The 56,679-nt window shown below is 65.0% G+C and carries 49 protein-coding genes and 1 riboswitch (1 of these 50 only partly in view); of the genes, 31 read left to right on the top strand and 18 right to left on the bottom strand.

Annotation, left to right across the window (positions count from 1 at the left end; translation table 11 throughout):
• Nucleotides 1-55, top strand: the end of a protein-coding gene (locus ACU0B3_RS03980; RefSeq protein ID WP_446259509.1) for a GNAT family N-acetyltransferase. 641 nt of this gene lie to the left of the window's left edge; only the last 55 of its 696 coding nucleotides appear in the window; the start codon falls outside the window, past its left edge; the stop codon is at nt 53-55.
• 174 nt (nt 56-229) lie between these two features.
• On the opposite strand, the gene ACU0B3_RS03975 is transcribed toward ACU0B3_RS03980, so the two are convergent.
• The 5 genes from ACU0B3_RS03975 to ACU0B3_RS03955 form a co-directional block, all read right to left on the bottom strand.
• On the bottom strand, nt 230-739 hold the full coding sequence (locus ACU0B3_RS03975) for a bactofilin family protein (protein ID WP_446259508.1): 510 nt from the start codon (nt 737-739) through the stop codon (nt 230-232).
• Nucleotides 729-2,042: a DUF5930 domain-containing protein gene (locus ACU0B3_RS03970; protein ID WP_446259507.1), complete on the bottom strand. Its 1,314-nt coding sequence runs from the start codon at nt 2,040-2,042 to the stop codon at nt 729-731. Before ACU0B3_RS03970 ends, ACU0B3_RS03975 begins: the two co-directional genes overlap by 11 nt.
• A gap of 231 nt (nt 2,043-2,273) precedes the next feature.
• A complete protein-coding gene (locus ACU0B3_RS03965) occupies nt 2,274-3,083 on the bottom strand; it encodes a ferritin-like domain-containing protein (RefSeq protein WP_446259506.1) in 810 nt (269 codons plus the stop codon).
• Between the two features lie 102 nt (nt 3,084-3,185).
• Nucleotides 3,186-3,569, bottom strand: coding sequence for a RidA family protein (locus tag ACU0B3_RS03960; protein WP_446259505.1), 384 nt, complete (start codon nt 3,567-3,569; stop codon nt 3,186-3,188).
• Nucleotides 3,570-3,671: 102 nt separating this feature from the next.
• Nucleotides 3,672-4,130, bottom strand: coding sequence for a peroxiredoxin (locus tag ACU0B3_RS03955; protein WP_446259504.1), 459 nt, complete (start codon nt 4,128-4,130; stop codon nt 3,672-3,674).
• Between the two features lie 108 nt (nt 4,131-4,238).
• On the opposite strand from ACU0B3_RS03955, the gene ACU0B3_RS03950 reads away from it, so the two are divergent.
• From ACU0B3_RS03950 to ACU0B3_RS03895, 12 genes are all read left to right on the top strand, one after another.
• Nucleotides 4,239-7,556: a hypothetical protein gene (locus ACU0B3_RS03950; RefSeq protein ID WP_446259503.1), complete on the top strand. Its 3,318-nt coding sequence runs from the start codon at nt 4,239-4,241 to the stop codon at nt 7,554-7,556.
• Nucleotides 7,557-7,583: 27 nt separating this feature from the next.
• Nucleotides 7,584-8,642, top strand: coding sequence for a tRNA preQ1(34) S-adenosylmethionine ribosyltransferase-isomerase QueA (gene queA / locus ACU0B3_RS03945; protein WP_446259502.1), 1,059 nt, complete (start codon nt 7,584-7,586; stop codon nt 8,640-8,642).
• A gap of 118 nt (nt 8,643-8,760) precedes the next feature.
• Nucleotides 8,761-10,068: an MFS transporter gene (locus ACU0B3_RS03940; RefSeq protein WP_446259501.1), complete on the top strand. Its 1,308-nt coding sequence runs from the start codon at nt 8,761-8,763 to the stop codon at nt 10,066-10,068.
• Nucleotides 10,069-10,184: 116 nt separating this feature from the next.
• Nucleotides 10,185-10,763 carry a DUF924 family protein gene (locus tag ACU0B3_RS03935; protein ID WP_446259500.1) on the top strand — a complete coding sequence of 193 codons (579 nt, stop codon included), beginning with the start codon at nt 10,185-10,187 and terminating at the stop codon, nt 10,761-10,763.
• Between the two features lie 157 nt (nt 10,764-10,920).
• Nucleotides 10,921-12,315: a dihydrolipoyl dehydrogenase gene (lpdA, locus tag ACU0B3_RS03930; RefSeq protein ID WP_446259499.1), complete on the top strand. Its 1,395-nt coding sequence runs from the start codon at nt 10,921-10,923 to the stop codon at nt 12,313-12,315.
• A gap of 259 nt (nt 12,316-12,574) precedes the next feature.
• Complete coding sequence (locus ACU0B3_RS03925; RefSeq protein ID WP_446259498.1) at nt 12,575-12,988, top strand: hypothetical protein; 414 nt, start codon at nt 12,575-12,577, stop codon at nt 12,986-12,988.
• Between the two features lie 225 nt (nt 12,989-13,213).
• Nucleotides 13,214-14,002 carry a ribose-5-phosphate isomerase RpiA gene (gene rpiA, locus ACU0B3_RS03920; protein WP_446259497.1) on the top strand — a complete coding sequence of 263 codons (789 nt, stop codon included), beginning with the start codon at nt 13,214-13,216 and terminating at the stop codon, nt 14,000-14,002.
• A 92-nt stretch (nt 14,003-14,094) separates the two neighbouring features.
• Nucleotides 14,095-15,564: an FAD-dependent oxidoreductase gene (locus tag ACU0B3_RS03915; RefSeq protein WP_446259496.1), complete on the top strand. Its 1,470-nt coding sequence runs from the start codon at nt 14,095-14,097 to the stop codon at nt 15,562-15,564.
• 64 nt (nt 15,565-15,628) lie between these two features.
• Nucleotides 15,629-16,804 (top strand): FtsH protease activity modulator HflK, encoded by a 1,176-nt coding sequence (hflK, locus tag ACU0B3_RS03910; RefSeq protein ID WP_446259495.1) that lies wholly within the window; start codon nt 15,629-15,631, stop codon nt 16,802-16,804.
• Nucleotides 16,804-17,682, top strand: coding sequence for a protease modulator HflC (hflC, locus tag ACU0B3_RS03905; protein WP_446259494.1), 879 nt, complete (start codon nt 16,804-16,806; stop codon nt 17,680-17,682). The genes hflK and hflC overlap by 1 nt, the downstream gene beginning before the upstream one ends.
• Nucleotides 17,679-17,876 (top strand): DUF2065 domain-containing protein, encoded by a 198-nt coding sequence (locus tag ACU0B3_RS03900; protein ID WP_446259493.1) that lies wholly within the window; start codon nt 17,679-17,681, stop codon nt 17,874-17,876. Before hflC ends, ACU0B3_RS03900 begins: the two co-directional genes overlap by 4 nt.
• Nucleotides 17,877-18,140: 264 nt before the next feature.
• Nucleotides 18,141-19,604 (top strand): Do family serine endopeptidase, encoded by a 1,464-nt coding sequence (locus ACU0B3_RS03895; RefSeq protein WP_446259579.1) that lies wholly within the window; start codon nt 18,141-18,143, stop codon nt 19,602-19,604.
• 181 nt (nt 19,605-19,785) lie between these two features.
• On the opposite strand, the gene ACU0B3_RS03890 is transcribed toward ACU0B3_RS03895, so the two are convergent.
• Nucleotides 19,786-20,313, bottom strand: a complete 528-nt coding sequence (locus ACU0B3_RS03890) for a peptidoglycan-binding domain-containing protein (RefSeq protein WP_446259492.1) — start codon at nt 20,311-20,313, stop codon at nt 19,786-19,788.
• Nucleotides 20,314-20,458: 145 nt separating this feature from the next.
• The gene (locus ACU0B3_RS03885; RefSeq protein ID WP_446259491.1) at nt 20,459-20,827 is read right to left on the bottom strand and encodes an OB-fold nucleic acid binding domain-containing protein; all 369 of its coding nucleotides are present in this window, start codon (nt 20,825-20,827) and stop codon (nt 20,459-20,461) included.
• Between the two features lie 103 nt (nt 20,828-20,930).
• Here ACU0B3_RS03885 and ACU0B3_RS03880 point away from each other — a divergent pair, with 103 nt between their 5' ends.
• Together ACU0B3_RS03880 and ACU0B3_RS03875 are read left to right on the top strand one after the other, a co-directional pair.
• Nucleotides 20,931-21,254, top strand: coding sequence for a 2Fe-2S iron-sulfur cluster-binding protein (locus ACU0B3_RS03880; RefSeq protein WP_446259490.1), 324 nt, complete (start codon nt 20,931-20,933; stop codon nt 21,252-21,254).
• Nucleotides 21,254-21,979, top strand: a complete 726-nt coding sequence (locus ACU0B3_RS03875) for an FG-GAP repeat domain-containing protein (RefSeq protein WP_446259489.1) — start codon at nt 21,254-21,256, stop codon at nt 21,977-21,979. Before ACU0B3_RS03880 ends, ACU0B3_RS03875 begins: the two co-directional genes overlap by 1 nt.
• A 96-nt stretch (nt 21,980-22,075) precedes the next feature.
• On the opposite strand, the gene purD is transcribed toward ACU0B3_RS03875, so the two are convergent.
• Complete coding sequence (gene purD, locus ACU0B3_RS03870) at nt 22,076-23,338, bottom strand: phosphoribosylamine--glycine ligase (RefSeq protein WP_446259488.1); 1,263 nt, start codon at nt 23,336-23,338, stop codon at nt 22,076-22,078.
• Between the two features lie 66 nt (nt 23,339-23,404).
• Between purD and xseA the strand changes: the two genes are divergently transcribed.
• Nucleotides 23,405-24,961 carry an exodeoxyribonuclease VII large subunit gene (gene xseA, locus ACU0B3_RS03865; RefSeq protein WP_446259487.1) on the top strand — a complete coding sequence of 519 codons (1,557 nt, stop codon included), beginning with the start codon at nt 23,405-23,407 and terminating at the stop codon, nt 24,959-24,961.
• A 19-nt stretch (nt 24,962-24,980) separates the two neighbouring features.
• On the opposite strand, the gene ACU0B3_RS03860 is transcribed toward xseA, so the two are convergent.
• Entirely contained in the window at nt 24,981-25,385 is a 405-nt protein-coding gene (locus tag ACU0B3_RS03860) for a hypothetical protein (RefSeq protein WP_446259486.1), read from the bottom strand.
• A 17-nt stretch (nt 25,386-25,402) separates the two neighbouring features.
• Entirely contained in the window at nt 25,403-26,362 is a 960-nt protein-coding gene (locus ACU0B3_RS03855) for an alkane 1-monooxygenase (protein ID WP_446259485.1), read from the bottom strand.
• A gap of 279 nt (nt 26,363-26,641) precedes the next feature.
• Between ACU0B3_RS03855 and ACU0B3_RS03850 the strand changes: the two genes are divergently transcribed.
• Nucleotides 26,642-28,327, top strand: a complete 1,686-nt coding sequence (locus ACU0B3_RS03850) for an NAD(P)H-dependent oxidoreductase subunit E (protein ID WP_446259484.1) — start codon at nt 26,642-26,644, stop codon at nt 28,325-28,327.
• A gap of 44 nt (nt 28,328-28,371) precedes the next feature.
• On the opposite strand, the gene ACU0B3_RS03845 is transcribed toward ACU0B3_RS03850, so the two are convergent.
• A complete protein-coding gene (locus ACU0B3_RS03845; RefSeq protein ID WP_446259483.1) occupies nt 28,372-29,262 on the bottom strand; it encodes a lytic transglycosylase domain-containing protein in 891 nt (296 codons plus the stop codon).
• A 69-nt stretch (nt 29,263-29,331) separates the two neighbouring features.
• Here ACU0B3_RS03845 and ftsY point away from each other — a divergent pair, with 69 nt between their 5' ends.
• The 3 genes from ftsY to ACU0B3_RS03830 all read left to right on the top strand — a co-directional run bounded on the left by ftsY (nt 29,332) and on the right by ACU0B3_RS03830 (nt 32,267).
• Complete coding sequence (ftsY, locus tag ACU0B3_RS03840) at nt 29,332-30,606, top strand: signal recognition particle-docking protein FtsY (RefSeq protein ID WP_446259482.1); 1,275 nt, start codon at nt 29,332-29,334, stop codon at nt 30,604-30,606.
• Between the two features lie 70 nt (nt 30,607-30,676).
• A complete protein-coding gene (locus ACU0B3_RS03835; protein WP_446259578.1) occupies nt 30,677-31,573 on the top strand; it encodes an EamA family transporter in 897 nt (298 codons plus the stop codon).
• Between the two features lie 79 nt (nt 31,574-31,652).
• Nucleotides 31,653-32,267: an inner membrane-spanning protein YciB gene (locus tag ACU0B3_RS03830; RefSeq protein WP_446259481.1), complete on the top strand. Its 615-nt coding sequence runs from the start codon at nt 31,653-31,655 to the stop codon at nt 32,265-32,267.
• Nucleotides 32,268-32,270: 3 nt separating this feature from the next.
• Here the strand turns inward: ACU0B3_RS03830 and ACU0B3_RS03825 are convergent, their stop codons facing one another.
• On the bottom strand, nt 32,271-32,933 hold the full coding sequence (locus ACU0B3_RS03825) for a glutathione S-transferase N-terminal domain-containing protein (RefSeq protein WP_446259480.1): 663 nt from the start codon (nt 32,931-32,933) through the stop codon (nt 32,271-32,273).
• Between the two features lie 81 nt (nt 32,934-33,014).
• A riboswitch (SAM riboswitch) is annotated at nt 33,015-33,092 on the top strand.
• Between the two features lie 59 nt (nt 33,093-33,151).
• Between ACU0B3_RS03825 and metZ the strand changes: the two genes are divergently transcribed.
• The 3 genes from metZ to ACU0B3_RS03810 all read left to right on the top strand — a co-directional run bounded on the left by metZ (nt 33,152) and on the right by ACU0B3_RS03810 (nt 38,624).
• Complete coding sequence (gene metZ / locus ACU0B3_RS03820) at nt 33,152-34,339, top strand: O-succinylhomoserine sulfhydrylase (protein ID WP_446259479.1); 1,188 nt, start codon at nt 33,152-33,154, stop codon at nt 34,337-34,339.
• Between the two features lie 92 nt (nt 34,340-34,431).
• On the top strand, nt 34,432-35,517 hold the full coding sequence (gene folE2, locus ACU0B3_RS03815; RefSeq protein WP_446259478.1) for a GTP cyclohydrolase FolE2: 1,086 nt from the start codon (nt 34,432-34,434) through the stop codon (nt 35,515-35,517).
• 377 nt (nt 35,518-35,894) lie between these two features.
• Nucleotides 35,895-38,624: a ribonuclease E/G gene (locus tag ACU0B3_RS03810; protein WP_446259477.1), complete on the top strand. Its 2,730-nt coding sequence runs from the start codon at nt 35,895-35,897 to the stop codon at nt 38,622-38,624.
• A gap of 7 nt (nt 38,625-38,631) precedes the next feature.
• Here the strand turns inward: ACU0B3_RS03810 and ACU0B3_RS03805 are convergent, their stop codons facing one another.
• From ACU0B3_RS03805 to ACU0B3_RS03795, 3 genes are read right to left on the bottom strand one after another with little or no spacing between them, the layout of a single operon-like run.
• The gene (locus ACU0B3_RS03805; RefSeq protein ID WP_446259476.1) at nt 38,632-39,591 is read right to left on the bottom strand and encodes a glucokinase; all 960 of its coding nucleotides are present in this window, start codon (nt 39,589-39,591) and stop codon (nt 38,632-38,634) included.
• Nucleotides 39,592-39,623: 32 nt separating this feature from the next.
• Complete coding sequence (locus ACU0B3_RS03800) at nt 39,624-40,928, bottom strand: GH1 family beta-glucosidase (protein ID WP_446259475.1); 1,305 nt, start codon at nt 40,926-40,928, stop codon at nt 39,624-39,626.
• A gap of 39 nt (nt 40,929-40,967) precedes the next feature.
• Nucleotides 40,968-42,029, bottom strand: a complete 1,062-nt coding sequence (locus tag ACU0B3_RS03795; protein ID WP_446259474.1) for a substrate-binding domain-containing protein — start codon at nt 42,027-42,029, stop codon at nt 40,968-40,970.
• 319 nt (nt 42,030-42,348) lie between these two features.
• Here ACU0B3_RS03795 and ACU0B3_RS03790 point away from each other — a divergent pair, with 319 nt between their 5' ends.
• The 7 genes from ACU0B3_RS03790 to uvrA all read left to right on the top strand — a co-directional run bounded on the left by ACU0B3_RS03790 (nt 42,349) and on the right by uvrA (nt 52,292).
• Nucleotides 42,349-43,602: an ABC transporter substrate-binding protein gene (locus ACU0B3_RS03790; protein WP_446259577.1), complete on the top strand. Its 1,254-nt coding sequence runs from the start codon at nt 42,349-42,351 to the stop codon at nt 43,600-43,602.
• A 119-nt stretch (nt 43,603-43,721) separates the two neighbouring features.
• A complete protein-coding gene (locus ACU0B3_RS03785; protein ID WP_446259473.1) occupies nt 43,722-44,723 on the top strand; it encodes a carbohydrate ABC transporter permease in 1,002 nt (333 codons plus the stop codon).
• 27 nt (nt 44,724-44,750) lie between these two features.
• Entirely contained in the window at nt 44,751-45,905 is a 1,155-nt protein-coding gene (locus ACU0B3_RS03780) for a carbohydrate ABC transporter permease (RefSeq protein ID WP_446259472.1), read from the top strand.
• Nucleotides 45,906-45,915: 10 nt separating this feature from the next.
• Complete coding sequence (gene bglA, locus ACU0B3_RS03775) at nt 45,916-47,598, top strand: beta-galactosidase BglA (protein WP_446259471.1); 1,683 nt, start codon at nt 45,916-45,918, stop codon at nt 47,596-47,598.
• Nucleotides 47,598-48,686: an ABC transporter ATP-binding protein gene (locus tag ACU0B3_RS03770; protein ID WP_446259470.1), complete on the top strand. Its 1,089-nt coding sequence runs from the start codon at nt 47,598-47,600 to the stop codon at nt 48,684-48,686. Before bglA ends, ACU0B3_RS03770 begins: the two co-directional genes overlap by 1 nt.
• 74 nt (nt 48,687-48,760) lie before the next feature.
• Entirely contained in the window at nt 48,761-49,111 is a 351-nt protein-coding gene (locus ACU0B3_RS03765) for a hypothetical protein (RefSeq protein ID WP_446259469.1), read from the top strand.
• Between the two features lie 322 nt (nt 49,112-49,433).
• A complete protein-coding gene (uvrA, locus tag ACU0B3_RS03760; RefSeq protein WP_446259468.1) occupies nt 49,434-52,292 on the top strand; it encodes an excinuclease ABC subunit UvrA in 2,859 nt (952 codons plus the stop codon).
• 67 nt (nt 52,293-52,359) lie between these two features.
• Here uvrA and mmsB read toward each other — a convergent pair whose 3' ends face one another.
• The 3 genes from mmsB to ACU0B3_RS03745 are packed head-to-tail and all read right to left on the bottom strand — an operon-like array spanning nt 52,360 to nt 55,387.
• Nucleotides 52,360-53,217 carry a 3-hydroxyisobutyrate dehydrogenase gene (gene mmsB / locus ACU0B3_RS03755; protein WP_446259467.1) on the bottom strand — a complete coding sequence of 286 codons (858 nt, stop codon included), beginning with the start codon at nt 53,215-53,217 and terminating at the stop codon, nt 52,360-52,362.
• The gene (locus tag ACU0B3_RS03750) at nt 53,214-54,251 is read right to left on the bottom strand and encodes an enoyl-CoA hydratase/isomerase family protein (protein ID WP_446259466.1); all 1,038 of its coding nucleotides are present in this window, start codon (nt 54,249-54,251) and stop codon (nt 53,214-53,216) included. The genes mmsB and ACU0B3_RS03750 overlap by 4 nt, the downstream gene beginning before the upstream one ends.
• Nucleotides 54,248-55,387, bottom strand: coding sequence for an acyl-CoA dehydrogenase family protein (locus ACU0B3_RS03745; RefSeq protein WP_446259465.1), 1,140 nt, complete (start codon nt 55,385-55,387; stop codon nt 54,248-54,250). The genes ACU0B3_RS03750 and ACU0B3_RS03745 overlap by 4 nt, the downstream gene beginning before the upstream one ends.
• A 78-nt stretch (nt 55,388-55,465) precedes the next feature.
• On the opposite strand from ACU0B3_RS03745, the gene ACU0B3_RS03740 reads away from it, so the two are divergent.
• Nucleotides 55,466-56,614 (top strand): glycosyltransferase, encoded by a 1,149-nt coding sequence (locus tag ACU0B3_RS03740; RefSeq protein WP_446259464.1) that lies wholly within the window; start codon nt 55,466-55,468, stop codon nt 56,612-56,614.
• Nucleotides 56,615-56,679: the final 65 nt, after the last annotated feature.

The following is a 56,679-nucleotide window of genomic DNA, read 5'->3' as shown; positions in this document are numbered from 1 at the left end:
CCTCGAGAAGGCAGGCTTTGTGTCTGCGCATCAGCTGATGTCATTTGCTGTTTAAGACGCACGGCGTCTGAGGCCGGCGGTGCAGCTCAGTGATTTAAGCTGCACCCATGACTTTGGGTTTGACCCTCTGTTTGGGTGTGTAACGGGTGTATAGTTCCGACTCCATCACGGTGCGCAAAGAAAAAGCCCCGCCGGGATGGCAGGGCTTTGCTTGCGGTGTATGGCCGGATTACTCGGCGGCCGGTGCCGCGGCGGGCGCGGGTTTCGGCATTTGTGATTTCGCGCCGAGCGGGTCGTCCTGGCGCTGCACGGAGCCTTCGAAGTGCGCGCCGCTTTCGATCGCGATGGTCTTGTGGATGATGTCACCCTCGACGCGAGCAGTCGCAGTCAGGCGCACCTTGAGGCCGCGGACCTTGCCCACGACGCGGCCGTTCACGACGACGTCGTCGGCCATAACCTCGCCCTTGATCGTGGCGCTTTCGCCGATGGTCAGAAGGTGCGCGCGGATATCGCCTTCGACGGTGCCCTCGACCTGGATGTCACCGGTTGTCTTGATATTCCCGGTGATATGCAGGTCCGAAGACAGCACCGACGCGGCCGGTTTGGCCTTGGGCGCGGAGGCCTTGAACTCGGTCTTGGGCGCCGGAGCGGAGTCCTTGGAACCGGAAGAGGCCGGCATGGGCGCGGGCTTCATCTCGGGTTTCGGCGCGGGATCGTTGATTTTGCTTTTAGAAAACATTGTTAGCAGCCTTGATGTAGATCATGGGGTTCACCGCGCGACCGCCTACACGCACTTCGTAATGCAGATGGGTCCCGGTGGAGCGTCCGGTGTTCCCCATAGCACTAATCTGCTGCCCACGCGAGACCCTTTGACCAACTTTCACGATCAGCTTCGAGTTGTGGGCATACCGGGTTTCTATGCCGAACTCGTGCTGGATTTTCACCAGCTTGCCGTAGCCCGAGCTCCACCCGGCATGGGTGACCACGCCATCGGCGGTGGCGTAGATCGGTGTGCCGTGCGGCGCGGCAAAGTCGGTGCCGCTGTGCATCCGCCCCCAGCGCGGGCCAAAGCCCGAGGTGTAGCGGAAGGGCGATTTGAGCGGCAGCGCGAAGGGCGCCTTTTGCGCGGCGATGCGGTAGACGTTGAGCCGGTCCATCTGATCGAGCAGCCGGTTGGCGCGCAGCGTGTGCTCGGACGGGGTCTCTCCGCGCGTCGAAAAGCTGAGCGGCGCCATGGGCCCGCCCTGGCCGGAATAGCCCCGGCGCACGGTTTTCAGCAGGCTGTCGGTGTTGAGGCCGGCCTGGCTGAACATCTTGTCGAGCGGCTTGACGGAGATCGTCATCGCCTCTTCGAGCTGGCGGAAGATGCGGTCGTTCTTTTCCTCGAGAAGGCGGATTTCCGAGCGCATCTCGTCTGCGCGCAACAGCGCGTCCTGGGCGTCGGCAACCACCTTGTCCCGCTCGGCGGCCGTTGCGGCGAGCGCGTCGGCGAGGAGATCCATCGTGCCGTCGCCTGCGCCGCCCGCAGAGGGCAGGGCGGTGCCACCGTCTTCGAGCGCCGCTTGCAGCTCAACGGCTTCGTCGCGGGCGATCTCGCGCTCCTGCATGGTCTTGCGCAGGGTGGCCTGGATCACCTCGATCCCGGTTTCGAGCTCGCGGCGGCGAGTCTCGGATTCCAGCAGTTGCTCCTGCATGACCGAGACTTGCCGAAGCGCGGCGTTAAAGCGTTCCTGCGCGGCGAGCGCCTCTTCGGTGCGCAGGTCCCGCTCTTCGGAGAGGGCGTTGAGCCGGTTGAGGTACGTCTGCTGGTCGCGCTTGGCCTGTTCGCGGAAGTTGCCGGACCCGATCGAGTCCATCAGCAGGATGGCTGAAGCAATGATCGCCCATGCCACGACGACGGTTGCGCCGGAAAAGGCCAGAAGCTGTGTGGAGGGGCGCAGGCGGATGAACCGGGTGTCGCTGTCGGACCGCAGGAAAAGGCGTCGTTCGGGGAACGTCCGCTCCAGAAGATGGTCGATCTTGATACCCAAACGTGACCGCATGCAACCGGCTCCCCAACCCTGTTCCCCCAAAACGGTTTGGATGTGAGTGATCCGCGCCGCCTCGTCAGGCCCACGTCCCCACGCGCGCCTCGCATCGGTTAATCAAACCTCGCCTGATGGCGCAACATTTTTGCGCGGCGCGCGCTGCCGTCTGCCGGGAATCGCGCGCCTCCGGCAGGTTTTTGCCGATCGTTCGTGGTTAACGCGGGGGCCGCTGTGGAGAGGCTCGCCTCAGCTGGCCGCGAGGGGCCAGTAGAAGTCCGGCGGCAGCCCGGCGTCGGCGCGCTTTTCCTCGTTGAAGGGCGGTTTCAAGGCGCCTTTGAAATAGCGCTGGACGAGGGCGTGGAAGGTCTCCTTGGGGTCCATTTCGTGGCGGCCGCAGAGGAAGTGGAACCACTTCGATCCGTAGGCGACATGCGCGACCTCTTCGGCGTAGATCGTCTCGAGCGCGGCGACGGCGTCCGCGGCATCTGCCTTGCGAAAGATCTCGATCATGCCGGGCGTGACGTCGAGGCCGCGCGCCTCGAGCACCATCGGCACAACGGCGAGCCGGCCCATGAAATCATCCACGGTGTCTTCGGCGGCGCGCCACATGCCGGCATGGGCGGGAAGGGCGCCGTATTGGCTGCCCGCCGCTTCAAGGCAGTCGCACATCAGGTTGAAATGCTTGGACTCTTCATCCGCGGCTTTGACCCAGTCGTCGTAGAAGCCCAGCGGCATCGCGGTCCCGGCAAAGCGCGGGATGATGTCCCAGTGGAGGTCGACGGCGTTGAGCTCGATATGCGCCACGGCGTGCAAAAGCGCGATGCGCCCCTGCGGCGAGCCCGGCTTGCGCTTTGGCACATCGCGCGGGTGCAGCAGTTCGGGCTCTTCGGGGCGTGACGGGCGGAGCGGTGGTGTGGCGTCGCCAATCGGCAGCGGTGTGCCCGCTTTGCGTGCGGCAAACCATTCGGCAGCGTACTGCCGCGACAAGGCCGTCTTGGCCCGCCCGTCGGCGGTGGTCAGGACCTCGACGGCCATTTCGGTCAGGCTGGCAGGCATGGGCGGGTCCTCAAACGCAGGATGGGTGGTACCACCCATCCTACAGATGGACGCGAGAGGCCAGATGGGAAGAAAAGGTGGACCGCGTCCTGCTTGATCCGCCTATGCGACAGCAACAACCTCGATTTCCAGAAGCCATGCTTCATCGTAAATACCGGTGATGATCACGGTTAACGCCGCCTCGATGTTCCCAAGAACCTCTTGCCTCACTTCGGAGTTGATCTGTCGATAACGTCGATCACTGAGAAACGTCGTGTGCTTGACGATGTTCTCAAGCCCCATGTCAGCTGCCCGGAGTTGTGCTTCGACGTTGCACCAAGTCAGCTCGGCCTGTTCACGAAAGGATTCAGGCACCTTTCCATCTGTCGTGACCGGGATTTGTCCGCTGACGTAAACCACGCGCTCGGCGCCCGTCGTTTCGACAGCTTGCGCGTACTTTGCCGAAGTCCCGGGAGCTTCGGGTGAGTTGATGCCACATTTTTTCATGACAAATTCCGTTGTTCTTTTGCTCTTGAGCCGTGTCTTGCTAGACCTTTGGCTTGCTGTGCCACAGGCAAAAGTTGATGAGGCGGCGAAACCTCGACAAAGCTAAAGCGCCTTCGCCGCCTCCAGCACCGCCTCCGCGTGGCCCGGGACTTTGACCTTGCGCCATTCCTGCGCAACCCTGCCGTCGGCGCCGATCAGGAAGGTGGAGCGGTCGATGCCCATGTAGGTCTTGCCGTACATCTTCTTTTCGACCCAGACGCCGAAATGCTCGGTCAGGGCGCCGTCTTCGTCGGACAAGAGCGGCATGCCGAGGGCGTGCTTGGCGACGAACTTGTCGTGCTTGGCCACGCTGTCGCGTGAGGCGCCGAGCACGGTGACGCCCAGCTTTTCGAACTCGGGCAGCGCTTCGGTGAAGGCGATGCTTTCCTTGGTGCAGCCGGGGGTGTCGTCCTTGGGGTAGAAGAAGAGCACGATCGGGCCGTCGATCGCCTTGAGGGCGAGGGTGCCGCCGCCGTCGCGGGGCAGGGTCAGGTCGGGCAGGGTCAGCGTTTCATCGCTCATGGGGTCTCTCCGTCAGGTCTTTGGTCGGGCCATCCGCCGTATCGCGCTTTGCATCTAGCGCGGGGCTTGTGACAATAAAGGCCGATCCGCCTTGCCCGAGGAGAGCCCGTGCCGGAGGCCACGCCACACGATATGCCTGAGGTGACGCCCGCCGCGCGTGCAAGGCGCCGTGCCCTGCCACGTGCGCTGCTGTGGCTTTTGTGCGTGGCGTTTGTGGGCGGCGTGGCGGCGGCCGGGTTCGCGCTGACGCTGCCCGGGCGCAGCTTTGTCGCGCCGGCCTGGATCGAGGCGCGGGTGGAGGCGCGCCTGCAGGAGCTGCTGCCGCAGACCGACGTGCGCGTGGCGCGGATGCGCGTCGCGTTCGAGCGTAACCTCAGCCCGCGCATCGGGCTGGAGGACGTGGAGCTGGCCGACACGTCGGGTTTTACCCGGCTAAGCCTGACGGACCTCGATGTGGGCGTGTCGCTGGCTGCTGCCACCGAGGGCGCGGTGCGGGCGCGGGACCTGCGCGTGAGCGGAGTTGTCATTGCGGCGGCGCGGGCGCGGGACGGCTCGCTCAACTTTGCCTTTGGCCAGTCGGGCGCGGCGCGCCAATTCGACAGTCTCGGCGATGCGCTGGCGGCGGTGAGCGCGGTGTTCGACGATCCACGGCTGGGCGCCTTACGGGAGGTGCAGCTCGACGGGGTCACGCTGCGCTATGACGATGCGCGGGCGGGGCGCAACTGGACGGTCGACGGCGGGCGCGTCGCGCTGCAGCGGCAAGGGACTCGGGTTGCGCTTAGCGGCGATTTCGCCGTGCTCGGCGGGCGCTCGGTTGCGGCCTCGCTCGGTACGTCGCTGACGACCGATCTCGAAACGGGCGAGACGGCGTTCACGCTCAACGTGCGGGACGTGGCGGCGCGCGATCTGGCGAGCCAGGCGCCGGCGCTGGCGTGGCTCGAGGTGCTGCGCGCCTCGATCTCGGGCTCGCTCTCGGGCGGGTTCGATGCGGACGGAGCGCTGCAGCCGCTGCGGGCGGCCCTGCAGCTGTCGAACGGGGCGCTGCAGCCGACCGATGCGACGGACCCCGTACCGTTTCGCCTCGCGCGCACGACGCTGACCTATGACCCCGGTACCGACGTCATCGCCATCTCGCAGCTCGACATCGACAGCGCCTGGGCAGCGCTTGGCGCGACGGGGCAAGTGCTGCTGGGCGCGCGGCGCAACGGGCTGCCGGAGGACTTTACCGCGCAGCTGCGCTTTGGCCGGATCGTGGCGAACCCGGCGGGGCTCTACGAGGAGGCGCAGGTGATCGCGGGCGCGGACCTCGATTTCAAGATCGCGCTCGATCCGTTCGAGCTGACCATCGGGCAGGCGCGGCTGCGGAGCGGCGAGATGCCGATCACCGCGCGGGGGCGCGTGGCGGCGGGGCAGGCGGGCTGGCTCTGGGGTGTCGAGGCCGCCGCGCCATCGCTGAGCTGGGAGACGGTCGCGCGGCACTGGCCGGAGGCGCTTTATCCCAACACGCGGCGCTGGCTGAGCGCTAACCTCGAGGCGGCGGCGCTGCGCGGGGTGCAGTTCGCGCTGCGCCGGACGGGGCCGGCGCGGGAGGACCGGGACTTCCTTCTGAGCTTTGGGTTCGACGGCGCGGAGGTGGGCGTGGTGCGCGGTCTGCCGCCGGTCACCGGTGCGGCGGGGCAGTTCACGCTGGAGCGCGGGCGGCTTGCCATCACCACGGTCAGCGGCGGCGTCGATGCGCCTCAGGGCGGGCGTGTGGAGCTGGGTGGCAGCACCTTTGTCATTCCGGACGTGCGCCAGAAGCCGTCACGGGGCGAGGTTGCCTTGCGCGGGGAAGGGCCGGTGACGGCGATCCTGTCGCTGCTCGATCAGGAGCCGTTCGGCTATATCACGAAGGCCGGCCAGCAGGTGACGCTGGCCAAGTCAGGCACAGCCCGGTTTGACGGGCAGATTGCCCTGCCGGTTGGCACCCGGCCGGGGCCGGGGGAGGTCGCATTTGCGTTTGACGCGGTGGCGCGGGATGTCGCCTCGGACGTGCTGGTGAAGGGGCGGAGCCTGACGGCGCGCCGCCTCGACATTCGCGTGGACAACGGCGGGCTGCGTGTTGCGGGCGCGGTTGATCTCTCAGGCGTGCCGTTCGACGGGGCCTTTGAGCAGCCGTTCGCGCAGGGTGGCGCGCCGGGCAAGGTCACGGGAGAGGTCACGGTGAGCGATGCGGCGCTGCGCAGCTTTGGCGTGCGTCTGCCGCAGGGCTATGTGAGCGGTTCAGGTCCGGCGGACGTGGAGATCACACTGGCGCGCGGTCAGGCGCCGACCTTCGACGTGCGCTCGCGGCTTTCTGGGATCGGGCTGCGGCTCGATCCGATTGGCTGGCGGCTGGGGCGGGAGACGCGTGGGACGCTGTCCGTGAGCGGCGCACTGACGCAGCCGACGCGGATCGACCGGATTGCGCTCGATGCGCCGGGGCTGGAGGCCGAGGGACGGATCACGCTGACGCGGGCGGGCGCGTTCGAGAGCCTCAGGCTCGACCGGATCGTCGCGGGTGGATGGCTTGACGCGCGCGGTCGCCTGCGCAGCCGCGGCGCCGGGCGCACGCCGGCTGTGGAGATCACGGGCGGACGGCTCGACATGCGCAAGGCGCCGTTCCGGGGTAGAACCGGTGCCGGGCAGGCCGGAGGAGCTGGGGCGACAACGCCGGTGACGGCGAGCCTCGACCGGCTGACGGTGACCGACGGCATCTTTCTTGCGCCGCTGCGCGCCGAGCTGACGGTCGGGCCTCAGATCGAAGGGCGGTTCAGCGGCAACGTCGGCGGCGCGGCGCCTTTGTCCGGTTTGCTCGAACCCTCACGGGGGAGCACGGGTGTGACGGTCGAAAGCCCCGACGCGGGCCGTGTGCTGGCGGCGGCCGGCCTGATGAAGCGCGGGGGCGGCGGGCAGATGAACCTGCGCCTGCGCCCGGTGCGCGACCGGACGGGGCATTACGACGGGGACCTCAATATCAAGAACATCCGCCTGCGCGACGCGCCCGCGGTGGCGGCGCTTTTGAGTGCGATCAGCGTCGTCGGCATTCTCGAGCAGATGGGCGGGGAGGGCATCCTCTTTTCCGATGTGGAGGCGGAGTTCCGGCTGGCGCCCGACCGGGTAACGCTGCTGAATTCGAGCGCGGTGGGTCCGTCGATGGGGATTTCGATGGACGGGTTCTACAAGTTCGCCGATCAGAAGATCGATGTGCGCGGCGTGATCTCGCCGATCTACATCCTGAACGCGCTCGGCTCGATCTTTTCGCGCAACCGGGAGGGCCTTTTCGGCTTTGCCTACGGGATCAAAGGGACTACCTCGGCGCCGAATGTGCGGGTCAACCCGATGTCGCTGCTGACGCCGGGCATGTTCCGCGACCTCTTTCGCAAGCCGCCCCCGACGGTGGATTGACCAAGCCCGAACCGCCAGGGTGCGCCCATGAAGCTCAGCGACTTCGATTTCGACCTGCCCGACGATCTGATCGCCGTGCGTCCGGCGCGTCCGCGCTCCTCGGCGCGGCTGCTGCTCGCCCGAGGGGCGGAGACGCAGGACCGCATCTTTCACGAACTGCCGGAGATACTCGCGCCCGGCGACCGGCTGGTGCTGAACGACACGCGTGTGCTGCCTGCGCGGCTGAGCGGTCTGCGCCGGCGCGGCACGGCGGAGGCGCGGATCGAGGCGACCCTGCTCGAACCCAAGGCAGACGGGACGTGGACTGCGCTCTTGAAGCCGCTCCGCAAGGTGCGTGACGGGGAGACGCTGGTGTTTTCCGAAGAGCTCAGCGCGGAGGTTGTGGGCCGTGCTGAAGGGCAGGCGCGTCTGGCGTTCAACCTTTCAGGCGAGGATTTCGATGCGGCGTTGCAGGAGGCCGGCGCGATGCCGCTGCCGCCTTATATCGAGGCCAAGCGCAAGGCGGATGAGGCGGACCGCGACGATTACCAGACGGTCTGGGCGCGCCATCAGGGCGCGGTTGCGGCGCCCACGGCGTCGCTGCATTTCGACGGACCGGTGCTGGAGGCTTTGCGCGCGCGCGGGGTGGCGTTCACCTACGTGACGCTGCACGTCGGCGCGGGCACGTTCCTGCCGGTCAAGGTGGACGACATCGCCGAACACAAGATGCACGCCGAGTGGGGCGAGGTCACCGAGAAGGCGGCCGCCGAGATCGCTGCCACGCGCGCCGCCGGAGGGCGCATCATCCCGGTCGGCACCACCGCGCTGCGCCTGATCGAGACGGCTGCGCGCGAGACAGGTATGCAAGAGACTGGCGCGATCGCGCCGTGGTCGGGCTGGACGGACATCTTCATCACGCCTGGCTTCGAGTTTCAGGTCGCGGATGGGCTGATGACCAACTTTCACCTGCCGAAATCGACGCTGATGATGCTGGTCTCGGCCTTTATGGGGCAGGCGCGAATCTCCGAGATCTACGCGCACGCGATTGCACAAAAATATCGCTTTTTCTCCTATGGGGATGTCTCGCTGCTTTTGCCCGATCCCTAGGCGTCGGTTTCAGACGGCCCGTGTCGCGGGCCAGCGATCAGGCGCGCCGCAGACGGCATAAGGCGCGGGCAAGCGCACCCCATGCCGCGCCCACCTTCTCCTCCCGAAAGGTCTTGCAATGCTGCAGATTGTCTCCTCGTCCTGGGCGCTCTTGCTCGGCATCGGCCTCTTGATGGTCGGCAACGGTGTGCAGGGCACGCTGCTCGGCGTGCGCGGCGGGCTCGAGGGGTTCTCGACCTTCGAGCTGTCGGTGGTGATGGCGGGCTACTTTGCCGGCTTTCTGGGCGGCTCGCGCATGGCGCCCGAGATGATCCGCCGCGTTGGCCATGTGCGCGTCTTTGCGGCGCTCGGCTCGTTTGTGTCGGCCTCGCTCATCCTCTTTCCGGTGCTGACGGACCCGATCTCGTGGACGCTGCTGCGCGTGATCGTGGGGTTTTGCTTTTCGGGGCTCTATGTGACCGCCGAAAGCTGGCTCAACAATTCGACAACGAGCAAGAACCGTGGCCAGGCGCTGTCGGCCTACATGATCGTGCAGATGGCCGGGATCATCGGCGCGCAGGCGCTGGTCTCGGCGGGTGATACGTCGGGCTGGGTGCTCTTCATCATCCCGTCGGTGCTCGTTTCGATTTCGTTTGCGCCGATCCTGCTCTCGATCAGCCCGACCCCGCCGTTCGAAAGCACCAAGCCGATGACCCTCAAGGAGCTCTACGCCGTCTCGCCGCTGGGATGCGTGGGCATGTTCCTTTTGGGCGGCGTCTTTTCGGCGCAGTTCGGCATGTCGGCGGTGTTCGGCACGGCGGCGGGGCTGAGCGTGGGGGAGATCTCGCTCTTCGTCTCGATGTTCTTCGTGGGTGCGCTGACGCTGCAATACCCGCTTGGCTGGCTCTCGGACCGGATGGATCGGCGGGTGCTGATCCTGATCGTGGCTGCCATTGCGGCGGTGGCGGCGCTCCTTGGTGCGGTGATGACCTCCGCCCTACCGGCGCTGCTGGTCGCGGCGTTCTTTGTGGGGGGCATGTCGAACCCGCTCTACTCGCTGCTCTTGGCCTACACCAACGACTTCATCGAATACGAAGACATGGCCGCGGCCTCGGGCGGGTTGATCTTTATCAACGGGCTGGGTGCGATTGCCGGCCCGGTCGCCACCGGTTGGGTGATGGAGACGTTTGGCCCCAGCGGCTTTTTCGTCTTCATCCTCGTGCTGCTGGTCGCCATCGCAGCCTATGCCGCTTACCGGATGACCCAGCGTCCCGCGCCGTCGGTCGACGATACGAGCACCTACGCTCCGGTCTACCAGGGCTCGTCGCCCGTCATCGTCGATGCGGCCTGGGAATTTGCCGCCGAGACGGCTGAGGCGGAAGCTGCGGCGTCGGGGGAAGCAGAGGCGGCAGGCGAGGAAACCTCTGACGCCAAAACGCGCATATAAAACGCCACCCGCGCAAATTCTTGCCGCTGCGTCAGCGCGCGCCTTGTTTTCCGCATTCTTTGAACAAATAAGTCGGGTAACACTTTTGTAACCATTCCTGCGCCCTGGAGACCCCCATGACCCGCCCCGATGATGTGCTGACCTTCTGGCTCGACGAAATCGGACCCAAGGGCTGGTATGACAGCTCGCCCGAGCTCGACCGGGAGATCCGCGAGCGCTTCAGCGGAGCGCTGACCGACACGCTCGAGGGGCGCAACGGATTCTGGCCGACCTACCCGTCGGGAGCCTTGGCCTACATCATCCTGACCGACCAGTTCCCGCGCAACATGTTCCGGGGTCAGGGCCGCGCCTTTGCCTCCGACAAATGGGCGCGGGCGGCGGCCAAGAACGCGATCCACCACAAGTGGGATCTCAGGATCGACAGCCCGGCGCGGCAGTTCTTTTACCTGCCGCTGATGCACTCGGAGAACCTGCAGGACCAGGACCATTGCGTGCGCCTGTGCTGCGAGCGGATGCCGCCGGAGACGACGACGCTGCTGCACGCCCGCGCGCATCGGGAGATCATCCGCCAGTTCGGGCGGTTCCCGTTCCGCAACGCGGCGCTTGGCCGGCGCTCCACGCTGTCCGAGCAGCGCTTCATGGACGGCGGTGCCTATGGCGCGATCGTGCGCGACCTCGACAAACAGGCGGCCTGACGGCGCACACGCCCTCCTATCAGCTTCGGAACTTTCCACGCGGGCCAAGCGTTGCCATGCGTGCATGGCAGCTTGTCCCAAGGGGCGGGTGGCCGCGCTTTAAAAACTAGTTTAACGTTAAACCAGTTTATCTCGCCGCTGCTGACAGGAGGCCCGCATGGCTGCGCAATCTTTCGACATGATCGTGATCGGGGCAGGGCCCGGCGGCTATGTGGCCGCCATCCGCGGCGCTCAGAACGGGCTCAAGGTCGCGATCGTCGAACGCGAGCACATGGGCGGCATCTGCCTCAACTGGGGCTGCATCCCGACCAAGGCGATGCTGCGCTCGTCGGAGGTCTTCCACCTGATGCACCGCGCCAAGGAGTTCGGCCTCAAGGCGGACGGGATCGACTATGACCTGGACGCCGTCGTCAAACGCTCCCGCGGCGTGGCAAAGCAGCTGAACTCCGGCGTCGGCCACCTGATGAAGAAGAACAAGGTCACCGTCCTCATGGGCGAGGCGTCCCTGCCGGCCAAGGGCAAGGTCTCCGTCAAGACGGACAAAGGCACCGAAGAACTGACGGCTAAGAACATCATCCTCGCCACCGGAGCGCGCGCGCGCGAGCTCCCGGACCTCGAAGCGGACGGCGATCTGGTCTGGACCTACAAGCACGCGCTCGAACCGAAACGCATGCCGAAAAAGCTGCTCGTCATCGGCTCGGGCGCGATCGGCATCGAATTTGCCAGCTTTTACAACACCCTGGGATCCGACACGACCGTTGTCGAAGTCATGGACCGCATCCTGCCGGTCGAGGATGCCGAGATCAGCGCCTTCGCCAAGAAGTCGTTCACCAAGCAGGGCATGAAGATCATGGAAAAAGCCATGGTCAAGAAACTTGACCGGGCCAAAGATAAAGTCACCGCCCATATCGAGGCTGGCGGGAAGGTCGAGAAACTCGAGTTCGACACCGTCATCTCAGCCGTTGGCATCGTCGGCAACACCGAAGGGCTCGGCCTCGAAGACCTCGGCGTCAAAGTCGACCGCACCCACGTCGTGACAGATGAATTCTGCCGCACCGGCGTCGACGGCCTCTACGCCATCGGCGACATCGCAGGTGCGCCCTGGCTTGCGCACAAGGCCAGCCACGAAGGTGTCATGGTCGCCGACCTCGTCGCGGGCAAACACGCCCACCCGGTCAAACCCGAAAGCATCGCCGGCTGCACCTACTGCCATCCGCAAGTCGCCTCCGTCGGCCATACCGAAGCGCAGGCCAAGGAAGCCGGCTACGACATCAAAGTCGGCCGTTTCCCCTTCATCGGCAACGGCAAGGCCATCGCTTTGGGCGAGCCCGAAGGTATGATCAAGACCGTCTTCGACGCGAAAACCGGCGAGCTCCTCGGCGCACACATGATCGGCGCCGAAGTCACCGAGCTGATCCAGGGCTACGTCGTTGGCCGCCAGCTCGAGACGACGGAAGAGGACCTGATGAACACGGTCTTCCCCCACCCGACGCTCAGCGAGATGATGCACGAGTCGGTGCTCGACGCCTACGACCGCGTGATCCACATCTAGCTTTGGGCGGCCTTTCGAGGGGCCAGCCCCTCACGTTGAAAATCTCCAATTTTCAACGCTCACAAATTCATTTTCGAGGGGCCAGCCCCTCGAGCTCCCCGGGATATTTCCAGCCAGAAGAAAACAGACCTTACTGCTTCTTCTGGCCAAAAAATCCAAAATCCGACACGTACCGAATGCGCCTCGCTTCCGGGCTGAAGGTACTCCGTTTACATACGCGCCAATTCGACTAGCCTGCCTGCAAACAGCGGAGGCTCCCATGCGCATTGCCACCACATCCATTATCCTCGCAGCCGTGATCGGCAGCGCTGCAACCGCGGAAATCGCAGCCCCGCACCTCAAAAACACCGCGCCCCTTCAGCACGAGGCGCAATCCGCCTTTGGGTGCAAGCTCTACCACGGCACAGGCGATTGCGCGCTGCCCGAGGACCTTGGCAAGGTGCGCAGCGGCGCGCTCGAAACGCTCGCCAACCTAAACCTGCGCTTCATCCCCGACAGCGCCAGCGACAAACAGGGCGTCGTCCCGCGCGGCCTCTGCATCGAGACATCGATGTGCACCGAGAGCTTTCTCGACAAGGAAGTCTGGTGCCGCGTCGCGCTCGACGCCCGCACCACCGGCTGGGTGCTCAAGGAGGATGCCAACAACGTCTACGCCCGCGACGGATGCGGATAACCGCGCGCCGTCCCGGTCCCTTCTTCGGTTCTCAAATACCTGAAATCGGCGTCTGCCACGCCACAAAACGGCCGCAGCAGTGCCGCGGTCTTTCCACAAAGCCTGTCCCAAAGGTCACGCCCGCGCCGAATCCGGCGCATGTGCGCCCCGCGCCCTTGGCCGCGCCGCCCGACTTGCGCTAGGCGAGGGGAAACGCTGCACGCCAGACATCATAAGGAGCCGCCCATGGCCGGAGAGCTGTCCCCCATCGACAAGGCAAAATTCGTGGCCGCCAAACGCGCCGCCGACCTCGTGGAAACCGGCATGCGGGTCGGGCTCGGCACCGGGTCGACCGCGGCCTGGCTCGTGCGCTGCCTTGGCGAGCGCGTGGCGGACGAGGGGCTGCGCTTTCGCGGCGTGCCGACCTCCAGCCGCACCGCAAACCTGGCGCGCGACTGCGGCATAGACGTCGTCTCCCTCGACGAGGCGCGCTGGCTCGACATCACCATCGACGGCGCGGACGAGTTCGACGACGAGCTGCAGCTGATCAAAGGCGGCGGAGGCGCGCTCCTGCAGGAAAAGATCGTCGCAACCGCCTCCGACCAGATGGTCGTGATCGCCGACATCGGTAAAGAAGTGGAAAGCCTCGGCGCCTTTCCACTCCCCTGCGAGGTCATCCCCTTCGGCTGGCAGACCACCAAGGCGCTCGTCGAGGAAACGCTGATCCAGATGGACGTGCTGGGGCGCAACACCACGCTGCGCATGAACGGCGACGCGCCTTACGTGACGGACGAGGGGAACTACATCCTCGACTGCCACCTCAAGCGCATCGGCGATCCGCGACAGCTCGGCATGGTGCTCAACCAGATGCCGGGCGTGGTGGAGAACGGACTTTTTGTCGACATCTGCGACAAGGTCATCATCGGCTTTGGCGACGGGCGTGTGGAAACGCGCGACATCAACGAGGGCACGGTGGAGGAAGACCGCCTCGACTTCGTCGAAAGCGACAACCTCTTTTCCGACATCGCCGATTGACCGCGAGCGCGAGGTCCGCGCGCGGCGCGCATTGATGTTTGGACGCGGTGCCGCGATATAAGGCACACGCGACAAGACACAGGACCTCCGCCATGGCATTTGACTACGACCTCTTCGTCATCGGGGGCGGCTCCGGCGGCGTGCGTGCAGCCCGCGTTGCGGCCAGCGAAACCGGCGCCAAGGTCGCGCTGGCCGAGGAAAGCCGCTACGGTGGGACCTGCGTGATCCGCGGCTGCGTGCCAAAAAAGATGATGGTGTTCGCCTCCAGCTACCCCGCCGCGATGGAAGAGGCGCAGGCTTACGGCTGGGACGTCACCACAGGGCCGCTCGACTGGCCGAAGTTCCAGCAAAAGATGGCCGGCGAGCTCGACCGGCTCGAAGGCGTCTACCGCTCGATCCTGTCCAAGGCGGGGGTGGAGACATTCGACCAGCGCGCGACCATCGCTGATCCTCACACCGTCAAGTTGGCCGATGGCACCACCAAGACGGCCAAGCACATCCTCATCGCCACGGGCGGGCGGCCCACGCGGCCCGACCTGCCGAACGCGCATCTGGGGATCGTTTCGGACGACATCTTCCACCTTGAGACGCTGCCGAAAAAGATCCTCATCGTCGGCGGCGGCTACATTGCCTGCGAATTCGCCTGCATCCTCAACGGACTGGGCGTCGATGTGACGATCTTCCACCGCGGCGCGCAGATCCTGCGCGGCTTTGACGACGAGGCGCGCGGGCTGGTGGCCGACGTCATGCGGTCCAAGGGGATCACGATCCACACCGGCGCCAGCATCCTCGAGATGGCGCCCGCCGAAGGGCACGAGGCCAACATCCTGACAGGCTCGGACGCCTCCATGGGCGCAGATGCCGAAATGCAGGCCGACCTTGCGGACGAGACGTCGCCGAAAGGCGCGGCGATTGGCCCGATCTGGGCCAAGGCGATGAACGGGCAGGAGGGTGTCTTCGACATGGTCTTCTTCGCGACCGGGCGCCGGCCGAACACCGACGACATGGGTCTCGAAGAGGCCGGCGTGGCGCTCAAGCGAAACGGCGCCATCAGCGTCGATGACTACAGCCAGACCGGCGTGCCTTCGATCTATGCCATCGGCGACGTGACCGGCCGGGTCGAGCTGACGCCGGTGGCGATCCGCGAGGGGATGAAGTTCGTCGAGACCGTCTTCAAGGGCAACCCGACGCCCGTCGATCACGAGCTGATCCCGTCGGCGGTCTTCACCCAGCCCGAGCTCGGCACCATCGGCATGACCGAACAGGAGGCGATCGAGCGGGACGCAGGTCCGGTCGAAATCTACGCCACCTCCTTCCGCCCGATGAAGCAGGCGTTTGCGGACGGCACCGACCGCGTCCTGATGAAGCTTGTCGTCGACAAGGAAAGCCGCACCGTCCTCGGCTGTCACATCGTGGCACCCGACGCGGGCGAGATGATCCAGCTGGCCGGCATCGCGGTCAAGATGGGCGCCACCAAGGAACAGTTCGACGCAACATGTGCCGTCCACCCGACGATGGCCGAAGAGCTTGTGACAATGCGACACCCCGTCCGCACGGCTTGATTTTCATTCCGCGCTGCACAGGTTATGCGGTGACGCGAACACTGACCGTGACAAGAGGACAACCATGGCAGGAAACAACGGCCCCTGGGGCGGAGGATCGGGCGGATCCGGCAACTCTGGTGGCGGCGGTGGCCGCGGCCCGAACGGTGGCGGGGGCGGCGGCGGTGGCCGGGGTCCCGGCGATCAGGGCCCGCAAATCCCGGAAATCGACGAGCTTGTGAAAAAAGGGCAGGAGCAGCTGCGCGTGCTCATGGGCGGACGCGGCGGCCAGGGTCGCGGCGGTGCCGGCGGCTCCGGCGGCGGCGGTGGCCCGGCCATCACCAAGGGCACCATCGGCCTCGCGGCGCTTGCCGGCCTCGTGCTTTGGCTCATGGCGTCTTTCTACACGGTCCGGCCTGAAGAGCAGTCGGTTGAGCTTTTCCTCGGGGAATTCTCCGAGATCGGCAATCCCGGCCTCAACTTCGCGCCTTGGCCCGTGGTCACCGCCGAAGTCATCCCGGTCACGCGCGAGCAGACCGAGGAGATGGGCGTCGGCGCACGTGGCTCGGATGCCGGCCTGATGCTGACCGGAGACGAGAACATCGTCGACATCGATTTCCAGGTGGTCTGGAACATCGACGACCCGGCACGCTTCCTCTTCAACTTGCGCGACGCGCGGCCCACCATCCGGGCGGTGTCTGAATCGGCCATGCGCGAGATCATCGCGCAATCCGAGCTGGCGCCGATCCTCAACCGGGACCGGGGCGCGATCGCCGACCGGCTCGAAGGGCTGATCCAGGACACGCTCAACAGCTACGACTCGGGCGTGAACATCGTCCGCGTCAACCTCGACAAGGCCGACCCGCCGCAGCCCGTGATCGACGCCTTCCGCGACGTGCAGGCCGCCGAGCAGGAGCGTGACCGTCTGCAGAACGTTGCGGACGCCTACGCCAACCGGGTCCTCGCCGAGGCGCGCGGTGAAGCGGCGCAGACGCTCGAACAGGCCGAAGCCTACCGCAGCCAGGTCGTGAACGAGGCCGAAGGTGAGGCCGCGCGCTTTACCTCCGTTCTCGAGGAATACACTCGGGCGCCCGAGGTGACGCGCAAGCGTCTCTACCTCGAGACGATGGAGCAAGTGCTTGGCCGCGTTGATAAAATTATCCTCGACGAAAACGGCGGTGCCGGCGGCGGGCAGGGCGTGGTCCCCTATCTTCCGCTCAACGAGCTGCGCCGCACCACCAGCAACACCGGAGGCAACTGATGCGTTATCTTCTGATCCTCGTCGCCCTCGCCGTGGTGGGCCTGCTCTCGTCGGTCTTCATCGTGGACGAGCGGCAAAAGGCGCTGGTGCTCCAGTTCGGCCGTGTGGTCGACGTCAAAGAAGAGCCGGGCCTGGCCTTCAAGATCCCGCTGATCCAGGAAGTCGTGCGCTATGACGACCGGATCCTGTCGATCGACGTCGACCCGCTCGAGGTCACGCCGCTCGACGACCGCCGCCTCGTGGTGGACGCCTTCGCGCGGTACCGCATCGCCGATGTACGCCAGTTCCGGCAGGCCGTCGGTACCGGGGGCGAGATGACTGCGGAAAACCGCCTCGACGGTATTTTGCGCGACGCGCTCCGCGGCGTGCTCGGCTCGGTGGCGTCGAATGACATCCTGTCGTCCGACCGTGCTGCGCTCATGCTGCGCATCCGCAACAACGCCATCGACGAGGCGCTGAGCCTCGGCATCGAAGTGGTGGACGTGCGCCTCAAACGCACTGACCTGCCGTCCGAGAACCTCGACGCGACGTTCGAACGGATGCGCGCCGAGCGGGAGCGTGAAGCGACCGACGAGCGCGCCCGCGGCAACGAGGCGGCGCAGCGTGTGCGCGCCACCGCCGACCGGACCGTGGTGGAGCTTGTGTCAGATGCGCGCCGCCAGGCCGAGATCATTCGCGGTGAGGCAGATGCGCAGCGTAACGGCATCTTTGCCACGGCATACGGCGCGGACCCGGAATTCTTTGAATTCTACCGCTCGCTGACCGCCTACCAGCGCAGCCTGCGCGAAGGGAACTCGACCATGGTGCTTTCGCCCGACAGCGACTTCTTCAACTATCTCAAGTCGGACGAGCCGGGCGGCGCCAGCGCCTCGCAATGATCGAAACCGCACTTCTGGCCCTCGGGCTGGTGCTGATCGTGGAGGGGCTGGTGTACGCACTGGCCCCTTCGTTTATCGAGCAGCTCTTGGCCATGCTGCGCGACATCCCCGAATCGCAACGCCGCAGCGTCGGCCTGATGGCCCTTGCGCTCGGCGTGGTGCTGGTCTGGATGGCCAAGGCACTTGGCGCCTGAGCCTTTGGCCGGCGCTTTGTCTGACCCTGCGTCACCCGACCCGCGCTCGCATCTCTGTGAGAATGCGCACACTTTGGCGTGGTTTTTTGCACAAATTGGGGTCCACCGCCGGTGTCTTTTCACATCACCGTTAGCCGCGCGTTCTGCCTTTGTGTCGGCGCGGTCACATCATATATCGACGTAATCCACCGGGGCGCTATCATCTTGCAAAAGGGCGCGCCCCAAAAGTGACCAGAGGAGTTCGAGAGAGTGCACACGTTCAACATGGCCTACACGCTCCGCCCCGCGCGCCGTATCACGGCAGTGTTCGGTGCGGCGGCGGTGTCTGTCTTGATGGTGTTCGGCACCGTCACCCAAACCGAGGCGCAGGCGCGCCCCGAAAGCTTTGCCGAGCTGGCTGAAACGATCAGCCCCTCGGTCGTCAACATCACCACCTCCACGACCGTCGCCGGACGCACCGGCCCGCGCGGCATGGTGCCCGAAGGCTCGCCCTTCGAAGACTTTTTCCGCGAGTTCCAGGACCGCAACGGCCCGAACGGCCGCCCACGCCGCTCGTCGGCGCTCGGCTCGGGCTTCGTCATCTCCGAAGACGGGTTCGTTGTGACCAACAACCACGTCATCGAGAACGCCGACGAGATCCTGATCGAGTTCTTCAACGGCTCCGAGCTCCCGGCCGAACTGGTCGGTACCGACCCCAACACCGACATCGCCCTCCTTAAGGTCGAGGCCGACGGCCCGCTGCCGTTCGTGCGGTTCGGCGACAGCGACACCGCCCGCGTGGGTGACTGGGTCATCGCTATGGGCAACCCGCTCGGGCAGGGCTTTTCGGTCTCCGCCGGCATCGTCTCGGCGCGCAACCGGGCGCTCAGCGGCAGCTACGACGACTACATCCAGACCGACGCCGCCATCAACCGCGGCAACTCGGGCGGCCCGCTCTTCAACATGGACGGTGACGTGATCGGCGTGAACACCGCGATCCTGTCGCCCAACGGCGGCTCGATCGGCATCGGCTTCTCCATGGCGTCCAACGTCGTCACCAACGTCATCGACCAGCTGCAGGAGTTCGGCGAGACCCGCCGCGGCTGGCTCGGCGTGTCGATCCAGGACGTGACCGATGATCTCGTCGAAGGCATCGAAGGTCTGGACGAGGCGCGCGGCGCCCTGGTCTCGAACGTGCCCGAAGGCCCGGCCATGGACGCAGGGATCGAGACCGGCGACGTGATCGTGACCTTCGACGGCGTCGACGTCGAGGACACCCGCGAGCTGGTCCGTGTCGTCGGCAACTCGCCGGTCGGCAAGACCGTCCGCGTGATCGTCCTGCGCGACGGCCGAACCCAGACGCTGAGCGTGACGCTCGGCCGCCGGGAAGAGGCCGTGAACGCCTCCATGCCGCAGACCGGTGGCGACGATACGCCCGAAGGCCCCGCGACTGCGCAAATCCTCGGCCTGACGCTCAGCGAAATGACCGACGAGTTGCGTGACGAGCTGGAGCTCGGCACCGCCCTCGAGGGGCTTGTCGTGACCGACGTGGACGAGACCAGCCAGGCCTACGAGAAGGGCCTGCGCGCCGGTGACGTCATCACCGAAGCCGGCCAGCAAAAGGTGACCGAGATCCCCGCGCTCGAAACGCGCATCGAGGAAGCCGAAGAGGCCGGACGCAAATCGCTCCTCCTCCTCGTGCGCCGCGCCGGCGACCCGCGCTTCGTGGCGCTCGGCCTCGAGGAATAGCCTCGGTTTGTATTGAAAAGAAAAGGCGCCTTCCGGGGCGCCTTTTTTGTATCTGACATCTCGCGAGGCCCCGGATCAAGTCCGGGGCGGGTGAGCACTCACGTCCCGGCCCTTGCGCCGGGACCTCGCAACCAATGCAAACCTCCCATCCCCCGAGCCGGGACCTCGCACGAACCGCCGCTCACTCCAGCGTCGCGCGATCCACCGCCACCACGCCCAGCCGCCGTGCCAGATCGATCGACAGGATGTCACTGTCCGGCCCGTCCAGCTTTTGCCGCGCTTTCAGCGCCTGCCGCGTCGGCCAGTCCATCTCTTCGGTGATCGGGCCGTTGTATTGTTCGCGCACCGCAAGCGCGCGTTGCAGCGTGCCGACCACCTCCGCCGTCAAATCCTCCTCGCAGACAGCCTCGAAAGCATGCTCGCCGCGCTCGCGCACGATCTGCTGGCGCTGCACCGTCTCGAACGTCGTCGGCGTCGCCAGCGTGCCGTCCGTATTGTAGCTTGCCGGCGCAACCACGACCTGTTCGGTCACCGTCTCGACAATCGCCGGCACCAGCGCGCGCCCCCAGCACGAGCCCTCCGGGGCGCCTTCGGGCGGGTCGACATACCCAGCGGAAAGGGGCAGGGGCGGCGGCTCGAACGGCGCCACCGGGCCAAGGCACCCAGGCACAAGCGCCAGCGCGGCAAGGATCAGAACGGAACGCTGCATGACGCGGCCTCGGGAGTGGTTTGCAGGACCCTACCGCGCGGGTCCATGTCGCAAAAGAGCCGGCCCGCGATGGCGCGCAACTGTGGCATCCGCGCCCGCCAAAGCGTCTCGCCGACTCATGGCTTTGGACCCATCGCAAACCGCGCTACAAATCCGGGTCCAAAAGCCGATCCAGGAGCGGAGAGATATCCTCGATCTCCTCGGCGATCACATGCGTCACGCCCCCCTCGCGCTGCAGCCGCCCGGTCACGCGCAGACAGCGCCCGGCAATGACCGCCCGTCGAAACCGCTCATAGAGCTTGCGCCACACGATCACGTTCACCACGCCCGTCTCGTCCTCGAGCGTGAGGAAGATGACCCCCTTGGCCGTCCCCGGCCGCTGCCGCAGGATCACGAGCCCCGCCACCGCGATCCGCGCATTCTGCGGCGGCCGCTCCAGCTCGGAGGCCCGCAGGCAGGACGGCGGCCTTGGCCAGCCGCGCGCCACCGTTTGAGAGGACGTCATCACGTGCATGTCAGGAACAAAGATAGAACATGTACGCGGCGCTGCCAAGGTCTGGACTTTTGCCCGCCAAGGCGCCACCTGTGCAGTTCAAAGACAGGCGGAGGGACGTCCCATGGCAAAGATCACCTACATCGAACACGGCGGCACCGAACACGTGGTCGAGGTCAAGAATGGCCTCACCGTCATGGAAGGCGCGCGCGACAACAACATCCCCGGCATCGAGGCGGATTGCGGCGGCGCCTGCGCCTGCTCGACCTGCCATGTCTACGTGCACCCCGACTGGGTCGAGAAACTGCCCGCCAAGGAAGACATGGAGGTCGACATGCTCGACTTCGCCTACGAGCCCGACGAGGCCCGCTCGCGCCTGACCTGCCAGCTCAAGGTGACCGACGCGCTCGATGGCCTCGTGGTGCAGATGCCCGAAAAGCAGATCTGATGATCTGGCGGCGCGCCTTTGGCCTCAGTTTGGCTCTTGCCTGCGCCGCCAACCTTGCTGCGGCCGAGATCACCTCGGCCCGCTACTCCGGCCCCACCGACCGCTACCCGCACGGCGTGCTCGGGGACGACATCGAACACACCACGCTCGAGGTGACCCTCGCTTCGGGCAAGAGCACGGGCGTCACATGGGCGTCCGAGGTGGTGTTCGAGGACACCGCCCCAAGGCTCGCCGATCTCGATGGCGACGGCGCGCCGGAGGTCATCGCGGTCGAAAGCCACGATCGCTTTGGCGCACGCCTCTCGGTCTATGGCCTCACCGGCGACACGCTCGCTTTGCGCGCCGCGACACCCTTCATCGGCACCCGCTTCCGCTGGCTTGCCGTCGTGGACGCGGCGGACCTCGATGGCGACGGCAGCACCGAGATCGCCTATGTCGACCGACCCCACCTGGCCAAGACCTTGCGCATCTGGACCTACGCCTCGGACGGCACCACCGCCAGCCTGACGCCCCGCGCGAATCTGGCCGGCGTCACCAACCACCGGATCGGCGAGGAAGACATTGCCGGAGGCATCCGCACCTGCGGCAATGCACCCGAAATGATTCTGGCCACCGCCAACTGGCAACGCCTCGTCGCCATCACCTTCGACGGTATACGCCTCACCTCCCGCGACATCGGCTCCCATCGAAACCGCAGCTCCTTCGCCGCAGCGATGGACTGCTAAAGGTCTCTTCTCTGGTTTCAAAATACCTCGGGGAATCTCATAAAATTTCTGCGAATTTTATGGGATGGGGCAGAGCCCCCATCCACGTTCAAACCTTCAGAGCGCCCGCCAGCCAATATCGCGCCGGACAAACCCCTCCGGCCAGTCGACCGCATCGACCATCGCATAGGCCTGGTCCCGCGCCTCTTGCAGGCTCGCCCCGCGCGCAGTGAGGTTCAGAACGCGCCCGCCAGCGGCCACGACCGCACCGTCCTCCACGGCCGTACCCGCATGAAAACACGCGTGAAAACTGTCGTTCGGCAGCCCCTCTAGCCCGCCAATCCGCGTGCCCTTCATGTAGCCGCCGGGATAGCCCTTTGCCGCCATCACAACCGTCAGCGCGTGATCCTCCGCCCAGGTGATCTGCGCCTCGCCAAGCCGCCCCTCGGCGCAGGCCAGCATCGCATCAAGCGCCTGCGCGCCGAGCCGCAGCATCAGCACCTGGCATTCGGGATCGCCAAACCGCACGTTGTACTCGACGAGCCGCGGCGCTCCGTCCGCGATCATCAGCCCGGCATAAAGCACCCCTTCGTAGGGCGTGCCACGCCGCGCCATTTCGGCGACGCACGGCTTGATGATCTCGTCGAGCGCCCGCTGCGCGACTGCCCCATCCAGCACCGGCGCGGGCGAATAGGCGCCCATCCCGCCGGTGTTGAGCCCCGTATCCCCTTCGCCGACCCGCTTGTGATCCTGCGCGGTGCCGATCGGCAGAACGTCGGTCCCGTCGCAGAGCACAAAGAAGGACGCTTCCTCGCCGCGCATGAACTCCTCGATCACCACCTCCGCGCCCGCAGCCCCAAAGGCGCCGCCGAACATCTCGGTGACCGCCGCCTCGGCCTCTTCGGTGGTCTCGCAAAGGATCACGCCCTTGCCGGCAGCCAGCCCGTCGGCCTTTACGACCAGCGGCCCGCCCGTCTCGCGCACATAGTCGAGCGCTGGCGCCTCTTCGGTGAAATGCGCGTATGCTGCTGTCGGCGCGCCACAGGCATCGCACAGAGCCTTGGTAAAGGCTTTCGACGCCTCCAACTCCGCCGCCGCCTGCGAGGGACCAAAGACCAACACGCCCGCCTCGCGCAAACGGTCGCTGACCCCCGCCGCCAAAGGCGCTTCCGGCCCGACGATCACGAAATCCACCGCCCGGCCCGCTACGAACTCTACAACAGCAGCGCCATCGCAGATGTCGAGCGCCGCACATTCGGCCACCTGCTCGATGCCCGCATTGCCGGGCGCCACGATCAGACGGTCGCATTTTGGGTTCTGCGCGCAGGCCCAGGCGAGGCTGTGTTCGCGCCCGCCGCTGCCGAGGATGAGAATGTTCATATGCGCCTTTCCCTTGCTCTTGCCGCGTTCTAGGCTCGCCGCCACCAACGCGCAACCGGAGCGAACATGGACCTGATCGACGACGACAGCCCCGGGCGCAACGTGCCCGAATTCAGCGTCTCCGACATCGCTGGCCGGGTGAAACGGCTGGTCGAGCGGGAGCTCGGCCACGTCCGCGTGCGGGGCGAAGTGGGGCGGGTGGTGCTGGCCCGCTCGGGCCACCTCTATTTCGACCTCAAGGACGATCGCAACGTGCTGTCGTGCATGACGTGGAAAGGGCAGGTGGCTGGCCTCGACATGCGCCCTGAGGAAGGCATGGAGGTCGTCGCCGAAGGCACCATGACCGCCTCTGGCTTCCAGTCCAAGTTCGCCCTCAACGTCACGCGCCTGCGGGTGGCGGGCGAGGGCGCGCTGATGGCGATGCTCGAAAAGCGCAAGGCGGCGCTTGCCGCCGAGGGGCTGTTCGATGCCTCCCGCAAACGGCGCTTGCCGTATCTGCCTGATATCATTGGCGTTGTGACCTCGCCGCAGGGCGCGGTGATCCGCGACATCCTGCACCGCCTGCGCGACCGCTTCCCGCGCAAGGTGCTTGTCTGGCCCGTGCTTGTGCAGGGGCAGGGCAGCGCCGAGCAGGTCGCCCGCGCCATCGCCGGCTTCAACGCGCTCAGCCCCGGCGGCCGCCTGCCGCGACCCGATGTCCTGATCGTCGCGCGCGGCGGCGGCTCGATCGAGGACCTCTGGGGCTTCAACGAAGAGATCGTCGCCCGCGCAGCGGCCGCCTCGCACATCCCGCTCATCTCCGCCGTCGGGCACGAGACCGACACGACGCTCATCGACTTCGTCTCCGACCAGCGCGCGCCCACGCCCACGGCCGCGGCGGAAATGGCCGTGCCCGTGCGCCGGGACCTCCTGGCCTGGACCGCCGAGCAGGAGGCGCGCCTGACCGCCGCCGTCACCAGCCGCCTGACGCAGCGCAGCCAGCGCCTGACCGACGTGGCCCGCGCGCTGCCGTCCGCCGAGCGCCTCTTCGAAAGCCCGCGTCAGCGCCTCGACCGCGCCGAGGCGGACCTGCCACGCGCGCTCATGTCCGGCATCCGCGTCCGCCGGCTTGAGTTGACCGAAAAAGGCGCGCTGCGTCCCGCGCTCCTGCGCCAGCTGATCTCCCGCGCCGGTGAACGCATCGAGGCGCGTACCTCCCGCCTCGCACCCGCCCTCGAGCGTCGTCTGATGCAGGCCCGTGACCGTCTTGCGCGCGAAAGTGGACGCCTGACGCCGCACGCACTCCGCGCCAACCTGACCCGCGAGGCCGACCGTCTCACAGCGCTCGACACGCGCCTGTCACAAGGGATCACGCGGCGCATGACGCAGGTGCAGGACCAGCTCGCGGCCCGCAGCCGCCTTCTGGAAACGCTCAGCCACCGCGGCACACTCGAACGTGGCTACGCGCTTGTCCGCGGGGCGGACGAAGAGGTTCTCACCACCGCGCGCGCCGCCAAGGCAGCGCCTGTCCTCAACATCGAGTTTGCCGATGGCACGATGAAAGTGGCGCCCGGTACCGCCCGTCCCGCGTCGCGCAAAAAGCCGGCCAAGGACACGCCACCCGAACAGGGCTCGCTGCTCTAGCCGTCTGCGCGCAGGGCTGTCACACGCCCACGTCGGGCCCGAGACACATCATCGGCTCCGAACTCCGCCGCGCCTCGTAAAGCTCTGTATTTCCAGGCTGATCCTGAAACAGAGCCGTCAGCCCGTCACCCGTCTGGACAAAGCTCCAGCACTGCGGATCATCGGGCCGGTCCTCATAGAGAAAACAGATCAGCCCACGCTCCTCGTACCAGATGCCCTCGGTGCACTTTCCGTCCAGAAAGGACCAGCGCACCCGACGATTCTCGAGGTACTGCTCCGCGCCATACGGCGCGCCTTCGGCCCCGAAATAGAGCGTCTGCCCGGTCGTGTAGGCTTCGAATTCCTCCGCCGTCATCGGCGTTTGCGCCGAAAGTGCGGTGACGGACGTGGCCAATGCAAAAAGAAGCGGTGCAAGATGTTTCATCCCACCGCCTTGCCGGTTCAGGCCGCGTCGGGCAAGCCTTGGTCAAGCGCCGGGGCAGGATCGGCGGTTTTTGTCCAATGCGCCACTCTGGGGTCCATGACACGCCGCCAGCGCGCCGGCCAGAGGGCCAGAACCGCCATGACAGGTAGGGAATACGGCAGCATCGGCATGTCGGTCTCGAGCCTCAGCTCCGCATATCCGCGCGACGGATTGGCATGGTGATCCGAGTGACGCGGCGCGTTCAGCATCAGCGCCGACGACATCACATGTGGCGCATTCCACGAATGCCGCGCGCCGACCGGTTCAAGCTTGCCAGACGGCAGCCGCCGCCGTGTCAGCCCGTAATGCTGCACGTAGTCCGACATCAGAAGCTGCAGCTGCGCATACGCCGCCAGCAGCGCAAACGCGGCCAGTCCGCCGAGCCCACCAATGAGAAAAGCCATGAGCGATATGCTGACCGCTCCGGTCACGTACACCCAATAGGGGTTCAGTTTCCGAGTGCGCGCTTTGCTCGCGCGCGCCTGCTCCACGTGCCAACCGCGCTTGAACCCGCCAATCCATGCCCTCAAAGCGTAACGATAAAAACTTATACCTTTCGAGGCGGTTGCCGGGTCTTCTTGAGACGCCACATGAATATGATGCACATGTACATGGGCTGATGTGTGGTGTCCGTAAAGTAGCGAGATGTAGACCCACATGCCAAGCCTGCGCGCGCTGCGCGACGTGCTGTGGATGAGCTCGTGCGCGTTGGAGTTGCTGACCTGACCAAAGAAGAGACCGAGCGCGATAAACAGGATGACTTGCGTACTTCCAGACAGCCCCGTTTGCCCGCTGAGTGCAGTTACTCCCGCGACAAGGACCGGAAAATGCAGCCATGCCAGCACCAGTGACAAACCGTGTGCGGCTGGAAATTCCTTGCCGTCGGAGGTGTCCTCTGCTGCGATGAGCTGGTCGAGCCCCGCCACCAGAACGGACATGTACCCAAGCGCCGCGACCGCCCAGAGGCCACCCCAAAAGCACGCCGCGATCAGAAGCGCGGCTGGGGTCAACGTGGCAACGGCAAATCGCATGGGTCCGCTCTCCGACCGGTCAGGCTCTCGTTCTGTCCGGTATCGTTTACCAATTGGTTTCCTTGAGGCGTTTTTTGTGTCCGATTTTTGACAAGCACCCAGAAAATTGCAGCCAAAAGGGTCGCTTTTGACCGCCACGCGCACCCCGCAATGCGATAGCACCGGGTCAAGCAGGGAGGCACCGTCATGGCACTCGATCAATCGGATGGCGTTTGGAAATCTGGCCGCGGCAAGGGGCGCGCGACGCCCAAAGGGCGCCAGCTTGATGACCGCGCCTGGGAAGAGGTCCGGGCGCTGCTCGGCGATCGTCTAAGGCGGCGGGACTTGCTGATCGAGCACCTGCATTTGATCCAGGACGCCTTCGGCCATCTGAGTGCGGCGCACCTGCGCGCGCTGGCCGAGGAAATGCGGCTCAGCATGGCGGAAGTCTATGAAGTTGCGAGTTTTTATGCGCATTTTGACGTGGTGCGTGAAGGAGAGACACCGCCGCCAGCTCTGACCATCCGGGTGTGCGATTCGCTCTCGTGCGAGTTGGCCGGAGCGCAAGCGCTCAAGGCGGCGCTGGAGGACGGGCTCGACCCGGCTGAAGTACGCGTCCTGCGCGCGCCCTGCATGGGGCGGTGCGACACGGCGCCGGCGCTCGAGATCGGGCACAATCATATCGACCACGCCACGCCCGAAAAAGTTAATGAGGCCATCGCGGCTGGGAACACCCATGCCCATCTGCCCGACTATGAAACGCTGGAAAGCTACAGATCGTCAGGTGGTTACGAGACACTGCTCACCCATCGCATGAAGGGTGAGTGGGAGGCAGTGCAAGACAAGGTGCTGAGCGCCGGTCTTCGCGGCCTTGGCGGCGCGGGTTTTCCGTCGGGCAAGAAATGGGGCTTTGTCCGCGCCAACCCGGGGCCGCGGTATCTGGCGGTGAACGGCGACGAAGGCGAGCCGGGCACGTTCAAAGATCGCTTTTACCTCGAACGCCAACCACATGTTTTCCTTGAAGGAATGCTGATCGCTGCTTGGGCGGTCGAAGCGGAGACCTGTTTCATCTACATGCGCGACGAATACCCTGCCGTGCTTGAAATCCTGCGCCGCGAGATCGCTGCGCTGGAGTCGGCGGGTCTGGTCGCTCCGGGCTATATCGACCTGCGACGCGGGGCCGGGGCGTACATCTGCGGCGAAGAAAGTGCGATGATCGAGAGCATCGAAGGCAAGCGTGGCTTGCCGCGTCACCGGCCTCCGTTTGTGGCGCAGGTGGGGGTCTTTGGTCGCCCGACTTTGGTACACAATATCGAGACATTACATTGGGTTACGCGTATCTGCCGTGAGGGGCCGGAAGTGCTGAGCGCACACGAACTGAACGGGCGCAAGGGGTTGCGCAGCTATTCCGTGTCTGGCCGGGTTGCGCAGCCGGGCGTCTACCTTTTGCCGGCCGGTTCGACGATCACGGACATCATTGCGGCCGCAGGCGGTATGGCGGAGGGGCATGACTTCAAAGCCTACCAACCGGGGGGGCCATCTTCGGGCCTGCTGCCGGCTAGCATGCACGACGTGCCGCTCGATTTTGACACGCTGCAACCGCACGGGTCGTTCATCGGCTCGGCGGCGGTGGTTGTCTTGTCGGACAAAGACCGCGCGCGCGATGCAGCGCTCAACATGCTGCGGTTTTTCGAGGACGAAAGCTGCGGACAGTGTACGCCGTGCCGTGTGGGCTGTGAAAAGGCGGTCAAGCTGATGCAAGAGGATCGCTGGGATCAGAGCCTGCTCGAGGAGCTGACGACTGCCATGGCGGACGCGTCGATCTGCGGCCTGGGACAGGCGGCGCCAAACCCGATCAACCTGGTGATGAAGCACTTCCCAGACGAAGTCTGAGTTAAGGCATCACCTGAATTTTGGCCGCCAAATTGCTGTTTTAGCTAGTTATTTGAGTACACCGCGCAAGTACACCCCGCTGCGCGGAGCCGGTTGCAGAACCGGTCCGCTGCCTTGCGCGTGTTCCGGCTGATCCGCGCCATGATGTAGGCCGGCTTGGTCCTCACACGGTTTTTGACCCGCACGAAATCGACCTTTTCCCCCGACACCTGCCCGCGGCACGCGGCGGTCTGGCGTTGAAAGGCGGCCTGCGACTTGGCCTTGTTTGTACCCCAGGCGACTTGCACGCCCCATGGCTTGATCGCCGGCTTGGGCGGCGTCAGGCGCAGTTTCGACAGCTTGCGCCCCTGCGCCAGCGCGTAACACGCCTCGCGAAAGCTGCGGTCCGTGTCGAGCCGGAGGTCCAGCGTCTGCGGCGGCGCATCGCGCCAGGTCTCAGCCGTGAGCCCGGTGATGATCTGCACATAGTTGATCGTCTCCCGCGCCAACCCGCCGCCAGTGAGCAGGCCCTGCGCGCGGCGCTCCCCGCCATTGTACCCGACCGCCGCCAACCCCATATTCCCGTAGCGCACCTGCATCTCGCCGAGGTAGGCGGCGGAATGGCCAAGCGCATCGGCGGGATTGTAAGGATCGCGCAGCCCGCGCATGTCGGCTGTCGAACGTATGAACTGAGCAATCCCCATCGCGTTGGCGTGGCTCAAGGCATTGGGATCAAACCGGCTTTCCTGCCAGATGAGCCTGACAAAAAAGTAGGGATCAAGCGCAGCACCGTCCGCAAATTGCTCGATCGCCTGGCATGTGTCGTGCACAAAATGCTGCGGGCGGATGCACTGCACCGGCGCGTGCCGTCCGTCCGAACAATACCCGTATCGGGGATCGGCCAAGCCCATCTGCGCCCAGAGGCACGCCAGGGCTGCCGTCAAAATCAACCGCATGGCTCTGCTCTTTATCATTCTTGGCAATGAGTTTAGGGCAAACCAAGGCGAATATACAGGTGCCCTGCCATGTCTTTTTTCGGCAAGTTGAAAAGCAAGCTATTTAAATCGTCCTCGAAACTGGAGGAGGGGCTGGATGCAATTGTCGAGGAGGCCGGGACCGAGGAGCCTCCAGCGCAGCCCGAATCGCAGAGCGCCGTGCCTGAGGCGCCAGAGCCGGATGAATTGCCCTCGACACCTCCCGCAGAGGTGATCACGCCTCCCGAGCCCGAGCCCGAGCCCGAGCCCGAGCCCGAGCCCGAGCCCGAGCCCGAGCCCGAGCCCGAGCCCGAGCCCGAGCCCGAGCCCGAGCCCGAGCCGGTCACACCGCCCGCACCGCCTCCCGCAACCACCGTTCCGGTCACTCCCATCCCGGTCGCCGCGCGCACGGCAGAGCCGGCACCCGAGGCGAAACCTGGCTTTTTCGGCCGCCTCATGGGACGCGCGCCCGCAGCACCGGTGGTCAAACGCGAGCTCGACGACGACATGCTCGAGGCGCTCGAAGAGCTTTTGATCACCGCCGACATGGGCGTCGACACGGCACTGCGCGTGACCGCCAACATGGCCGAAGGGCGCATGGGCAAGCGCCTGTCGACGGACGAGATCAAGGCGCTCCTCGCCGCCGAAATCGCCCGCATCATGGAGCCGGTTGCCAAACCTCTGCCGCTCTACGCCACCAAACCGCAAGTCGTGCTTGTCGTCGGTGTCAACGGCTCGGGCAAGACCACGACCATCGGCAAACTCGCCAGCCAGTTCCGCGCCGCCGGCAAAAAGGTCGTCATCGCAGCCGGAGACACCTTCCGCGCCGCCGCTGTCGAACAACTGCAAGTCTGGGGAGACCGCGCGGAGGTGCCGGTCCTGACCGCCCCCGAAGGTTCGGACCCCGCCAGCCTCGCCTTCGACGCCATGGCCAAGGCCAAAGCGGACGGCGCCGACCTTCTGATGATTGACACCGCCGGCCGCCTGCAAAACCGTGCCGACCTGATGGAGGAGCTCGCCAAGATCGTGCGCGTCATCCGGAAACAGGACCCGGACGCGCCGCACAACACCCTCCTCGTGCTCGACGCCACAACCGGCCAGAATGCACTCGCGCAGGTCGAGACGTTCCAGAAACTCGCCAACGTGACCGGCCTTGTGATGACCAAGCTCGACGGCACCGCGCGCGGCGGCATCCTCGTGGCCCTCGCGGACAGGTTCGGCCTGCCGATCCACGCTATCGGCGTCGGGGAAAAGATCGACGACCTCGACGCCTTTGACCCCGAAGACTTCGCCGCCGCCCTTACCGGACACGACCTCGGCAAATGAGCAGGCCCGCGTTCTTCTTCTGGCAAGAAATATCCCGGGGGTCTGGGGGCTGGCCCCCAGAACATGACCCATCGCAGAGCTGATCTACGCCATCGAAGGCACCGAAGCCGGCACCCGCGCCGCCCTGATCCTGGCGCTCAGCTCGGCCTTCCTGCACGCACTTTTCGGCGCCCTCCAGAAAGGCCGCCACGACCCTTGGCTCAGCCGCGGCGCCATCGACAGCTGGCTCTTTGTGCTGTCGGCGCCCATCGCGCTCTTCGCCGTGCCCTGGCCGCAAGGCGCGGAGTGGGTCCTGATCTTCGGCGCCCTCGGCATCCACTTTTGTTACAAGGTCGGCATGGCGCTGGCCTACACGCGCGGCGCCTACACCGTCGTCTACCCGGTCGTGCGCGGCACGGGCCCGCTCTTCACGGTGATCGGCGCCTACCTGATCTTCGGCGAGACCTTCACTGGTATGCAGTGGCTCGGCGTCGGCATCCTCCTTGCCGGCATTTTTGGCCTTGCGGCCTACAACCTCGCCACCATCACCGTCGCGCGTGACACGCTGGTGCCCGCGCTTTGGCTCGCGGTTGGCACGGGCGCGCTCGTGGCGGTCTACACCACGTGGGATGCCTACGGTGTGCGCGCGACGCCCAACCCGTTTACGTTCCTGGCGTGGTTCTTCTTCATCACCGCGATCGACTTCCCGATCATCGCCGCCCTCAGATGGCGCCGCGCCCCGGTGCCACTGCCACCTCTGGCGCTCCGCGGCTTCTTCGGCGCACTCATCGCCTACGGCTCCTTCGGCAGCGTGATCCTCGCCACCCGGCTCGACAAGGTGGGCGAGGCTGCGGTTCTGCGGGAGACCTCCACCGTCTTTGCGGCGCTCATCGGTTGGCTGATCCTCGGCGAAACCGTCGGCCCGCGCCGCGCGGCGCTCATGGCGCTCATCGCCCTTGGCGCGGTGGTGGTCGAGTTCGGCGGGTAGGGTGGGCTGCAGCCCACCGCCCTCAGCACCGCGTGCAAACCGCATTGCCCGGCGCCTGCGAAACCGCTAGCACACGCGCATGACCGACACGCCCCCCGCCAAAGAGATCAATCCGTTCCTGCGCCAGGCGCTCGAGCTTGGCCCGCCGATCGCGTTTTTCGTGATCTACCTGCGGCTGCGGGACCAGACCTTCACCTGGGCGGGGACCGAGTACAGCGGCTTCATCGTCGCGACGCTCGCCTTCATCCCGATCATGCTCGTCGCTATGGGCATCCTTTGGAAGCTCACCGGCCAGCTGTCGCGCATCCAGATCTTCACCGCCGTCATGGTCATCTTCTTCGGCGCGCTTACCTGGTGGTTCAACGACGAAAAGTTCTTCAAGATGAAGACAACCATCGTCTACGGCTTCTTCGCGCTACTCCTCGCCATCGGACTGGTGCGGGGAAAATCCTATCTCGCCTACGTGCTCTCGGACGCGCTGCCGCTCACGCCGGAGGGGTGGATGACCCTGACGCGCCGCCTCGCAATCATGTTCCTCGCGCTCGCAGTCACAAACGAGATCATCTGGCGCACGCTCTCGACCGATCTCTGGGTCAAGATCGAGACGTTCGGCTTTCCCATCGCGCTCTTTGCGTTCCTCTGGTGGCAGCTGGTCTCGCTCGGCGCCTTCGAGGAAGACACGCCCGAAAGCTGACCGTCACTTCGGTCCCGGGTCCTTGCGCAAGTCGGCGTGCAGGGCGCGCCCGGCAATGACGCCGGGACGCGCGCTCACCGTGTCGAGCCAGCGCGCCAGGTTCGGCTTGTCTTCGAGCGTCTGCTGCTGTCCCTCCCAAAGCGAGGCCCAGGGCCAGATCGCCATGTCCGCAATCGTGTAGACGCCGCCCGCCACGTATTCGTTCTGCGCCAGACGCGTATCAAGAACGCGGTACAAACGTCCGGTTTCATTGCGGTATCTGTCTTTTGCATACGGAATGTCCTGAGGTGGGTCAGCGCGCGGCGCAAACTTGAGAAAGTGGTGCGCCTGACCCGCCATGGGGCCAAGCCCGCCCATCTGCCACATCAGCCATTCCCAGACGGCGACACGTTCCTGCGGCGTGCGCCCGCCGAATTGATCCGTCTTTTGGGACAGGTAAAGCAGGATCGCCCCCGACTCAAAGACCGAGATCGGCGCGCCGTCCGGCCCGTCCGGGTCCACAATCGCCGGCATCCGGTTGTTGGGCGACAGGCGAAGAAAGTCGGGAGCGAATTGTTCCCCTTGCGAGATGTTCACGAGATGCGTCTCAAAGTCGAGCTGCATCTCATTGAGCGCAATGGAGATTTTCCATCCGTTCGGTGTGGGCCAGTAGTAGAGGTCGATCATCGGGGGGGCTCCTCGTTTGCGCGCAGAGTGCCACAGCCTTGGCGCAGCGCAAGCCGTTGACGCGCCCGCGGCGGCAGAGTATCTGAACTGTGTGGCGATTTGTTACCGGATTGCGGGCCACGTTAAACACACCGCTAAAGAGGTCAGGACGCAAGGACCCCCTTTCGCTTGGCCGATTGGGGGTTTTTCTTTGGGCGTCAGGCCTTTGGAGGGCACAGATGACACGCGCGAAACGCACCGAGATGGTGCATGGCGGCACCCGCCGCAGCCAATATGGCGAGCTGAGCGAGGCGATTTTCCTCACCCAGGGCTTTGTCTACGACAGCGCGGAGGCCGCCGAGGCCCGGTTCATCGAAAGCGGGCCGGACGAGTACATCTATGCCCGCTACGGCAACCCGACGGTCGCCATGTTCGAGGCCCGCATGGCGCTCTGCGAGGGCACCGAGGACGGCTTTGCCACGGCCTCCGGCATGGCGGCGGTCACGGGCGCGCTCATGTCCTGCCTCAAGGCGGGCGATCACGTCGTCTCGGCGCGCGCGCTTTTCGGGTCGTGCCTTTACGTGCTGGAAAACATCCTGACGCGTTATGGCGTTAAGGTCACCTTTGTCGACGGCACGAACCTCGAGGAGTGGGAAAACGCCATCCGGCCAAACACTTCTGCCGTGTTCTTTGAGTCGATTGCTAACCCCGCTCTGGAAGTCATTGATATTAAGTCCGTCTCCGATCTAGCGCATAAAGTTGGTGCAACGGTCATCGTCGACAACGTCTTTGCCACGCCGGTCTATTCCAAGGCCGTCGAACTTGGCGTCGACGTGGTTGTCTACTCGGCCACAAAGCACATCGACGGACAAGGGCGCGCGCTTGGCGGGATCATCCTCGGCACCCGCGACCACATTCGCGGCGTCGTCGAGCCTTACATGAAGCACACCGGCGGCGCGATGAGCCCGTTCACGGCGTGGGTCATGCTCAAGGGGCTCGAGACAATGGACCTGCGCGTGCGCTGCCAGACCGCCAGCGCGGCCCGCATCGCCGACGCTTTGCACGATCATCCCAAACTTGAGCGGATGATCTACCCCGGTCATCCGAGCCATCCCCAGCACGCGCTGACGCAGGCGCAGATGGGGGCGGGCGGGACGATCGTGACGCTCGACATCGCGGGCGGGCAGGCGGGCGCCTTTGCGTTTCTGAACGCGCTTGAAACCGTGCTGATCTCGAACAATCTGGGCGACGCCAAGTCGATCATCACGCACCCCGCGACCACCACCCACCAGCGGCTGAGCGAGGCGCAGCGCGCCGAACTTGGGATCACGCCCGGCCTCGTGCGCCTGTCGGTCGGGATCGAGGATTCGGACGATCTGATCGCAGATTTGACGCGCGCGCTCGATCAGGTGACGCCTGCGGAGTGATCCATCTGCCCGGGCCTCGCGTATCCCTCCTATGGATCGCAAGGCAGACGATGCCTATATGATGCGCACGCCTCATGGGTTGGAGGGCTGAAATGAACATTCACGCAGCAGATATCGAACGGATGCCGGGCCGCGAGGACGCGGATCGGGCCATGTCGACGCTCCGCACATGGGCGCAAACCGCGGATGCGGCCGAGCTTGCTGCGCTCTCGCCCGAGATGCGCGCACTTGTTGCCTCCGTTGCGCCGATGGCGCGCGACTACCCGCAGGAATTCACCGTCGATGCGGCGTACAAGGCCAGCCTGCCCGACCTGCAAAACGGCCCGGCGGCGCTGATCCGGGGCGCGCAGCGTCCGATCCAGCACGTGGGGATTTCCAATTTTCGCCTGCCGATCCGGTACCGGACCAAGGCAGGCGACGCGCTGACGCTGGAAACGAGTGTGACCGGCACCGTCAGCCTCGAGGCGGACAAGAAGGGCATCAACATGTCCCGCATCATGCGGACATTCTACCAGAACGCGGAAAAGACGTTTTCCTTCAACGTGATGGAGGACACGCTTGATGCCTACAAAACAGACCTCGAGAGTTTTGACGCACGCCTGCAGATGAAGTTCTCCTTCCCCATGCAGGTCGAGAGCCTGCGCTCGGGGCTGTCGGGATACCAGTACTACGACATCGCGCTCGAGGTGATCGAGGCGGGCGGGGTGCGCCGCAAGGTCGTGCATCTCGACTACGTCTATTCCTCGACCTGCCCTTGCTCGCTCGAGCTCTCCGAACACGCCCGACGCACCCGCGGCCAGCTCGCGACGCCGCATTCCCAACGGTCCGTCGCGCGCCTGTCGATGGAGATGGTGGGCGATGATTGCCCGTGGTTCGAAGACATCGTCGCGCTCTGCCGCGCCGCGATCCCGACCGAGACGCAAGTGATGGTCAAGCGCGAGGACGAGCAGGCGTTTGCCGAGCTGAACGCCGCGAACCCGATCTTTGTCGAAGACGCGGCACGGCTTTTTGCAGAAGCGCTGCAGCGCGATCCGCGCATCGGTGACTACCGTGTGATCGCCAGCCACCAGGAGAGCCTGCACAGCCACGACGCCGTGTCCGTCCTGACGGAGGGCGCGACCTTCGCCGCCGAAAGCCTCGACCCCGCGCTCTTCAAGTCGCTCTACCACATCGGCTGACCGGCGGTTTAACTGCTTGTCATTTCGGCGCTCTTCGCCCTATGTTGCGCGTATCGGTCGCACGTATTGCGTGTGCCGATATGAGATTCACTGCCATCCGCGCCGGGCCTTCGGCTGCGCAGACGGCATGAGTGTGGCCTCTGACGAGGTCGACCCGCTTGCCCCCAGGCTTTAGGGCCGAGGCACAAAACGGACAGGGTCAAGGGCCACGCGCCCGCCCTGTCGGAGAGAAACGCGATGCACTGCGCGCGACGACCCATCAGAGACGTCGCCCCCTCCTTGGGGGCCAGCCGCGCATCCTTCGCCAAGACAAGTCACCTCACACGCCTTCTCGCGCCGCCCGGCGGCGCACGGCCTGGGCGGTGCAGACGGATACCATGGCAAAAAAGATGCTTATCGATGCCACCCACGCCGAGGAGACGCGTGTGGTGGTCGTGGACGGAAACAAGGTCGAGGAGTTCGATTTTGAATCCGAAAACAAGCGCCAGCTCGCTGGCAATATCTACCTTGCAAAAGTAACGCGCGTCGAGCCGTCGCTGCAGGCGGCGTTTGTCGACTACGGCGGGAACCGGCACGGCTTCCTGGCCTTTTCCGAGATCCATCCCGACTATTACCAAATCCCGGTCGCCGACCGCGAGGCGTTGATGGCCGAAGAGCGCGCCTACGCCGAAGCCATGCGTGCCCGCGAGGAGGAGGAAGAGAAAAAACCACGCCGCCGCCGCCGGTCCTCCAAGGCCGCCGATGTGGCCAATGAGGATGCCGTTGAGCAGGCGGAGGTTGAAGGCGGTGACATCTCCGGGATGGAGACCATCGATCTCACCGAAGAAGACACGGACGCCGCACCCGCAGAGGTTGTGGAGGACGCCACGTCGAACGCTGCGGAAACACCCGTCGAGACGGCACCCAAGCCGGTAGAGGACGAAGCCTCCGAGGCAGACAGCGAGGTGCCCGAGGAGGAGGATGACGCCCCTGCGCTGGCCGCCGAAAAGGACGCCAGCATCGAGGCAGTGGCCGACGACGACGATCACGAGGACATCCGTCCGCCGCGCAAGCCGCGCCCGCGCCGCTACAAGATCCAGGAGGTCATCAAGGTCCGCCAGATCCTCCTCGTGCAAGTCGTCAAGGAAGAGCGCGGCAACAAGGGCGCGGCGCTGACCACCTACCTCTCGCTTGCCGGCCGCTACTGCGTCCTGATGCCCAACACCGCCCGCGGCGGCGGCATCTCGCGCAAGATCACCAACGCAGCCGACCGCAAGAAACTCAAAGAGATCGCAACCTCCATCGAAGTGCCCGAAGGCGCCGGTCTCATCGTGCGCACGGCAGGGGCCAAACGCACCAAGACCGAGATCAAGCGCGACTATGAATACCTGCAGCGCCTCTGGGAGCAAATCCGCGAGCTCACGCTGAAATCCATCGCGCCCGCAAAGATTTACGAGGAAGGGGACCTGATCAAACGGTCCATCCGCGACCTCTATTCGCGCGACATCGACGAGGTCATCGTCGAGGGCGAGAACGGCTACCGGATCGCCAAGGACTTCATGAAGATGATCATGCCGTCCCACGCGAAAAACGTGCAGCAATACACCGACCCGATGCCGCTCTTTGCGCGCTACCAGGTCGAGAGCTACCTGACCTCGATGTTCAACCCGACGGTGCAGCTGAAATCCGGCGGCTACATCGTGATCGGCGTGACCGAGGCGCTTGTGGCGGTCGATGTGAATTCCGGCCGCGCCACCAAGGAAGGCTCGATCGAGGAGACCGCGCTCAAGACCAACCTCGAGGCCGCCGAAGAGGTCGCCCGCCAGCTGCGCCTGCGCGACCTTGCCGGCCTGATCGTCATCGACTTCATCGACATGGACGAGCGCAAGAACAACACGGCGGTCGAAAAGCGGCTCAAGGACAAGCTCAAGACCGACCGCGCACGCATCCAGGTGGGCCGGATTTCCGGCTTTGGCCTGCTCGAGATGTCGCGCCAGCGTCTGCGCCCCGGCATGATCGAGGCCACAACCCAAGCGTGTCCGCACTGTCACGGCACCGGCCTCATCCGCTCCGACGACAGTCTCGGCCTGTCGCTCCTGCGCCAGATCGAGGAGGAGGGCGTCCGCCGCCGATCCCGCGAGGTGCTGGTCAAGGCGCCCGTCGGCATCGCCAATTACCTGATGAACCAAAAGCGCGAGCACATCGCGCAGATCGAGGCGCGCTACGGCCTCTCGGTCCGGGTCGAGGGTGATCCGATGCTGGTCTCGCCCGACCATTCGATCGAAAAGTTCAAGACCGCAACGCGCGTCGTGCCCGAGCCCTCCGCTCCGGTCGTGTCGGTCGACATGTCCATGTTCGACACGCCCGAGGAAGAGGCTGAAGACGTCTCCACGGAGGCGGCAACGCCTGAGGCCGACGACGAAACCAAGCCCAAGAAGCGCCGTCGCCGGCGTCGCCGTCGGGGCAAAGGGGGCGGCAGCGACGCAGCTTCCGAAGACAGCCCGGCAACCGAGGACGAAAGTCCTGCCGAGGCGGCCTCCCAGGAGGCCGATGAGGCACCCGCAGAGACCCCATCAGAGGCCGAAGGCGAGGCTGAAAAGCCCAAGCGCCGCCGCAGGTCGAAAGCCAAAGCAGAGCCGGTCGAGGACGCCGAACAGGTCGAAACTGCAGCGGCCGACGCCGAGCCTGCGCTAGAGGAAAAACCCAAGCGCAAACGCGCGCCGCGCAAGAAAAAGGCTGATGCTGAGACGGTGCTCGAAGCAAGCGACGAGGCACAACCAGAAGGCGAAGAGGCCTCAGCGACTCAAGACGCGCCCGCGCCCGAGGAAAAGCCCAAGCGCAAGCGTGCCCCGCGCAAGAAAAAGGTCGACGTCGAGGCTGAGGCAGCAGTCCCAGCCGAAGCTCCAACCGAGACGGCTGCCGCCGATGACGTGTTAACCGCCGAGCTGGAACCCGCGCCGGAACCAAAGCCCGACGTCCAGGCCGATCTGACGCCCGCGCCGGACCAAACGCCGGAGCCAGACCTGATGCCGGAACCGGTCCCCGAACCAGTTGCCGAACCAGCGCCCGCTCCGGCCCCGGAAGAGCCGGCCAAGCCCAAGCGGCGCGGCTGGTGGTCGCGAAAATAAGCCGGCCCTAGACCCGATCGATCAGATACGCCGCGCACCCTGTGAGCGCGGCGTAATCGTCTTCGACGACATGCACGGCGAATTGGCGCATGTAGTCGGAAAAACGCCCCTTGGCCCGGAACGCATCCGCAAAGCCCAGATCGTTCAGCTGCGGCGTGAACGCACGCGCCATCCCGCCGACGATATAGACCCCGCCGAACGGCAATTGGATCAGCGCGAGCGAGCCGGCGAGCCCGCCCAAAAGCTCGGCAAAGGTCTGCGCCGCGACCACGGCCTGCGGGTCCCCCGCGGCGAGCCGCTCCATCACCGCCGGCGCGTCAGCCTCGGGTGTGTTCGGCACGCCCGCCCGGTCGCAAGCCCAGGCGTAAAGATGCGCAACCCCGCGCCCGGACAGCGCCTCTTCGGCGGCAGCAAACCCATGGCGCGCGGCGAGCCATGCGCCGAGCTCGAAATGCGCGCGCGTGGCAATCGGCAGGTCGATATGGCCCGTCTCCGACGCCGGCACAAAGACCCGGCCCGCGTGCGGAAGAGCCACGGCCGAGTTGAGCCCGGTCCCGACGCCCAGCACCAGCCGCGGTGCCGTCTCCGGCCCCTCGGGCGCCTCGATCAGCGTCGTCAGATTGCCCGCCTCGATAAACGGAAGCGCATGACCCTGCGCCTGCAAGTCATTGAGAACGGACGCCTTCTCACACCCCGTAGCCTCCGAAATCCCGTCCGGCGTGACGTGCCACGCGAGGTTCGTCAGCTTCACCCCACCGTCCTGCAGAGGCCCTGCGGCGGCGGCAGCAGCAGCATCCGGTTTGGCACCGTTCTCGGCCAGGTAGGCGCGCAAGACGTCCTCGAGCCCTGCGTGGTCGCGGTTGCGGAACCGGCGGATCGAAGCGGTGTCGACCAACGTGCCACGCGCAAGCCCGACGCGGGTGTTGGTGCCGCCCACATCGGCAACAAGGAACAGGAGGTCACCCATGGTGCAATCCTTTCAGACGGTCGGGTCCAATTTCAGGCAAGCGCGGCTTTCAGCGCGCGATAAGACGCTTTGGGGGTGCGCTGCAAGGTCTCGAAATCCACATGCACGAGGCCGAACCGCATTTCGTACCCCTTGGCCCACTCGTAATTGTCCATAAGCGACCAGACGACGTAGCCGCTCAGCGGCACACCTTTGGCAATCGCCTCCCGCACCGCGCTCAGATGTGCGTCAAGGTAAGCGATCCGGTCCGTATCCTCGAACGGCTCTGCGCTCGCGCAGCCGTTTTCCGTGACATAGAGAGGCAGGTCCCCGGTGTAGTCCTCTGCCGTGCGCACAAGGAAATCGTGCAGGCCCTGCGGGTAGATCTCCCAGCCCATTTGCGTCTTCGGCAAAGGCCCTTCGACCTCCTTCAGCGCAGGCCAGGGACCCGGGTCAGGCGCGATCACCTTGCGCGTGTAGTAGTTCAGTCCGCACCAATCGAGCCTTTGGCCGATCAGCGCGAAATCGTCCTGCCATCCGGTTGGCAGGTGTGGCTCGAACGCCTCCAGCACGCGGCGCGGGTAGGTGCCCTTAAAGACACCGTCGAGAAAGAAGCGGTTGTAGATCGCGTCATAGCGCGCCGCCGCCTCCACCGCTTCGGGCGTGTTATCCGAAGGCGTCGCCCATTCAAAGTTGAAGACCGCACCGAGGTTCTGCATCCCCAGCCCGCGCATCACCTCCGTCGCCATACCGTGGGCGACCAGCACGTGGTGCATCGCCCGGGCGGTGGCGCGGATGTCGCGCATGCCCGGCGCGTGCTCGCCCAGAAAGTGGCTGAGGTACCCCACACACCACGGCTCGTTGATCGGCGCGACCGAGTGCATGCGGTCCCCGATCCGGCCCATGATGACACTGGCAAAGTCCGCAAAACGCGCCGGCGTCTCCCGGTTACGCCACCCGCCAATGTCGGCAAGTGTCTGCGGCAGCTCCCAGTGATAAAGCGTCGCCATCGGTTTCAGCCCGCGCGCAAGCATCGCGTCGGTCAGCCGGTCGTAAAAGTCGAGCCCCTCGGGGTTCACGGTCTCGCCATCCGGCATCACCCGCGCCCAGGAGGTCGAAAACCGGTAGGCGTCAAAGCCGGCGGCGGCGATCAGGTCCAGGTCCTCTTCATACCGGTGGTAGTGATCGCAGGCGCGCGCGCCGTCCTCGCCGCGCACCACGTTGCCGGGGGTTGCGGCAAAGCTGTCCCAGTGCGTTTGTCCCGCACCGCCAAAGGCGTGGCCTTCGATCTGGTAGGCAGAAGTGGCGGTCCCAAAGAGAAAACCGTCAGGGAAATCCGAGCGAGAGTGGGTGAGCATAGAGGTCTTTCGTAAGTCTAGGTGAGGCGCTGTCGCGCGCTAGGCGTGCGGGCAGGGACCGGTGGACCGGCCCAGGATCAACTCGGCTTCGAGCAGCTTGGTTTCCGGGGCGGCGCCCGGCTGGGCGATCCGGGCGAGCAGCATCTCGGCCACGCGCCGGCCTGCGTCACGCACGGACGAGCGGGTCGCGGTAAATATCGGCACGTTCTGACCGGCTGGCGCACCATCGAGCGGGACGTCCTGGCCGTTCCGCAGGTAACTCAGATCGTCGTCATGGGTGATGATCGACACGTCGCGCCCCAGCGTCAGCCCCGCATCCTCGACCGCGCGGCGCGCGCCGATGGCGAGCATGATCGAGGCGGTCAGGACGGCCGTCGGCGGGGAGGGCAGGGCGAGCATCCGGCGCATTGCGTGATGTCCGTTGATCTCCGTCATCTCGGCCGAGGACATGAGGGCCGGATCGACCTGCAGACCCGCGCCTTCAAGCGCGCGCAGATAGCCGAGGCGCCGGCGGTGGGCAAAGTCCATGAATTCGAGCCCGTTGATCAGCCCGATCCGCCTGTGGCGCAGGTCGATCAGGAATTGCGCGGCGCGAAAAAAGGCGCGGGTGTTGTCCACGTCGAGCCAGGCGTAGGGCGCGACGACGTCCGAGGCGCGCCCGTGCACAACAAAGGGCAGGCCAAGCGTTCCGAGCAGATCGATTCGCGGATCCTGCATGCGCGGTCCGTGTACGATGATCCCATCGACCGAGCGCTTGGCGGCGATCTTGTGATAGGCGGCCTCTTCATCGCCGTCCGGGACCAGCGTCAGGTGCAGGTCGTAATTGGCGCCCGCGTAGACCTCGCCAGCGCCGGCGATGAAATCGCCAAAGACCGGGTTCACCATCTCGTGCTGTGCACTCAGCGGCAGAACATGCCCGATGGCCTGCGCGCGTCCCATCGCCAGCCCGCGCGCGCGGGCGTTCGGAGAATAGCCGTGCTTTTCGGCAGCATTCTGAACGCGTTCGCGGGTGCGCTCGCTGACTTCGGGATAGCCGTTCAGCGCGCGGCTGACTGTCGTCTGCGACAGGCCAAGGTGATCGGAAAGTTGTTTGAGGTTCATCGTCGGGTCAAAGCGCTTTCAAGTTGCCTCGCTTTAGAGCAGGTCTGACACCGCATTCAAAGTGTATTTCGGATCGGACAGAGTGTGTACGCCACGATTTACAGTGGTTTTGCCCCGAATTCCGCGCCTTTCATTTTCTGCCTGAACTTGCGGCAGTCTGCCCGCAAAGCTGGTTGACGTTTGGAAATGAGGCCGTAGTTTGGGAAAAGTTTGAAAGCGCTTTGGTCAGATTCGAGGCGCTTTTATCCACAGGCCGAAAAGGCCCGAAGAGGTGGGCCCGTCGAGGCCAAACTGGGAGGAACACCACTTGAAACACCTTATGTTCACCGCCGCCACGGCAGCGCTTGTCGCAGGCTCCGCGCAGGCGGAGACGATCACGGTTGCCGGCCCCTGGCTGAGCCCCGAGGCCGAGATCGTGAACGAGATCTTCGACATGTTCGAGGAAAAGACGGGCCACACCGTGACTTACGTCGGCTCGGACAGCTTCGAGCAGCAGATCATCGTGGACGCCGAAGCCGGCTCTGCGCCGAACCTCGCCGTCTTCCCGCAGCCGGGTCTGGCCGCCGACATGGCGTCGCGCGGTCTGCTGACGCCGCTCAAGCCCGAAGTCGCGGACTGGGTGAAAGAGAATTACGCCGCTGGTCAGTCCTGGGTCGACCTGGGCACCTACGCCAACGAAGACGGCGAAGACCAGCACTACGGCATGTTCTTCCGCGTCGACCTCAAGTCGCTCGTGTGGTTCGTGCCGGAGAACTTCGAGGATGCCGGTTACGAGATCCCCGAGACCATGGAAGAGCTGAAGGCGCTCACCGACCAGATCGTCGCCGATGGCGAGACGCCCTGGTGCATCGGTCTGGGGTCCGGCGCCGCGACCGGCTGGCCGGCCACGGACTGGGTTGAGGACCTGATGCTGCGCACGCAGCCCCCGTCGGTCTATGACCAGTGGGTCGCCAACGAGATCCCGTTCGACGATCCGGCCGTTGTCGCCGCGATCGAAGAGTTCGGCACCTTTGCCCGCAACGACGACTACGTCGCAGGCGGCTCGGGCGCGGTCGGCACCACCGACTTCCGCGACTCTCCCAAGGGTCTCTTCGACAGCCCGCCGCAGTGCTACATGCACCGCCAGGCGTCGTTCATCCCGGCCTTCTTCCCGGAAGGCACCGAGATCGGCGTCGACGCAGACTTCTTCTACTTCCCGGCGTTTGCTGAAAAAGACCTCGGCAGCCCGGTGCTGGGTGCCGGCACGCTCTTTGCGATCACCAATGAGAGCGAGGCGACGCATGAGCTGGTTGAGTTCCTGCAGGACCCGGCCGCGCACGAGCTGTGGATGTCCCGTGGCGGGTTCCTGACGCCGCACAAGGGCGTCGACACCTCCAAGTTCGTGGACGACACGAGCCGCCGGATGAACGACATCCTGCTGGGCGCCACCACCTTCCGCTTTGACGGCTCCGACCTGATGCCGGGCGGTGTGGGCGCAGGTTCCTTCTGGACGGGTATGGTCGACTATGCCGGTGGCGCGGACGCCGCCGAGGTCGCGGGTGCGATCCAGGACAGCTGGGACTCGCTCAAGTAAGCGGTCCCGACAAAGGCGCGGCTCCGCACATCGTGCGTGAGCCGCGCCCTCGCTGTGGCCTGCAGGAGGAGGCAGGCCGCAGCCCATAATCCCACAACATATTCGGGGAGGAGACGCGGATGCATCCAGCGCTCTTAGGCCTTATGACCATCGTGATCGGTGTTGGCGGTTGCGTGGGCTATTTCTGGGCATCCAACTTGTTCGTCGACAAGGTGCTGTACCCGCCCACCGGCCCGAATGCGGGTCGGAACATCAACCGGGCAAACATGATCCGCCCGTGGCTTTTCCTCTTTCCCGCGATCTTTGCGCTGAGCCTCTACCTTGGCTACCCGGTGGTCGAGACGCTGCGTCTGTCACTCATGGACCGTGTGCCCGGCGGGTACGAGTTCGTCGGCCTCGACAACTACGCGCAGATGTTCGGCGAGCCGAAGTTCTGGGAGGCGCTGCGCAACAACATGCTGTGGCTGATCGTGGTGCCGGCGGCCTCCACCGCGTTTGGCCTTCTGGCCGCGCAGCTGACCGACCGGATCAGCTGGGGCGCGCTGGCCAAGGCGCTGATCTTCATGCCGATGGCGATCTCGTTCGTGGGCGCCGCGGTGATCTGGAAGCTGGTCTACGACACCCGCCCTATCGAGGCCGAGCAGATCGGCATTCTCAACGCCATCATCGTGGCGGCGGGCGGCGAGCCGAAGACGTTCCTGACGATCCCGTTCTGGAACAACTTTCTGCTGATGATCGTGCTTATCTGGATCCAGACCGGCTTTGCCATGGTGATCCTGAGCGCCGCCCTGCGCGGCATCCCCGAGGAGACGGTCGAGGCGGCCATCGTGGATGGGGCAAACCCCTTCCAGGTGTTCTTCAAGATCAAAGTGCCGCAGATCATGGGCACCATCGTGGTGGTCTGGACGACCATCACCATCGTCGTGCTCAAGGTGTTCGACATCGTGTTCGCGATGACCAACGGCCAGTGGGAGACGCAGGTGCTGGCCAACTACATGTTCGACAAGCTCTTCCGCGCCAATGACTGGGGCGTGGGCTCGGCCTCGGCCATGGTCATCATGCTGCTGGTGACGCCGATCCTCGTCTGGAACGTCCACAACGCCCGCAAGGAGATGAAGTGATGGCCCGCGAACCAAAGGGAGCAAATCATGGATAATATTGCAGGTACAAAGTCCTCCCTGACCTGGGCGGTGCACATCTCGGTGGCCGTTCTGGTGTTCCTCTGGCTCTTCCCGACCGTGGGTCTGTTGGTGTCGTCGTTCCGCACGGCCGACCAGATCGCGGCCTCGGGCTGGTGGAAGGCGCCGATCGCCTCCGAACAGAACCTCGTCGAGCGCGCGCAGGGTCCCGACGCGCAGGTGCAGGAGGGCAACCTCTGGGTGATCGAAGGCAACGTGCTCGAAGACGCCGGCAAAGAGGGCGCGGAGATCTCCCGCTGGGGTGTCAGCTCGCGCGACATCTCGGCCTATGCGGCCGGCGAGACCGGGGAGTTTCGTTCCGGTGAGAGCATCACCATCGCGGCAGACGGCGCTTACCGCATCACCTCCACCGAGGAGATGTCCGGCTCCCGCGGCAAGCGCCTCTTTGTGACGGCGACGGTGGCGCCCGAGTTCACGCTCGACAACTACCGTACGGTGCTCTTCTCCGAAGGCTCGACCGACAGCATGGCCAAGGCGTTCTTCAACACCTTTACGGTCACGATCCCGGCGACGGTCATCCCGATCCTCGTGGCGGCCTTTGCGGCTTATGCGCTGGCGTGGATGGAATTCCCGGGCAGGGCGCTCCTGGTCGCGGCGGTCGTGGCGCTGCTGGTGGTGCCATTGCAACTGGCGTTGATCCCGCTCCTGCAGCTGCACAACAACATCGGCATCGGCAAGGGCTACCTGGGGGTGTGGCTTGCGCACACCGGCTTTGGCATGCCGCTCGCGATTTACCTCTTGCGCAACTACATGGTGGGCCTTCCCAAGGACATCATCGAGAACGCGCGGGTGGATGGCGCCACCGAGTTCCAGATCTTTACCAAGATCATCCTGCCGCTCAGCTTCCCCGCGCTGGCCTCGTTCGCGATCTTCCAGTTCCTCTGGACCTGGAACGACCTCTTGGTGGCCAAGGTGTTCCTGATCGACGCCTCCGGCGAGACCACGGTGATGACCAACCAGATCGTCGAGCTGCTCGGCACGCGCGGCGGCAACTGGGAAATCCTGGCAACGGCGGCATTCGTGTCGATCGCGGTGCCGCTGCTCGTCTTCTTCTCGATGCAGAAATACCTGGTGCGCGGCATGCTGGCCGGTTCGGTGAAGTAAGGACAGACGCATGAGTTTTCTCGACCCACACACGCAGCCTGCGATCCACGCTGGCGCCACCGACAAGGATTGGTGGCGCGGCGCGGTGATCTACCAGATCTACCCACGCAGCTTTCAGGACAGCAACAACGATGGCATCGGCGATCTCGCCGGGATCATCAACCGCCTGCCGCATATCGCCAACCTCGGCGCGGATGCGATCTGGATCTCGCCGTTCTTCCGCTCCCCGATGAAGGATTTTGGCTATGACGTCAGCGACTACCGCGACGTCGATCCGATGTTCGGCACGCTGGGCGATTTCGACGCGCTGATCGCCCGGGCACACGAGCTGGACCTCAAGGTGATGATCGACCTGGTGCTGTCGCACACCTCGGACGAGCATCCCTGGTTCCGCGAGAGCCGCGCGAGCGCCGACAACCCCAAGTCCGACTGGTACGTCTGGGCGGATGCGCAGCCTGACGGCTCGCCGCCGAATAATTGGCTGTCGATCTTTGGCGGCTCGGCCTGGGAATGGGACGGGGAGCGGATGCAGTACTACCTGCACAACTTCCTCTCCGAGCAGCCGGACCTCAACCTGCACAACCCCGAAGTGCAGGACGAGCTCTTGTCGGTGGTCAAGTTCTGGCTCGACCGCGGCGTCGATGGCTTCCGCCTCGACACGATCAACTTCTACTTCCACGACCAGGAGCTGCGCGCGAACCCGGCGCTGAAGCCCGAGGATCGCAATGACACCATCGCGCCTTCGGTGAACCCCTACAACTGGCAGAATCACCTCTACGACAAGAACCGGCCCGAGAACCTCGCGTTCCTCAAACGGTTCCGCGCTTTGCTTGACGAGTACCCGGCGGCCACCGCCGTGGGCGAGGTGGGTGACGCGCAAAGGGGGATGGAGATCCAGGCAGAATACACCTCCGGCGGCGACAAGGTGCACATGTGCTACGACTTCGCCTTTCTTTCCTCGACCCCGCCCACCGGCAGCCGGATCGGGCAGGTCCTGACCAAGTTCGAAGAGACTGTCGGCGACGGCTGGGCGTGCTGGGCGTTTTCCAACCACGACGTCATGCGCCACGCCTCGCGCTGGAACATGGGCGAGCCGGCGCAGCGCCTTTACGCGGCGATCCTGATGAGCCTGCGCGGCTCGGTCTGCCTCTACCAGGGTGAGGAGCTGGGTCTGACCGAGGCGTACGTCGCCTTCGAGGACTTGCAGGACCCCTACGGCAAGCAGTTCTGGCCCAAGTTCAAAGGCCGGGACGGCTGCCGCACGCCGATGGTCTGGACGCGCGACAACCGCAATGGCGGGTTCACCGATGGCAAGCCCTGGCTGCCCGTCGCGGTCGAACACCTCGACAAGGCGGCCGGTGTGCAGGAGGGCGACGAGGGCTCGCACCTAAACTTCTACCGCCGGTTCCTCGCGTTCCGCCGCGAGCACCCGGCACTGGTCAAAGGCGCGATGGACATCATCCGCGCCGACGACGACATGCTGATTTTCGTGCGCCAACACGCGGGCGACCGCGTGCTCTGCGCCTTCAACCTCAGCAACAAGTCGCAGCCGGTCGACTGGCCCGAAGGCCGCTGGCAGATCGCGCAAGGCGCTCCGTTCGAGCGCCCCGACGACGGGCGCACCGCACTACTCGGCCCGTGGCAGGCCGTCTTCGCCACAGATGCAGATACCAACGAAGGGGAGGATGCCTGATGGCCAATCTCAAGCTCACCAATGTCGACAAGACATATGGCGGCACGGTCAACGTGCTCAAGGACATCAACCTCGACATCGAGCAGGGCGAACTGGTGGTGTTCGTCGGCCCCTCGGGCTGCGGCAAGTCCACGCTCTTGCGCATGATCGCGGGGCTCGAAAAGATCACCGGCGGGGAGCTCGAAATCGACGGCCAGCTGGTCAACGACGTCCCGCCCTCGCAGCGCGGCATCGCGATGGTGTTCCAGTCCTACGCGCTTTACCCGCACATGACAGTGCGCGAAAACATGTCCTTCGCGCTCAAGATCGCCAAGAAACCGCAGGCCGAGATCGACGCCGCCATCGAAAAAGCCGCGCGCATCCTGCAGCTCGACCAGTACCTCGACCGCCTGCCCAAGGCTTTGTCGGGTGGTCAGCGTCAGCGTGTGGCCATCGGCCGGTCCATCGTGCGCGACCCCAAGGTCTACCTCTTTGACGAGCCACTCTCGAACCTCGACGCCGCGTTGCGCGTCGCCACCCGGATCGAGATCGCGCAGCTCAAGGAGGCCATGCCAGACTCGACGATGATCTACGTCACCCACGACCAGGTGGAGGCGATGACGCTTGCCACCCGCATTGTCGTGCTCGCCAACAAGGGCATCGCGCAGGTCGGCACGCCGCTCGAGCTCTACGAAACACCCAACAGCGAGTTCGTCGCGCAGTTCATCGGCTCCCCGTCCATGAACCTGCTCTCGGGCGAGGTCATCCAGACCGGCGCGCAGACCACGGTCAAGCTCGACGGTGGCGGCACTGCCGTGTCGGATGTGGCCACGCAGAGCTCCGACATGGGGCTCAAGGTCAACATCGGCGTGCGTCCCGAGGACCTCGTCGAGGCCACCGGCACGCCGCTTTACACCGGCACCGTCGCCATCACCGAAGCTCTGGGCGAGGTCACCTTGCTCTACTTCGGCCAGGCGGGCGCGGATGCACAGATGGTCGCCAAGCTGCCCGGCATCCACGGCGATCTGCGCCACAAGGAGGTCTCGCTCTCGGCGGACCCGTCCAAGGTGCATATTTTCCACAACGGCCAGTCTTTGCTCTACCGCTGAGCCATCAAGGCTTGGCGCGGGGACCTGCGCCAGCCTAACCTGCCTGCAAAAGTCCAAAAGAGACGAGCAGGTTTATGAAATATCTCCTGACCGGGGCCAGCCTTCTGGCCCTGATGAGCTGTACCCCTACCGCAACAGTGCAGAAAAACCGGATGCCGGGCCTCTACGTGCCGGCAGGCGTGGTGTGCGTCGAGGCCGATGACCTCGAACGCAACGACTGGCTGCGCGACGAGACCCCCGAGATCGGGGAGGTGATCAAAGCCTACGCCTCCCGCGGCCTCGCCACGCAAGAGAGCAAGGTTTACCGCTCCTACAAGGCGTGGTGGGACGCCGGCTTCGACCACGCCCGCGCCGCCGATTACTACGGCCCGGGCTATTTGGAGGCCGCGTCCTGCTGGGTGCCACGCCCCGAAGCTGACTTCTAGTCGGCGACTCTAAACCCGATAAATTTAAAACGGTTGAGCACGCGCCGTCCCGCGGGGTGGCGCAATCGCGCCGCCCCAGTGGGGCGGGTCGGCGCGGCCTGACAGTGCCTGTCAGGCGGGCGCTTTGATTTAAGCCGGTGCGCTTTCAGGTTTGAGTCCGCCGGCTCTGCCCTCACATCCCCTGCCACGCCCTGACAGCAGCGCGATAATTTCGTGCAAATGTGGTTGATGTTCTGTTAATGTTCACGTGCAGCGCTGGCGCGGACGCGGTATGGCGCTACTTTCGCTTCACACGACGCAGCACGTGAACTTGGGGACGCGCATGGCCGAGCAGAAATTCATCGAGGTGCGGGGCGCACGGGAGCACAATCTCAAGGGGGTCGATGTCGACATCCCCCGCGACCAGCTGGTCGTGATCACCGGCCTCTCGGGGTCAGGCAAGTCCTCGCTCGCGTTCGACACGATCTACGCCGAAGGCCAGCGCCGCTACGTCGAGTCGCTCTCCGCCTACGCGCGCCAATTCCTTGATATGATGGAGAAACCGGACGTCGACCACATCACCGGTCTCAGTCCCGCCATCTCGATCGAGCAAAAGACGACGTCCAAGAACCCGCGCTCGACCGTCGGCACCGTCACCGAAATATACGACTATCTGCGCCTACTCTTTGCCCGCGCCGGCACGCCGTACTCGCCCGCCACCGGCCAGCCCATCGAGGCGCAGCAGGTGCAGGACATGGTTGACCGCATCATGGGGATGGAGGAGGGGACCCGCGCCTATCTCCTCGCGCCCATCGTGCGCGACCGAAAAGGCGAGTACCGCAAGGAGTTCCTGGAGCTGCGCAAGCAGGGCTTCCAGCGGGTCAAGGTCGACGGCGCCTTTCACGAGCTCGACGATCCGCCCACGCTCGACAAGAAATTCCGCCACGACATCGACGTCGTGGTCGACCGTCTGGTGGTCCGCGAAGGCATGGAAACACGGCTCGCCGACTCGCTCCGCACGGCCCTCGACCTTGCCGATGGCATCGCGATTCTCGAAACGGCACCCTCCGAAGGCGAGCCCGAGCGCGTCACCTTCTCCGAGAATTTTGCCTGCCCCGTCAGCGGCTTCACCATCCCCGAGATCGAGCCGCGCCTCTTCTCGTTCAACGCCCCCTTTGGCGCGTGCCCGTCCTGTGACGGCCTCGGCCACGAGCTCTTCTTCGACGAGCGTCTGGTTGTCCCGGACGTCACGCTCAAGATCTCCGACGGCGCACTCGCCCCATGGCGCAAAGGCAAAAGCCCGTACTTCCTCCAAACCATCGAGGCCATCGCCAAGCACTACGAGTTCAACAAGAACGCCAAGTGGAAGGACCTCCCGGCTTACGTCCAGCAAGTGTTCCTGCACGGCTCGGGCGACGAGGAAATCCAGTTCCGCTACGACGAAGGCGGCCGCGTCTACCAGGTCAAACGCGCTTTCGAAGGCGTCATCCCCAACATGGAGCGCCGCTACCGCGAAACCGACAGCAACTGGATCCGCGAAGAATTCGAGCGCTACCAGAACAACCGCCCCTGCGGCGATTGCGGCGGCTATCGCCTGCGCCCCGAAGCGCTCGCGGTCAAGATCGCCGGCCTGCATGTGGGCCAGGTGGTCGAGATGTCGATCCGCGACGCTTACGATTGGTGCAAATCCGTCCCTGACAGCCTCAGCCCCCAGAAAAACGAGATCGCCCGCGCGATCCTCAAGGAAATCCGAGAGCGCCTTGGGTTCCTGAATAACGTGGGATTGGAATACCTTACACTGTCACGTTCAAGCGGCACATTAAGTGGTGGCGAAAGCCAACGCATCCGGCTCGCGTCCCAAATCGGCTCCGGCCTCACGGGCGTGCTCTACGTGCTCGACGAGCCCTCTATCGGTCTTCACCAGCGCGACAATGACCGTCTCCTTGAAACGCTGAAGAATCTGCGCGACCAGGGCAACACGGTGATCGTGGTCGAACACGACGAGGAGGCCATCCGCGAGGCTGACTACGTCTTCGACATCGGCCCAGGCGCTGGCGTGCATGGAGGCCAAGTCGTCAGTCACGGAGTTCCGCACGCTGTCGCCGCAGATGAAAACTCGGTCACCGGGCAGTACCTGTCGGGCGTTCGCGAGATTTCCGTGCCGGCGACGCGCCGCAAGGGCAACAAGAAAAAACTCAAGGTTGTCAAAGCCTCAGGCAACAACCTTAAAGACATCACTGTCGATTTTCCGCTCGGCAAGTTCGTCTGCGTGACAGGCGTATCTGGCGGCGGCAAGTCCACGCTCACTATCGAGACGCTCTTCAAAACGGCGTCGATGGCGCTGAACGGCGCGCGTCAGACGCCTGCGCCATGTGAGACGATCAAAGGGCTCGAGCATCTGGACAAAGTCATCGACATCGATCAACGCCCCATCGGCCGGACTCCGCGTTCGAATCCAGCGACTTATACGGGGGCCTTCACCCCCATCCGTGACTGGTTTGCCGGTCTGCCGGAGGCCAAGGCCCGCGGCTACAAACCCGGTCGCTTTTCCTTCAACGTCAAAGGCGGGCGCTGCGAGGCGTGTCAGGGTGACGGTGTGATCAAGATCGAGATGCACTTTCTGCCCGACGTCTACGTCACTTGCGAGACCTGCAACGGCGCACGCTACAACCGCGAGACTTTGGAAATTCAGTTCAAGGGCAAGAGCATAGCCGACGTTCTTGATATGACGGTTGAAGATGCGCAGGAGTTCTTCAAAGCCGTCCCGTCGATCCGCGAGAAGATGGACGCGCTGGTGCGCGTCGGCCTCGGGTATATCCGCGTCGGCCAGCAGGCCACGACGCTGTCGGGCGGTGAGGCGCAGCGGGTCAAGCTCTCGAAGGAACTGGCAAAACGCTCGACGGGCCGCACGCTCTACATTCTCGACGAGCCGACAACTGGCTTACATTTCGAGGACGTACGCAAGCTTCTTGAAGTGTTGCATGAACTTGTGGAAGCCGGAAACACGGTGGTGGTGATCGAGCACAACCTCGACGTTGTGAAGACCGCCGACTGGATCATCGACATCGGGCCCGAAGGTGGCGATGGAGGTGGCACGGTGGTTGCCGAAGGCACGCCGGAGCATGTTGCCGAAGTCGAAGACTCGCACACCGGGCGGTATCTCAAGGAGATGCTTAAGCCGCGGCGGGTGGCTGCTGAATAGGCGGGATGGGTGCGAGCACCCATCCTACGCATGCGACGTGACCGGTAGGATGGGTGATTTCACCCATCTACGCTGAAAGGCGCGGGAGCATGTAGCTGAAGTCTTTGTCCCCGTCGCCGTCGGCCACCATTTCCTTGTAAAGCTCGAGCGCGTGCGCGCCGAGGGGTGTGGTGGCGGAGACGCTGGCAGACGCGTCTTGCGCGAGGCCGAGGTCCTTGACCATGAGCGCGGCGGCAAAACCGGGCTGGTAGTCGTTGTCGGCAGGGCTTTGTGGGCCGATGCCGGGAGCGGGGCAGTAGGCGTTCATCGACCAGGAATAGCCCGAAGATGTGCTGACAACGTCAAACATCTTGTCCCGGGCGAGGCCGAGTTTGTCAGCGAGCGCAAAGGCTTCGCAGGTTACGATCATGGTCGCGCCGAGGATCATGTTGTTGCAGATCTTGGCCGCTTGGCCCGCGCCGGCATCGCCACAATGGACGGCCTTTTGTCCCATAATATCAAAAAGCTCTGCGGCTTTGTTGAAGTCGTCTTCCGCGCCGCCCGCCATGAAGGTGAGCGTGCCAGCGGAGGCGCCCCCGATCCCGCCGGAGACTGGCGCATCGATCCAACCCATTCCTTTGGAGTTTGCGTCTTCGGCGACGGCCCGGGCGCTTTCTACGTCGACGGTGGAGCAGTCGATGAAGAGGGCGCCGGTCTGCATCGCCGGGAGAACGTCCTCGGCGACCGCGCGCAGTATCGCGCCGTTTGGTAGCATGGTGATGACCACGTCTGCGTGCCGTGCAGCGTCCTGAGCAGAGGCGGCCAGAGCAACGCCTTCGGCAGTCACAGACGCAGTGTCAAAACCTGTCACCTCATGCCCTGCGGCGGCGAGGTTGCGGGCCATGGGCGCGCCCATGTTGCCGAGGCCGATAAATCCGATCTTCATGCGTGGTCCTCCCAAACCAATCCGTTCCCGCGCAGGGGCATGAGCATGTGTGTCACGTCCATCTGGCCGAGCGCCGAGATGCTTTCGTGCGCCCATTTCGGGCTGCGGTCCTTGTCGATGATGGCGGCGCGGATGCCTTCGAGAAAGTCGCCTTGCTCCATCGCACGGTACGTGTAGCGGAATTCCTGGTCGAGCGCGCTGCGGATGCCGGGGTTTGCGCGCACGCGGTGCACGATCTCCACGCAGGAGGCCATGGCGAGCGGCGCGTTGCGGCTCAGCTTTTTGAGCGTGTCCCGGGCAAAGTCGCTGTCCTCGGCGGCGAGGCTTCGGGCGATGTCGCCAAGGGTTTCGCCGCCGAAGTGCCGGTCGATGTCGGGTTGCAAAGCGTGAAGCGGCGCGTCCGGGGCAGGGGACCAGGCCACGGCGTCGGGATCGCCGGTTTCGATGATCTTGGCCTTTGCGTCTTCCCACGCCTCTTCGGGCAAATAGTGGTCGGCAAAGCTGGCGTAGATCGCGTCGCCCGGTCCCATGAGCGCGCCGCTGGTGCCGAGGTATTCGCCCAGCCGTCCGGGGGCGAGGGCGAGCATGAGGGAGCCGCCCACGTCCGGGACAAGGCCGATGCCGCATTCCGGCATGGCGATCTGGCTGGTGTCTCCGACGATGCGGTGCGTGCCGTGGCAGCCGATCCCGACGCCGCCGCCCATGGTAAACCCTTGGAGGAAGCTGACGACGGGCTTGGGGTATTCGAAGAGTTTGGCGTTGAGACGGTACTCGTCCCGCCAGAATGTGCGTCCGTATTCGAAGTCTCCGGCAGTGCCTGTGGCATACATCTCGGCAATGTCGCCGCCTGCGCAGAACGCCCTGTCTCCGGCTGCGTCGAACAAAACCAGCGCCACCGAGTTGTCGCTCCGCCATGCGTCAAGCGCGGCTTCGATCGCCAGACACATGTCGTAGGTCATCGCGTTGAGCGCCTGCGGACGGGTCAGGGTGATCCGGCCGGCGCGCCCCTCGATGCGGATGTCGATGTCGCTCATGCGCGCAGCATATCGCGGGCGACGATGAGGCGCATGATCTCGTTCGTGCCCTCGAGGATCTGGTGCACGCGCAAGTCGCGGGACAGTTTTTCGATGCCGTAGTCGGCGAGATAGCCGTAGCCGCCGTGCAGTTGCAGGCAGCCGTCGACGATGCGGGAGCCGGCTTCGGTCACGAACTTCTTGGCCATGGCGCAGTGTTTGGTGGCGTCGGGCGCGCCCGTGTCGAGCTTCCACGCCGCCTGGCGGAGGAAGACTCGGGCCGCCTGCAGCTCGATCTCGAGCTCGGCGAGGCGGAACTGCAGCGCCTGGAACTCGGTGAGGGATTTGCCGAACGCCTTGCGCTCTTTCATGTAGGCTAGCGTCGCATCGAGGGCAGCTTGCGCGGCGCCGAGTGAGCAGGCCGCGATGTTGAGCCGCCCCCCGTCGAGCCCCATCATGGCGTAGGTGAAGCCCTTGCCTTCTTCGCCGAGGAGGTTGGTGGCGGGCACGGCGACGGCGTCCATCTGCACCTGCCGGGTGGGTTGCGAGCGCCAGCCCATCTTGTCCTCGAGCCCGCCGTAGGTGAGGCCCTCCATACCGTCTTCGAGGATGAGCGCGGAGACGCCTTTGGGGCCGTCCTCGCCGGTGCGGGACATGACGATGTAGGCGTCCGAATAGCCGCCCCCGGAGATGAAGGCTTTGGTGCCGGTTACCGTGTAACCTTCGTTCGAGCGCTCGGCGCGGGTCTTGAGGGCGGCGGCGTCGGAGCCTGAGCCGGGCTCAGTCAGGCAATAGCTGAGCACGCTCTCCATAGTGAGCGCGGAGGGGAGCATCCGATCACGAAGTGCGTCATCGCCGAAGGACGAGATCATCTTGGCGCACATGTTGTGGATCGACAGGAAAGCGGCAACCGAAGGGCAGGCCATGCTGAGGGCTTCAAAGACCAGCGTCGCGTCGAGGCGAGAGAGCCCGCTGCCGCCGTGTTCTTCGGGCACGTAGAGGCCGGCGAGGCCGAGCGCGCCCAGCTTGGGCCAGAGCTCGCGCGGGATGGTGCCGTCCGCCTCCCAGGTGCGGGCATAGGGCGCGATCTCGGCCTGGCCGACGTCGTAGGCCATGTCGAAAATCGCGGTCTGCTCTTCGGTCAGTGCAAAATCCATCTCAGCCTTTCCAGAATTGAACGCTTGTTCATTACTCTAGTCTGGCCGCCGCAGAGCGCAAGCGCTATGGCGCGAGGCATGAAAGCCTGCATCGCCGTTGCCGATTATTACGTACCCGGACAGACCTTTGTGAACCGGCATATCGAGGAGATGTTTGGCGGGAAAACCTGCGTTGTGGCGGGGCGGCTCAATGGCAAGCGCGAGACGGGACCGCGGTTCTTCGAGCGGCGCGCGCGGCACGGGGTGGGCGATTTGGCGTTGGCGCCTGTGATGCTGCCATGGAACCTTTGGCGGCACGGAACGGAGCGGGTGCCGTTCGGCGCTGCGAAACGCGCGTTGTTGGCTTGGCTCGCGGAGCAAAAGCCGGACGTGATCCTGTCGGAATTCGGCACGCAGGGCGTGGTGCTTGCGCCGATTGCTCGGGAGGCGGGTATCCCGATGTTCACCTATTTCCGCGGGTCCGATGCGTCGTCCCGCCTGCGGGAGGCGTCCGTGCGGCGTGCGTACCGGTATATGTTTCCAAAACTGACGGGTGTGGTCGCCGTCTCGCAGTTTCTCTTGGACAATCTGAAGCGGGAGGTGGGCGTCACACATCCCAACGCGCATGTTATCCCCTCGGGCGTTGATGTGCGCTGGTTCGCGCCGGAAAAAAAGCGCCCGCGATCGGCCTTTGCCGTGGGCCGGATGGTTGAGAAAAAGGCGCCGATGCTGACGCTCGAAGCGTTTGCAGAGGCGCTGAAGGTCGCCCCTGACGCCCACTTGACGATGATCGGCGACGGCCCGCTCCTCGCGCCCTTGCGGGCGCGCGTCGCTGCTTTGGGGCTGGAGAGTTTCGTGTCGCTGCCGGGTGCCTTGCCGCACGCGGAGGTGCGGAACATCGCTGTGAGGTCAGAGATTTTCCTGCAGCACTCGCTGACTGCAGAGAATGGCAATACCGAAGGGCTGCCGACGGCGATCCAAGAAGCAATGGCTGCAGGCTGCCTCACAGTTTCGACACGGCACGCCGGTATTCCCGAAGCCATCGACGATGGAGAGACTGGTTTTCTTGTCGAAGAAGGTCACGCGCCCGCCTACACGGCGCGCGTGGTTGAGGCGTTTGGGATGTCGCGCGAAACGGCGCGCGGCTTTGGTGCGCGCGCGCGAGATGCGGCGTGCGCCCGGTTCGACAATGCGAGGCTTTTGACTAAGCTTGAGGCTTTGTTGGCGGACGCTGCCCGCAGTTATTGATCCCCTGGGGCTCTGCCGCCGTTCATTGGGCTTGAACCAATGGCGCCAAATAAACGGCCCCCAGG

It is taken from the genome of Pseudaestuariivita sp., assembly GCF_052825805.1.
The sequence above is the reverse complement of the archived record's forward strand: the minus strand, read 5'-3'. Positions and strand labels throughout refer to the sequence as shown.

What these genes read in the sequence shown, in the direction of transcription:
- ACU0B3_RS03975 (WP_446259508.1), bottom strand. Translation starts at nt 739, where the DNA reads ATGTTTTCTAAAAGCAAAATCAACGATCCCGCGCCGAAACCCGAGATG.
- ACU0B3_RS03970 (WP_446259507.1), bottom strand. Translation starts at nt 2,042, where the DNA reads ATGCGGTCACGTTTGGGTATCAAGATCGACCATCTTCTGGAGCGGACG.
- ACU0B3_RS03965 (WP_446259506.1), bottom strand. Translation starts at nt 3,083, where the DNA reads ATGCCTGCCAGCCTGACCGAAATGGCCGTCGAGGTCCTGACCACCGCC.
- ACU0B3_RS03960 (WP_446259505.1), bottom strand. Translation starts at nt 3,569, where the DNA reads ATGAAAAAATGTGGCATCAACTCACCCGAAGCTCCCGGGACTTCGGCA.
- ACU0B3_RS03955 (WP_446259504.1), bottom strand. Translation starts at nt 4,130, where the DNA reads ATGAGCGATGAAACGCTGACCCTGCCCGACCTGACCCTGCCCCGCGAC.
- queA (WP_446259502.1), top strand. Translation starts at nt 7,584, where the DNA reads ATGAAGCTCAGCGACTTCGATTTCGACCTGCCCGACGATCTGATCGCC.
- ACU0B3_RS03940 (WP_446259501.1), top strand. Translation starts at nt 8,761, where the DNA reads ATGCTGCAGATTGTCTCCTCGTCCTGGGCGCTCTTGCTCGGCATCGGC.
- ACU0B3_RS03935 (WP_446259500.1), top strand. Translation starts at nt 10,185, where the DNA reads ATGACCCGCCCCGATGATGTGCTGACCTTCTGGCTCGACGAAATCGGA.
- lpdA (WP_446259499.1), top strand. Translation starts at nt 10,921, where the DNA reads ATGGCTGCGCAATCTTTCGACATGATCGTGATCGGGGCAGGGCCCGGC.
- ACU0B3_RS03925 (WP_446259498.1), top strand. Translation starts at nt 12,575, where the DNA reads ATGCGCATTGCCACCACATCCATTATCCTCGCAGCCGTGATCGGCAGC.
- rpiA (WP_446259497.1), top strand. Translation starts at nt 13,214, where the DNA reads ATGGCCGGAGAGCTGTCCCCCATCGACAAGGCAAAATTCGTGGCCGCC.
- ACU0B3_RS03915 (WP_446259496.1), top strand. Translation starts at nt 14,095, where the DNA reads ATGGCATTTGACTACGACCTCTTCGTCATCGGGGGCGGCTCCGGCGGC.
- hflK (WP_446259495.1), top strand. Translation starts at nt 15,629, where the DNA reads ATGGCAGGAAACAACGGCCCCTGGGGCGGAGGATCGGGCGGATCCGGC.
- hflC (WP_446259494.1), top strand. Translation starts at nt 16,804, where the DNA reads ATGCGTTATCTTCTGATCCTCGTCGCCCTCGCCGTGGTGGGCCTGCTC.
- ACU0B3_RS03900 (WP_446259493.1), top strand. Translation starts at nt 17,679, where the DNA reads ATGATCGAAACCGCACTTCTGGCCCTCGGGCTGGTGCTGATCGTGGAG.
- ACU0B3_RS03895 (WP_446259579.1), top strand. Translation starts at nt 18,141, where the DNA reads ATGGCCTACACGCTCCGCCCCGCGCGCCGTATCACGGCAGTGTTCGGT.
- ACU0B3_RS03890 (WP_446259492.1), bottom strand. Translation starts at nt 20,313, where the DNA reads ATGCAGCGTTCCGTTCTGATCCTTGCCGCGCTGGCGCTTGTGCCTGGG.
- ACU0B3_RS03885 (WP_446259491.1), bottom strand. Translation starts at nt 20,827, where the DNA reads ATGCACGTGATGACGTCCTCTCAAACGGTGGCGCGCGGCTGGCCAAGG.
- ACU0B3_RS03880 (WP_446259490.1), top strand. Translation starts at nt 20,931, where the DNA reads ATGGCAAAGATCACCTACATCGAACACGGCGGCACCGAACACGTGGTC.
- ACU0B3_RS03875 (WP_446259489.1), top strand. Translation starts at nt 21,254, where the DNA reads ATGATCTGGCGGCGCGCCTTTGGCCTCAGTTTGGCTCTTGCCTGCGCC.
- purD (WP_446259488.1), bottom strand. Translation starts at nt 23,338, where the DNA reads ATGAACATTCTCATCCTCGGCAGCGGCGGGCGCGAACACAGCCTCGCC.
- xseA (WP_446259487.1), top strand. Translation starts at nt 23,405, where the DNA reads ATGGACCTGATCGACGACGACAGCCCCGGGCGCAACGTGCCCGAATTC.
- ACU0B3_RS03860 (WP_446259486.1), bottom strand. Translation starts at nt 25,385, where the DNA reads ATGAAACATCTTGCACCGCTTCTTTTTGCATTGGCCACGTCCGTCACC.
- ACU0B3_RS03855 (WP_446259485.1), bottom strand. Translation starts at nt 26,362, where the DNA reads ATGTCCGTTCTGGTGGCGGGGCTCGACCAGCTCATCGCAGCAGAGGAC.
- ACU0B3_RS03850 (WP_446259484.1), top strand. Translation starts at nt 26,642, where the DNA reads ATGGCACTCGATCAATCGGATGGCGTTTGGAAATCTGGCCGCGGCAAG.
- ACU0B3_RS03845 (WP_446259483.1), bottom strand. Translation starts at nt 29,262, where the DNA reads ATGCGGTTGATTTTGACGGCAGCCCTGGCGTGCCTCTGGGCGCAGATG.
- ftsY (WP_446259482.1), top strand. Translation starts at nt 29,332, where the DNA reads ATGTCTTTTTTCGGCAAGTTGAAAAGCAAGCTATTTAAATCGTCCTCG.
- ACU0B3_RS03830 (WP_446259481.1), top strand. Translation starts at nt 31,653, where the DNA reads ATGACCGACACGCCCCCCGCCAAAGAGATCAATCCGTTCCTGCGCCAG.
- ACU0B3_RS03825 (WP_446259480.1), bottom strand. Translation starts at nt 32,933, where the DNA reads ATGATCGACCTCTACTACTGGCCCACACCGAACGGATGGAAAATCTCC.
- metZ (WP_446259479.1), top strand. Translation starts at nt 33,152, where the DNA reads ATGACACGCGCGAAACGCACCGAGATGGTGCATGGCGGCACCCGCCGC.
- folE2 (WP_446259478.1), top strand. Translation starts at nt 34,432, where the DNA reads ATGAACATTCACGCAGCAGATATCGAACGGATGCCGGGCCGCGAGGAC.
- ACU0B3_RS03810 (WP_446259477.1), top strand. Translation starts at nt 35,895, where the DNA reads ATGGCAAAAAAGATGCTTATCGATGCCACCCACGCCGAGGAGACGCGT.
- ACU0B3_RS03805 (WP_446259476.1), bottom strand. Translation starts at nt 39,591, where the DNA reads ATGGGTGACCTCCTGTTCCTTGTTGCCGATGTGGGCGGCACCAACACC.
- ACU0B3_RS03800 (WP_446259475.1), bottom strand. Translation starts at nt 40,928, where the DNA reads ATGCTCACCCACTCTCGCTCGGATTTCCCTGACGGTTTTCTCTTTGGG.
- ACU0B3_RS03795 (WP_446259474.1), bottom strand. Translation starts at nt 42,029, where the DNA reads ATGAACCTCAAACAACTTTCCGATCACCTTGGCCTGTCGCAGACGACA.
- ACU0B3_RS03790 (WP_446259577.1), top strand. Translation starts at nt 42,349, where the DNA reads ATGTTCACCGCCGCCACGGCAGCGCTTGTCGCAGGCTCCGCGCAGGCG.
- ACU0B3_RS03785 (WP_446259473.1), top strand. Translation starts at nt 43,722, where the DNA reads ATGCATCCAGCGCTCTTAGGCCTTATGACCATCGTGATCGGTGTTGGC.
- ACU0B3_RS03780 (WP_446259472.1), top strand. Translation starts at nt 44,751, where the DNA reads ATGGATAATATTGCAGGTACAAAGTCCTCCCTGACCTGGGCGGTGCAC.
- bglA (WP_446259471.1), top strand. Translation starts at nt 45,916, where the DNA reads ATGAGTTTTCTCGACCCACACACGCAGCCTGCGATCCACGCTGGCGCC.
- ACU0B3_RS03770 (WP_446259470.1), top strand. Translation starts at nt 47,598, where the DNA reads ATGGCCAATCTCAAGCTCACCAATGTCGACAAGACATATGGCGGCACG.
- ACU0B3_RS03765 (WP_446259469.1), top strand. Translation starts at nt 48,761, where the DNA reads ATGAAATATCTCCTGACCGGGGCCAGCCTTCTGGCCCTGATGAGCTGT.
- uvrA (WP_446259468.1), top strand. Translation starts at nt 49,434, where the DNA reads ATGGCCGAGCAGAAATTCATCGAGGTGCGGGGCGCACGGGAGCACAAT.
- mmsB (WP_446259467.1), bottom strand. Translation starts at nt 53,217, where the DNA reads ATGAAGATCGGATTTATCGGCCTCGGCAACATGGGCGCGCCCATGGCC.
- ACU0B3_RS03750 (WP_446259466.1), bottom strand. Translation starts at nt 54,251, where the DNA reads ATGAGCGACATCGACATCCGCATCGAGGGGCGCGCCGGCCGGATCACC.
- ACU0B3_RS03745 (WP_446259465.1), bottom strand. Translation starts at nt 55,387, where the DNA reads ATGGATTTTGCACTGACCGAAGAGCAGACCGCGATTTTCGACATGGCC.
- ACU0B3_RS03740 (WP_446259464.1), top strand. Translation starts at nt 55,466, where the DNA reads ATGAAAGCCTGCATCGCCGTTGCCGATTATTACGTACCCGGACAGACC.